At 34.2% G+C, this 41,529-nt stretch carries 34 protein-coding genes and 6 pseudogenes; 4 read left to right on the top strand and 36 right to left on the bottom strand.

Going from position 1 to position 41,529, the window contains the following annotated elements; translation table 11 throughout:
• The 4 genes from HMPREF1252_RS05140 to HMPREF1252_RS05125 form a co-directional block, all read right to left on the bottom strand.
• Nucleotides 1-5,350 (bottom strand): InlB B-repeat-containing protein (locus HMPREF1252_RS05140; protein ID WP_023059641.1); only part of this gene is annotated, 5,350 nt, incomplete at its 3' end.
• A 313-nt stretch (nucleotides 5,351-5,663) separates the two neighbouring features.
• A complete protein-coding gene (locus HMPREF1252_RS05135) occupies nucleotides 5,664-7,739 on the bottom strand; it encodes a heavy metal translocating P-type ATPase (RefSeq protein WP_023059669.1) in 2,076 nt (691 codons plus the stop codon).
• A gap of 15 nt (nucleotides 7,740-7,754) precedes the next feature.
• Entirely contained in the window at nucleotides 7,755-8,030 is a 276-nt protein-coding gene (locus HMPREF1252_RS05130) for a DUF6110 family protein (RefSeq protein WP_023059645.1), read from the bottom strand.
• A 330-nt stretch (nucleotides 8,031-8,360) separates the two neighbouring features.
• The gene (locus HMPREF1252_RS05125) at nucleotides 8,361-9,101 is read right to left on the bottom strand and encodes an alpha/beta fold hydrolase (protein ID WP_023059650.1); all 741 of its coding nucleotides are present in this window, start codon (nucleotides 9,099-9,101) and stop codon (nucleotides 8,361-8,363) included.
• Between the two features lie 224 nt (nucleotides 9,102-9,325).
• Between HMPREF1252_RS05125 and HMPREF1252_RS05120 the strand changes: the two genes are divergently transcribed.
• Nucleotides 9,326-10,246, top strand: coding sequence for a lactate dehydrogenase (locus HMPREF1252_RS05120; RefSeq protein ID WP_023059635.1), 921 nt, complete (start codon nucleotides 9,326-9,328; stop codon nucleotides 10,244-10,246).
• 131 nt (nucleotides 10,247-10,377) lie between these two features.
• Here HMPREF1252_RS05120 and HMPREF1252_RS05115 read toward each other — a convergent pair whose 3' ends face one another.
• Nucleotides 10,378-10,659, bottom strand: coding sequence for a hypothetical protein (locus HMPREF1252_RS05115; protein WP_023059636.1), 282 nt, complete (start codon nucleotides 10,657-10,659; stop codon nucleotides 10,378-10,380).
• A 956-nt stretch (nucleotides 10,660-11,615) separates the two neighbouring features.
• Between HMPREF1252_RS05115 and HMPREF1252_RS05110 the strand changes: the two genes are divergently transcribed.
• The gene (locus HMPREF1252_RS05110; protein WP_023059662.1) at nucleotides 11,616-12,380 is read left to right on the top strand and encodes a triphosphoribosyl-dephospho-CoA synthase; all 765 of its coding nucleotides are present in this window, start codon (nucleotides 11,616-11,618) and stop codon (nucleotides 12,378-12,380) included.
• On the top strand, nucleotides 12,373-13,362 hold the full coding sequence (gene citC, locus HMPREF1252_RS05105; protein ID WP_023059665.1) for a [citrate (pro-3S)-lyase] ligase: 990 nt from the start codon (nucleotides 12,373-12,375) through the stop codon (nucleotides 13,360-13,362). The genes HMPREF1252_RS05110 and citC overlap by 8 nt, the downstream gene beginning before the upstream one ends.
• Nucleotides 13,363-13,419: 57 nt before the next feature.
• On the opposite strand, the gene HMPREF1252_RS05100 is transcribed toward citC, so the two are convergent.
• The 8 genes and pseudogenes from HMPREF1252_RS05100 to HMPREF1252_RS05065 form a co-directional block, all read right to left on the bottom strand.
• Nucleotides 13,420-14,415 (bottom strand): 4-hydroxy-2-oxovalerate aldolase, encoded by a 996-nt coding sequence (locus HMPREF1252_RS05100; protein ID WP_023059640.1) that lies wholly within the window; start codon nucleotides 14,413-14,415, stop codon nucleotides 13,420-13,422.
• The gene (gene citX / locus HMPREF1252_RS05095) at nucleotides 14,405-14,953 is read right to left on the bottom strand and encodes a citrate lyase holo-[acyl-carrier protein] synthase (protein WP_023059649.1); all 549 of its coding nucleotides are present in this window, start codon (nucleotides 14,951-14,953) and stop codon (nucleotides 14,405-14,407) included. The genes HMPREF1252_RS05100 and citX overlap by 11 nt, the downstream gene beginning before the upstream one ends.
• Complete coding sequence (locus HMPREF1252_RS05090; protein ID WP_008902000.1) at nucleotides 14,943-15,650, bottom strand: GntR family transcriptional regulator; 708 nt, start codon at nucleotides 15,648-15,650, stop codon at nucleotides 14,943-14,945. The genes citX and HMPREF1252_RS05090 overlap by 11 nt, the downstream gene beginning before the upstream one ends.
• Nucleotides 15,651-15,750: 100 nt before the next feature.
• Nucleotides 15,751-17,094: a CitMHS family transporter gene (locus HMPREF1252_RS05085; protein ID WP_023059655.1), complete on the bottom strand. Its 1,344-nt coding sequence runs from the start codon at nucleotides 17,092-17,094 to the stop codon at nucleotides 15,751-15,753.
• Nucleotides 17,095-17,114: 20 nt separating this feature from the next.
• Nucleotides 17,115-18,656 carry a citrate lyase subunit alpha gene (citF, locus tag HMPREF1252_RS05080; protein ID WP_023059661.1) on the bottom strand — a complete coding sequence of 514 codons (1,542 nt, stop codon included), beginning with the start codon at nucleotides 18,654-18,656 and terminating at the stop codon, nucleotides 17,115-17,117.
• Complete coding sequence (locus HMPREF1252_RS05075; protein WP_008901995.1) at nucleotides 18,653-19,546, bottom strand: aldolase/citrate lyase family protein; 894 nt, start codon at nucleotides 19,544-19,546, stop codon at nucleotides 18,653-18,655. The genes citF and HMPREF1252_RS05075 overlap by 4 nt, the downstream gene beginning before the upstream one ends.
• A pseudogene (citD, locus tag HMPREF1252_RS05070) lies at nucleotides 19,543-19,812 on the bottom strand (citrate lyase acyl carrier protein); the annotation flags it as partial. The pseudogene citD and the gene HMPREF1252_RS05075, both read right to left, overlap by 4 nt.
• Nucleotides 19,813-20,882: 1,070 nt before the next feature.
• Nucleotides 20,883-21,335 (bottom strand): ASCH domain-containing protein, encoded by a 453-nt coding sequence (locus HMPREF1252_RS05065; RefSeq protein ID WP_023059668.1) that lies wholly within the window; start codon nucleotides 21,333-21,335, stop codon nucleotides 20,883-20,885.
• Between the two features lie 142 nt (nucleotides 21,336-21,477).
• On the opposite strand from HMPREF1252_RS05065, the gene HMPREF1252_RS05060 reads away from it, so the two are divergent.
• Entirely contained in the window at nucleotides 21,478-22,962 is a 1,485-nt protein-coding gene (locus HMPREF1252_RS05060; protein WP_023059639.1) for a helicase HerA-like domain-containing protein, read from the top strand.
• 42 nt (nucleotides 22,963-23,004) lie between these two features.
• Here the strand turns inward: HMPREF1252_RS05060 and HMPREF1252_RS05055 are convergent, their stop codons facing one another.
• From HMPREF1252_RS05055 to HMPREF1252_RS09905, 23 genes and pseudogenes are all read right to left on the bottom strand, one after another.
• Complete coding sequence (locus HMPREF1252_RS05055) at nucleotides 23,005-23,538, bottom strand: GNAT family N-acetyltransferase (protein ID WP_023059670.1); 534 nt, start codon at nucleotides 23,536-23,538, stop codon at nucleotides 23,005-23,007.
• 210 nt (nucleotides 23,539-23,748) lie between these two features.
• Entirely contained in the window at nucleotides 23,749-25,011 is a 1,263-nt protein-coding gene (locus HMPREF1252_RS05050; protein WP_023059644.1) for a membrane protein, read from the bottom strand.
• A 155-nt stretch (nucleotides 25,012-25,166) separates the two neighbouring features.
• The gene (locus HMPREF1252_RS05045; protein ID WP_023059648.1) at nucleotides 25,167-25,730 is read right to left on the bottom strand and encodes a flavin reductase family protein; all 564 of its coding nucleotides are present in this window, start codon (nucleotides 25,728-25,730) and stop codon (nucleotides 25,167-25,169) included.
• A 66-nt stretch (nucleotides 25,731-25,796) separates the two neighbouring features.
• A complete protein-coding gene (locus tag HMPREF1252_RS05040; protein ID WP_023059651.1) occupies nucleotides 25,797-26,180 on the bottom strand; it encodes a hypothetical protein in 384 nt (127 codons plus the stop codon).
• Between the two features lie 138 nt (nucleotides 26,181-26,318).
• Nucleotides 26,319-27,725 carry a dihydropyrimidinase gene (gene hydA, locus HMPREF1252_RS05035; RefSeq protein WP_023059642.1) on the bottom strand — a complete coding sequence of 469 codons (1,407 nt, stop codon included), beginning with the start codon at nucleotides 27,723-27,725 and terminating at the stop codon, nucleotides 26,319-26,321.
• Nucleotides 27,726-27,812: 87 nt separating this feature from the next.
• Nucleotides 27,813-28,556: an isochorismatase family protein gene (locus HMPREF1252_RS05030; protein ID WP_023059637.1), complete on the bottom strand. Its 744-nt coding sequence runs from the start codon at nucleotides 28,554-28,556 to the stop codon at nucleotides 27,813-27,815.
• A 211-nt stretch (nucleotides 28,557-28,767) separates the two neighbouring features.
• A complete protein-coding gene (locus tag HMPREF1252_RS09270; protein WP_023059643.1) occupies nucleotides 28,768-29,433 on the bottom strand; it encodes a Crp/Fnr family transcriptional regulator in 666 nt (221 codons plus the stop codon).
• Between the two features lie 377 nt (nucleotides 29,434-29,810).
• The gene (locus HMPREF1252_RS05020; RefSeq protein ID WP_023059664.1) at nucleotides 29,811-30,854 is read right to left on the bottom strand and encodes a Fic family protein; all 1,044 of its coding nucleotides are present in this window, start codon (nucleotides 30,852-30,854) and stop codon (nucleotides 29,811-29,813) included.
• Nucleotides 30,855-31,007: 153 nt separating this feature from the next.
• The gene (locus HMPREF1252_RS05015; RefSeq protein WP_023059646.1) at nucleotides 31,008-31,493 is read right to left on the bottom strand and encodes a hypothetical protein; all 486 of its coding nucleotides are present in this window, start codon (nucleotides 31,491-31,493) and stop codon (nucleotides 31,008-31,010) included.
• Nucleotides 31,494-31,697: 204 nt separating this feature from the next.
• Nucleotides 31,698-32,135 carry a GNAT family N-acetyltransferase gene (locus HMPREF1252_RS05010; RefSeq protein WP_023059634.1) on the bottom strand — a complete coding sequence of 146 codons (438 nt, stop codon included), beginning with the start codon at nucleotides 32,133-32,135 and terminating at the stop codon, nucleotides 31,698-31,700.
• A gap of 114 nt (nucleotides 32,136-32,249) precedes the next feature.
• Complete coding sequence (locus HMPREF1252_RS05005) at nucleotides 32,250-32,756, bottom strand: hypothetical protein (protein WP_023059671.1); 507 nt, start codon at nucleotides 32,754-32,756, stop codon at nucleotides 32,250-32,252.
• Nucleotides 32,757-32,766: 10 nt separating this feature from the next.
• Entirely contained in the window at nucleotides 32,767-33,513 is a 747-nt protein-coding gene (locus HMPREF1252_RS05000; protein ID WP_023059666.1) for an alpha/beta fold hydrolase, read from the bottom strand.
• A gap of 56 nt (nucleotides 33,514-33,569) precedes the next feature.
• Nucleotides 33,570-34,199: pseudogene (locus HMPREF1252_RS04995) on the bottom strand (L-2-amino-thiazoline-4-carboxylic acid hydrolase).
• A gap of 300 nt (nucleotides 34,200-34,499) precedes the next feature.
• Nucleotides 34,500-35,006, bottom strand: a complete 507-nt coding sequence (locus HMPREF1252_RS04990) for a GNAT family N-acetyltransferase (RefSeq protein ID WP_023059658.1) — start codon at nucleotides 35,004-35,006, stop codon at nucleotides 34,500-34,502.
• A 159-nt stretch (nucleotides 35,007-35,165) separates the two neighbouring features.
• Entirely contained in the window at nucleotides 35,166-35,672 is a 507-nt protein-coding gene (locus HMPREF1252_RS04985; RefSeq protein WP_023059654.1) for a GNAT family N-acetyltransferase, read from the bottom strand.
• 112 nt (nucleotides 35,673-35,784) lie between these two features.
• Entirely contained in the window at nucleotides 35,785-35,943 is a 159-nt protein-coding gene (locus HMPREF1252_RS09730; RefSeq protein WP_023059653.1) for a hypothetical protein, read from the bottom strand.
• Between the two features lie 52 nt (nucleotides 35,944-35,995).
• Nucleotides 35,996-36,798 (bottom strand): annotated as a pseudogene (locus tag HMPREF1252_RS09910) (class I SAM-dependent methyltransferase); the annotation flags it as partial.
• 117 nt (nucleotides 36,799-36,915) lie between these two features.
• Nucleotides 36,916-37,500, bottom strand: a pseudogene (locus HMPREF1252_RS09795) (MBL fold metallo-hydrolase); the annotation flags it as partial.
• Nucleotides 37,501-37,604: 104 nt separating this feature from the next.
• The gene (locus HMPREF1252_RS04970; protein WP_369756283.1) at nucleotides 37,605-38,372 is read right to left on the bottom strand and encodes a DUF6796 family protein; all 768 of its coding nucleotides are present in this window, start codon (nucleotides 38,370-38,372) and stop codon (nucleotides 37,605-37,607) included.
• A 358-nt stretch (nucleotides 38,373-38,730) separates the two neighbouring features.
• Nucleotides 38,731-39,348 carry a DNA alkylation repair protein gene (locus HMPREF1252_RS04965; RefSeq protein WP_023059667.1) on the bottom strand — a complete coding sequence of 206 codons (618 nt, stop codon included), beginning with the start codon at nucleotides 39,346-39,348 and terminating at the stop codon, nucleotides 38,731-38,733.
• 57 nt (nucleotides 39,349-39,405) lie between these two features.
• Nucleotides 39,406-39,612: pseudogene (locus HMPREF1252_RS10090) on the bottom strand (GNAT family N-acetyltransferase); the annotation flags it as partial.
• Between the two features lie 255 nt (nucleotides 39,613-39,867).
• Nucleotides 39,868-40,656: an alpha/beta fold hydrolase gene (locus HMPREF1252_RS04955; protein ID WP_023059657.1), complete on the bottom strand. Its 789-nt coding sequence runs from the start codon at nucleotides 40,654-40,656 to the stop codon at nucleotides 39,868-39,870.
• Between the two features lie 635 nt (nucleotides 40,657-41,291).
• Nucleotides 41,292-41,529 (bottom strand): annotated as a pseudogene (locus HMPREF1252_RS09905) (recombinase family protein); the annotation flags it as partial.

Genomic DNA, 41,529 nt, shown 5'->3' with positions numbered 1-41,529 from the left:
CTGGTGTTGCTTGTCCATCTAATGCAGCTTCAGCTTCTTTTAATTGTTTAAGAGCTTCATCAACATCTTTTTGTTTTGCATTAGGATCATTTAAAACTGTATTAGCTTTATCTAAAGCTGTGTCATATGCATCCTTCTTAGTTTGATCTGCATTCTTGTACTTATCAGAATTTTTTATTGCATCATTTTTATTTTTATCTGCTTCTTCTTGAAGTTCTGTCTTATCGACTTTTTCAACTAAGCTTACAGCTGGTATTGTATCTGTTGATCCGTCAGGATACTTAATAGTAGCTTTACCAGTTTCATCAACTTCAACTGTTGTTCCTTGTGGGAACTTATCTTTGTTTGCATCTTCGATTGCTTTCTTAACTGTATCTTTTTCTTCTTTAGTTAAGTTTGTTGGATCAGCTACTGGTGTTTTTGCTGGCACTACTGGATCTATCTTTTCAGCTTGCGTTTTTGTTATAATTTCTGGTTCTGAAGATTTATTTCCATTAGCATCTTCTGCTTGTGCGCTTACCTTTGTGCCTGGACTTAATTTATCAGCAGGAATTACAATGTTGCCACCTTGGTCTACATTTAATCCACTATCAGCTGGATTAAATGTCCAATTGTTACCATCTTTTGTTGCTATAACTTCTTTGTCTCCATATTTAATAGTAACAGTTGCTGTGTCTGCATCTTTTGGAGGTGTTATAGTTACGCTTCCGTCTTCATTCTCTTTTAATTCAGGACGTGCAGGTGCTTGTTTATCTTCAGATTTTATTGTGTTTTCTTCTGAAGTGTTTGCACCGTCTTTTGCTACAGCTTTTACTTCTGTTCCATTCTTAATCTTGCTAGCTGGTATGCTAATTAAGCCAGAGTCTTTATTTATTTTTACTCCATCAACTTTTGGATCAAGCTTCCATTCGCCTGTTGTTGGATCTTTTTTAGCTGTAACTTTTTGTTCAGCATCGTTAGTGTCTTTATAAGTTACTTCAATTTCTGAAGTTCTCTCATCTTTTGGTCCTACAACTACTTTGCCATCTTCGTCTGAAGCAATTTTTGGCGAATCAAGTTTTTTAACTACTGTATCCGCTTGAGCAAGCATACCTGTCTTATTGCCTTTAGTAACTGTTACTGAACCATCATTGGCTACTGTGATATCATTAAGCGTTAATCCCGAAGTATTATTCGCATCTAAAACAGCTTGTTTAACAGCTGCTTTTTCATCATCTGTCAATGAAGTAGGGTCTCCAACTACTGTAACTTTCGGTGCTTTTAAGCTAATAGTTTTTGTTGTGTCATCTTTCTTTACAGTTTTTTCAGGAGCGATTTCTTTATAGATAGTATTTCCGCTTCCATCTGTTCCCATTGGAACTGTAACTTTACCATTGTCATCAACTTGAATTTCTTCGTCTTTAAAATTCAAGTCTGGGTTGGCTGCTTTAACAGCTTCTCTTACCGCTTCTTTTTCTGCTTTTGTTAAATTGTTTTTGTCAGAAACTTCAACTTTTTCTTTTGGATCATTTAAAGTTTTACCAGTTCTGTCAAATGGTTTAACTGTATCTTTTCCTTCTAATTTGCCAGTCTTGTCGCCGTCTGTAACTGTAACATTACCATTGCCGTCAACGCTTATTTTATCTCTTGATAAACCTGAGTTAGCAGCAACAACCGCATCTTTAACTGCTTCTTTTTCAGCTGGTGTTAGGTTGTTTACATCCTTAACTTCAACAGGCGTAGGCTTATTAAGTTTAATAATCTTGCTTTCTTCAACAACTGTCTTATCAGCAGGAACTGTTCCTGTCTTACCACCTTGATTAATAGTTACCTTACCATTATCATCAACTGTAACTTCTTCAGGTTTTAGATTTAAGTCAGGGTTAGCTTTTATAATCGCATCTTTAACCTTGCCTTTTTCAGTATCATCCAAAGCATCAGGGTTTTTAACCTCAACTGGTGGTGCTGGTGGATTAATATTATTTATTACTTCTTTTTGCTTAACTGTTTGTTCTGGTGTTAATTCTCCAGTCTTACCATCAGTTGTCTTTACAGTAACTTTACCGTCACTGCCAACTGTAATATCGTCTTTTGTTAAGTTAAGTGTTGGGTTGGCATCTATTACAGCTTGCTTAACTGCATCCTTTTCCTTTGCAGTTAGGTCTGTCTTGTCTGATACAGGAACTAATTCTGCCGGTGCGTTTAATTCTAATTTTTTATCAGCTTTTTGTTCCCAAACTGCATATACAGTTTTTGATGCATCTATATTGCTAAAGTCTGTAACATTTGCTTCTGTAGCGTCTTTACTATCTGCCCAGCCTTTGAATGTATATCCGTCTCTCTTTGGATCAGTAGGTTTTGTTACGGTACTACCTTCGGCTTTTACATTTAACTCATCTTTGCCGCCTTCAAATGTTCCTCCGTTGGCATCAAAAGTAACTACTGTATCTTCTGAGTAAATTGCATAAACAACTAAGTGCTTTTCAACAGGTGTTGTGTTTGTAAATACTTGTTCTTTAGGAAGCTTGTTAAAATCTGCAGCTGAAACGATTGTTTTTCCTAAAGTATCTTTACCTTCTTTTGTCACCCAACCTAAGAAGTTCTTGCCTTGAAGTTTAGGTGCATCTGGGAACTTATCTCCAGTATTTGTATCTGCATTTGCTCCTTCAAAGCCATTTGCCGCATATTCTGCTTCGCCGTAGAACTTAGTGTTGTCTGGAACTATCTTAACAACTTTCTTTGTGCCGTCTGCAAATTGACCGTCTGTTGTATCAAACAATACTCTCGCTCTTACTCTCGTTTCGATTAGGTCAGATGGTAGTGATGATCCGTCTGATGCTGTTGAAACAAACTTCATATCCTTTAATAATGTAAGCTTTGTTTCAGTCTTGTCGTCAGAGTGATAAGGAAGCATCTTTGCTAAGTCAACTGTGTATTCATATACCTTGTATGTCTTGTTATCTTCTGCGAATTGTGCGTCAAAGATGTCCTTCTTAGCAAGGGTAATAGGCTTTCTTAAATCTTTTGTCAGATTGCCGTCTTTGTCATATTCGTTGCCGTCTGCTTCAACCTTGCCGAATAGCAGCTTATCGCCTTCGTAAAGTGTTCTTACCTTACCGCTGTCATACTTAGTGTAGCCGACTATCTTTGTTGTTTCTGTGTTAAATTTAGCATTGTCACTAGGTAATACTCTTGGATTCTTGTAGAAGTCGTCTACACCATCTGCATAGTCATTTGTGAATAATACTTGGTATGGTGTGTAAAGGGACTTGTTGATTGATAACACGGATCTCTTGTCAGAGTGGTCAGTCCAAGTCAAAAGCTTAACTGTTTCATCAGATTTGTTTAGCGGAATGTATTTGAACCAGGATGTTTCAGAGTCAATTTTATTATCATCAGCGCCGTAGGAATCGACAATAATGTCTGTACCAGGCATTAACTTTGTCGTATCTATATAGAAGTTACCACCTGATGGTAATGTAGCCTTGTTAGAAGCTCCCGTCATAACTCCATCTTTATCATCATAGCTCCAAGTTATTTTCGGTTCAAACTTTAATGAACCTTGATTTCCATCTGCTTTTGTATACCTTAATACAAAGTAACCCTTCTTGCCTTGCTTATAAAGGTGCATATTGATATTTCTGTCTTTTTGTAGTGTAAGTGTTGCAGCTCCTTCATTTAGCTTAGTTCCATTGTGAATTTGAAGGAAGTTAATTTTATCTGGAGCATCATTTAAAGTAGTGTATGGCATATATACCTTTAAAGGCTTGCCTTTCTTTACAGTTGTACCTTCTCCGATTGTGAATTGGAAAACGCCATCTGCAATTTCTTCAAATGCATCCAAGGCAGCTTTGCCCGAATTGTATCCGTTGTAGTAACCTTGTGGGCGTCTAAGTATTGCTTGCTCGCCGCCGACTTGGATCATAATTTGCTTGCCCTTGGCATCTGCTCCCGCATCTACCATAAAGGAGTCCCCTTCTTGAACTACATAGTCATTAGAAAAGTTTATTGTATATACAGGCCAGCCATTGTCGTTAGGGTTAGTCCAACCTGACATAGTTGAGTAGTCAAGCTTTCTTGTGTACTTGCTGCTGAAAGTATCTTCAAATTTGCTCTTGTCTACTACATAGTCGATAGCTGTAATGTAGAAACCTGAAAGCATTGTGTATTGGTCATGTTGAGGTATGCCTACTACCTTTACATTAGTTTTATTTGTAAAGCCTGCAGGTGCTATAACTATATAAGCTAATTTTTTGCCACCTTCTACGGTTATTTCGTTTATATCTGTGCGTTTAATACCGAATTTTTTAGCATAGGGAGATTCTACTCTACCTACAGTAAGAAGATTTGTATAAGCTACATTGCCGTCATCATCTTCTTTTAAATAATTTAAAAGATTGGCATCAAAGACTTGGGTGAAAGCTATAGGCTGATCTCCAACTGTCGGTGTGGCAGCTGAACCTGCTCTTTGTCCCATGTATTGTGTTCTAATGATACCAAGATTCTTTTCGTCCTTGTATTGTTCTGGATTGGCAATAAATTCAGACATGAAGAACTCTTGGTTTGTCGCATTGTTAGAATCTGCTTGCAAACCGCCCTTGATAAATAAATTGTTTAAATTGTCTTCAAGAGATACTGATGTGGTCTTGGTATAAGTTGAGTAGTCCATAGATGTTTTGCCCGGTGCATAGGAATATACTCTTTGGTAATTTGCATCAGTAAGTCTCATTTGAATGATGTAGTTCTTCTTACCTAGAGTATCAAGTGTAACTCCGTCTTTTAAAACCAAGTTAATAGGCAAGTTCTTTCTGTTGTTGGTTCTGTCGCCGACTGCACTGCGTAAGTCGAAACCTCTGCCTTTTATACCTGTAACAGGGTCAAAGGTGTATTTGGTCTTGCCGTCTCTTCCGAATACATAGGAGTTGCCAAAGTCTATGTACTCATCAAGGTCGCCGAAATTAATTAGGGCTCTATGCCATACTGCAGACACGGCTTGTGTCTTTTCCTTGTAAATTAATCTGATTACATATCTGCCGTTGGCATTGATATACATGCCGTCGTAATCAATGTCGTTCATTTGAACGGGATCTGATGTAGTAACTCTAACTAGCGTTTGAGAGTCCTCCACCTTCCAACGAGAATTATCCCTAATTCTCGCTTCCCAGTTTGGCTTAGTGTAGTATGTTGCACTGGTGGTTGCATCAGGTGCTGGTGAAGCTACTGGCAAACTAGGATTTCCTGCCATAACTTTATTTTCAATGGTTGTTTTAAGTGCTCCGTCTGCCATAGTGTTGTATGGAATTGAACCGAAAGCAAGTGACACTGCCATTGCCATAGCGACTGGTCTAGTCAAGTTCTTCTTTTTTTTCATTCTTTCTCCCCTTTTATAAAATTTTCTAATTTACATTTGATAATCACATAGTAATTAATTTAAGTATTGATATAGCATTTATAAATTTTCCCATCAATGCTATAAAAAATAAATTAGAATTATAATATAAAAAAATATTCTTACTCTTTTAATTATAACCTATTTTAGCCATTTTGAAACATAAAATCACAAATTTATTAGATATTTACTTAATTTATATATTTTTTTATAAAATAAATTCTTTTCCCCGTGTTATTGATAACAGATTTAATTTACATCAAAAAAAGACTCGTCGCCGAGTCTTAATTTTTTCTTAAATTCTATAATCCCTCATATTTCTTCCTGCTATTGCTACTGTAGATGCATTGTGTAGGAATGCTGAGTTAGTGTTGGTCAAATATCCAAGCACTCCTAGGACTATTAGAGCTCCGTTGAAGCTTATGATTTCTCTGTAGTTTCTGTGGACTCTCTTGTCTAGTGCTTTGGCTATCTTTATAACGTCGACTAATTCTTTTAGTGAGTCGGATTTAATTGAGATGTCTGCGATTTCCTTTGCTATATCTGCTCCAGCATGCATAGAGATTCCTACGTCTGCTGAGGATAGAGCGATGGAGTCGTTGATTCCATCTCCGATCATTACCACTGTTCTTCCCATTGCTTTTTCTTTGTCTACATAGTTCTTCTTATCTTCTGGACGAACTTGTGACTCATAATAATCTAGTTCGAGTTTTTCTGCTACTGCTCTTGCGGAGTTCTCTGCATCTCCTGTAAGCATAGCTATTCTCTTAAATCCTAGTGCGCGTAGTGAATCTATTGTGTACTTAGCATCTTCACGGACTGGGTCGTCGATACAGATGACTGCTATTAGTTTTTCATCGTATGCTAGGTATAGAAGTGAATAATCTTCTTTTAGCTCTTCGATTTTCTTCTTTTGTGCTTTGTCTATCTTAATCTTTTCGTCTTCTAATATAAAGTGTGCTGATCCTATTAGTGCTTCTTTGTCTTCTATCTTGGATCTTATTCCGTGGGCAACTATATACTCTGGTTTTGAGTGCATTTCATCATGTTTTAAATTTTTGTCTCTAGCTGCTTTTACTACCGCATTTGCAATAGAGTGTGGGAAATGTTCTTCTAGACACGCTGCTATTCTTAGACATTCGTCTTCGTCGTTATCATAGAATGCGATTACCTTTTGAACTGTTGGTTCAGATTTGGTAAGTGTGCCTGTCTTGTCAAATATTATTGAATCTGCTTGGGCAAGCTTTTCTAAATATCTTCCGCCTTTTACTAAGATTTCTCTTTCTGATGCAGATGATATTGCCTTCATGGTTGCTATTGGTATAGTAAGTTTTAGGGCACATGAAAAGTCTACCATCAAGAATGATTTTGCCTTTATAAAGTCCCTGGTTAGTAGATAGGTCGCTGCAGCTCCTAAGAATGAATACTTAACTATGGAATCTGCTATGGATTCCGCTTTCTTTTCAGCTAATGATTTATTCTTTTCGCTTTCGCCGATGAGTTCAATTATATGGTTGATTCTTGAATCATCGTATTTTTTCTTAGTCTTAACGAGGATTGCTCCTTCTTCTAGTGCAGTCCCAGCGAATACTGTGCTACCTTCGGTCTTCTTAACTGGAAGTGATTCTCCTGTTAAAGAAGCTTCATTTACCATTCCGAATCCTCTTGTGATTTCGCCGTCAACAGGGATGGTGTATCCCATGTTTACTTCTACAAGATCTCCGATTTCTACATCTTCAAGTTTCTTTAGATACTTTTCTTCTCCATCTACTACGAATACTTTATCTACGTTTAGTTTAAGTGATTGAGCTAGGTTTTCTTTTGATTTTTTAAGGGTGTATTCTTCTAGTTCTTCACCAAGTCCAAGTAGGAACATGATGTTGCCTGCGTCTCCAAATTCACCATCTATGATTGAAACTCCGATTGCTGTTGCATCTAGCACGCTTACATTTAGTTTGCCTTCTCTTAGGCTCTTAAGTCCTGCCTTGATGTATGGCATAGATTTTATTACAATTCCGATTGGTCTAAGTGGCATTGGCAAGATATGTGCAAAGAAGATTCTTCTATACATTGCGTCACGCAAAATATGGAAGAGTTCTCTTTCTTCTTGAGGCACGAAGTCCGCATCATCGATTTCAAAATCTGCTAGTTCTTCTAGGTCAAGATCCATTATAAATCTTGCAACCTTAGGTAGATATTCTTCTTCGTAATTTACAATGATTGAATTTGCAAGGGGTGAAACTTTGCAAAATTTAACCCCTTCTAATTGTTCAACCTTGTACTTAATCTTGTTTACATCAGAATCCTTGATGACGCCTTCGTAGTTGAAACGACATCTACCAAGGGTTCTGCTAGCAATACTTGCTATCATATTACTTTAGATAAATTATTTTGCTTCTTCAGCAACTTCTTCGATATCTAAAGCAGCTTTCTTTTCAGCTTCTTTCTTTTCGTCTTCAGCTTTTTTAACTTTAGCTTCAGCGATGATATCTTCAGTAGATACTTTTACATTTTCAACAGTCTTGTCTAAACCTTCTTTTATTTTAAGTCCACCTGCTACTGTGTTTACTGCGATCTTCTTAACTGTTTGTGAAGCTAGAACTTTGCCTCCTAGTGCTCCTACTAAAAGACCTACTCCTAAATTTAATAATTTTTTGTTCATTATAATCTCTCCTTTTATTTTTAAATTTGTACTTGCATATTTTTGACAAGTATATTTTATACTTACATTATACACTGTAATTTGAAAAAAATCACTCCCAAAATACAATTTTATTGATAATAGAATTATCTTTTATTGAAATAATCACATTATTAAAATATTTCCATAAAACAATATTGATAACATTTTAAATTTTTAAAATAAATATTTGTAAAATTTATAAAGAAAATGTAAATAATCTGTGTTTATTTTATAAATCTTATATTTAAACAATTAGGTTAAAAATTTAAAAGCACCTACAATGTAGATGCTTAAAAAACTTTATTTGAGTTATATTTCACTTTCCAAGAATTTGCAGTAAGCTTCGTTATCTTTCGCTATTCTCTCGCAGTGGTTGAATCCTTCCCAGATTTTTAATTTAGATTCACCAAGCTTTCTCGGCATGATTTTCTTGGCATCTTTTAAATTATAATCTTTAGACCCATAACAAAAGATACATTTCTTCTGATCTTCTTTCGATAAGTCCGGTATCTTCACAAAGGCACAGGTGTGAATGATATTTTTGATACTTCCTTTGTCAAGTCCGATAAAAGTATCCGCTATGACCTCCGCCAATTCTTCCCCAGTTTCTTTTGCAACAAATTGAAGAGCGAAGTTTCTGTCCTTCTTAGATTTTTTGTGGTAGCCAAGGACCGTTTTTCTAACGATCATTTCCAAAAATCTCGCCTTCTGTGCAAGGCTACAACCTTCGAAGATACATTTCTTTATATTTAATCTCTTATCATTTAAAAGATATAGAAGTACCGCTCCTCCTAGTGATGGTGCAAATGAAAGATCTATTTCTTCTATATTATTTTGTAGCAAGAGTTCTGCTATTTTTTCTGCTTCGGATTCTGCAGATTCAAATTTTTCAGTGGAGCTTCCGTGACCTGATAGCTCTGGTATGATGTACCTATAATCATTAGATAATTTGTCTGCTACCATCTTCTTCATCTCCTGCGGTGTAAAAGATATGGGATGGATAAGCAGGACTACATTTTTATTTTCATTATTTATATCTAAAAAATTCATTTGAACCTCTCTATGTAATTAATGAATTGTATCCACCAAATTAAATTAAAGTGATAATTTATATCTATTAATTTATTATAATTTAATATTGGCTTGTTTTCAATCATTACATATTTTAGTTTAAAAATTATAAATTTTAAAGGAGAAATATTAATAATTTATTAACAATAAATATTTTAAATAAATTAAATTATTTGTTATAATATTAACCGAGGTGAATAATTATGAAATTAGGTATCATTGGCTCAGGTGCGGTAGGCTTTGCAGTTGGATATACAGCAGCAAGACTTGGAATCGTATCTGATATAAAATACAACGATATAATAGAAGGAAAAGCAAAAGCTCAAGCTATGGACATCGAAGACGCATCCAGCTTCTACCCACACTATGTGAAGATGAGCTGGGGATCTTACGCAGATATGGCAGACAGAGACATCATCGTTACAGCAACAGGCGACCTATCAGGAGTAAGCGACAGACTACAAGAATATGTACAATTTAAAGATGCAACAGAAAACTATGTAAAAGAAATCGTTGCGGCAGGATTCAAAGGAATCTTCATCGTAGTAGGTAACCCTTGCGACCTTATGGCTGATTTAGTATATAGAGCCAGCGGCTTCCCAAAAGAAAGAGTCATCGGATCAGGAACTGCACTAGATACAGTTAGACTAAACACAACTCTTTCTAAAATTTTAAACGTAGATCCATCAGATGTAAGAGGAATCACCATCGGTGAACACGGAGAAAGCCAATTCGTAGCATGGTCAAATGTATTTATTAACAATGTAAAACTAGATGACTATGTAAAGGCAAACAACATTGCCTTCTCAAGAGAAGAAGTAGAAAATCTAGTAAGAGAAAGAGCTTGGAGAGTAATCGACGGCAAAGGTCATACCCAATGCGGAATAGGAAGCACAGTATGCTCAATGATCGATGCAATCGCAAATGATAGAAAGAAGATCATCCTTGTAGCAACACTTCTTGAAGGCATGTATGGACTAAACGACATCTACCTATCTACCCCATGTGTCCTAGGCAAGAATGGAATGGAAAAAGCCATCGAACTTGATCTAAACGAAGAAGAACTAAAGAGACTTAAACATTCAGAAGAAGTTTTAAAGGCAAATAGAGCAAAATATAATTAAAATATAAGAATAAATCATCGGATATGCTCCGGTGATTTTTTTGTATAAATTTTTAAGAAGTTTGAAATGTTCAATAAAAAAGCACCTACACAAGTAGATGCTAATAAATTATTTTAAAAGTAATTGGAAGATCATTTCTTGATATTCATACCTGCAACCATGCCGAGTAGCATGCCGATACCAGTAAATATTGCTATGTTTTCCATGCCAAGTGCTATTCCAATTGCAGTGCCCCAGCCCATACCAATTGCCATACCTTCTGCCATATAATTGTTTTCTTCGTTATCTTCTTTTTCGTTATCTTCTTCGATGTTTTCTTTATCTTGTTTTGCTTTTTTATTCACTGTCTTAATAATATAGACTACAGTTAAAACAAAGATCGCAATTGGCAAGATGATTCTAATCATTTCCATATGTACTCCTTAAATATATTTAATAATAATATTATTATAACAGATGCTATCCGGATAGCATGTAAATTTATCATCAATATTTTGCATCACTAGGATTTATCTATTCGTTCTCCCAACTGCAGTCACCCTGAGCGAACGAAGTGAGTCGAATGGGTATAACATCCGAAGGTCAAGTCTTGGCAAGTGAAATCATCCTTGTATAACCCCACCAGGAGAGAGATCCTTCGACTTCAAAGGCTATCGCCTTTTCCGCTCAGGATGACCAGTTGGGGGATTGCTGCTCGATAGGTGTTCATCATTTATTATATGTAAAGACTTCACGCTTTCGGCTGTGGAAGCAAGATGCTTCCGCTACGGGGATAAATAGAAGTCATGGTTGTCTCACGGCTAACGCCTGAATTGAGAGAATTTAGTGTCAAGGTTGATGGAAGCAGATTGCTTCCGCTATAAAATTAATTACCAACTCTCGGTCTTCCCAACTGCAGTCACCCTGAGCGAGGAAATTTATTTCCGAGTCGAACGGGTATAACATCCGAAGGTCAAGTCTTGGCAAATGAATTCATCCAGACATATGCTCACAAAAGTCTAAACCATTCCTTAATTAATTCCATGCAGAGCCTCTCGGCTGTGGAAGCAAGATGCTTCCGCTACGGGGATAAATACTAGGTATGTTTGTCTCACGCCTTGCGGCTGAGTAAAAATAATTTAGTATCATGTTAAATGGAAGCTGGTAGCTTCCGCTACAGGGATGAATACTAGTCATGTTTGTCTCACGCCTTGCGGCTGAGTAAAAATAATTTAGTATCATGTTAAATGGAAGCTGGTAGCTTCTGCTACAAAAAGTAGTCATCTGTTTTTTACCCCACACACTGTCTTCCTTTAGGTTTTCGCAATATAATTTACACTTATACACCTAAAATGCAAAATATTTCCTTTTTTTGTGCGATAATTTAATTATGAGAGATATTAGAAAATATACTTATTGTTTAGAAAATTCTATAAAAAAAGAGCTACAAAGACCCTACGGTTTTGGCTGTGTCAGTTATTTTACCCAAGGATCTCACGATGATATGGATTATAAGACTTTTGAAGCGTCAGCAAAATCTATTACAACTTCTTTTATAGAGACCAATTGGTCACAGATAAAGGATTTTAGAGATTTAAAAAACAGGGGTATAGTGATTGAAAAAAATATGTTTGGGGCTACAAAAGGCATTAATACCCACAAGGGCTTGATATTTTTGCAATTATTTTTAGCCTATGCCTATGTTTTTGGTGTGAGATGGAGTGATTTAGAAAATTTTATTCGCAAATTTTCTACCGACCTAAGAGATGATTATCAAAAGGAAAATAAGGCTATAATCTGGAAAGAAAATGGGCTTAGGGATATTAGAAATTATCCCCTAACTGGTTTTAAGGAAATAATCGACCTTGTGGATTTACTTTCTATTAATCCTATGAACGATACAAGGCTTACGATTTTTTTGATTGCTAATATAGATGATACTACTACTTTTCATAGGTCTGATCTAGAGACCTTGGTCTACATCCAAGAAAGGGCAAAAGAAATTCTTGAAGTAGAAGATAGAAGAGTTTATGAAAGAGAAGTAAAAAAACTTGATGATTTTTATGTAAATAATAGGATATCATCAGGTGGTGTTGCTGATTTGTTCACGACAATTAGGACCCTGGAATTATTAAGAGAGGACTTTTATGTTTAAAATTTACCCAAAATTTATAAAAAAAGATAAGGAAGACTTGTTAAAGCTACTACATGATCAAAATATAAATTTTGAAGAAAATATCGATACTACTTTTGGACAGTATGAGGGAGATAAACTTGTGGCTAGTGCCTCTATTTATAAGAACATTATAAAATGTGTTGCTATTGATGATTCTTATAAGGGCGGGGCAGTCTTTAATTCTTTGATGACTTGTATTTTAAATGAAATCCACGAAAAAAACTTTGACAAGGCTTTTGTCTATACTAAGCCGGTGTATGAAAATTCATTTTCTTCCATAGGCTTTGAAAAAATTGAAGATGTTGGCACTGACCTTATTTTTATGGAAAGGGCTCGCCATGGTTTTAAAACCTATCTTCAAAATCTAGAAAAAGATAAGGTTCCTGGAGAAAATATAGGTGCTGTTGTCTTAAATGCCAACCCTTTCACCCTAGGCCACAGATACTTAATAGAGTACGGCTTAGCTCACTCAGACCATCTTCATATTTTCGTAGTAAGCGAGGATGAATCGTATTTTAATACTGAGGATAGGTTCAATATGGTCAAGCTAGGCACTAGTGATCTAGCAAATATTAGCCTTCATAGGACTGATAATTACCTAATCTCTTCTGCGACTTTCCCTTCATATTTTATAGACGAAGATAAGTCTGTGACCAAAATCCAGGCAAGTCTTGATGCAAAAATCTTTAAAAACCATATAGCCAAGGTCCTTAATATAAAAAAGAGATTTGTCGGTGAAGAAAAAACTGACCAGACAACAAATATCTACAATCAAACCATGAAAGAAATTTTTGAAAAAGAGCCAAATAGAATAGAACTTATTGAAATCCCAAGGAAAAAAACTTCTGATGAAACTATATCAGCTTCAAAAGTTAGGGCTTTTCTAAGAGATGGAGAGTTAGAAAAAATCAAAGACTTTGTTCCAGAAACAACCTACAATTATATAAAAAATATGTCCTAAATTAAAAGGCTATCGAAAGTAACAAGATTTTCTTATTATTTTCGATAGCCATTTTTATTAGCTTAAAGTTTTTGCTAAATATTCAATTTTTTCTTCATCACCTGGGACAAATCCCTTAGCAGCTATTTCTTCTATTAAGACCTTCTTGCTTACATTGTATTTTTCGCTTAGCTTATTTACTAGTTTTATAAAGGCAGAATAGATTCCATAGTAGCCAATCAGGATTAAATCCCCCATGTCTTTCACATCTACACCGTATTTTTCAATGATTTCTCTAAGGGTTTTTACAGATGAAATTGCTTCAAACATGTCAGCATTTACTTGGTAGCCCTCTTTGTGTAAGACTGCTGCCAGTAATTCTGTCCTAGTATTTCCAGCACCTGCTCCAAGTCCTCCAATTGCGGTATCAATGAAGTCTGCCCCACTATCGACTGCGGCCATAGAGTTACCTACAGCAAGTCCAAGGTTGTCGTGGGTATGAAAGCCTAGGCTAAGATTTGTCTTAGACTTAACTACTTCCATCACTTCTATAACCTTGCTTGGCTCCATAGCCCCTGCAGAATCTGTAATAGTAATATTATCCGCACCATATTCTTTAAGTTTTACTGCTTCTTTTCCAATCTCTTCTGCGCTAAGCCTGCTTGCCATCATCATAAACCCCCCAACCTTTATATTTTTTTCTTTGGCAAGTCTTATGTATTCTTTTGCTGGCTCAACATTAGAAGCTTGGACTGCAAGTCTCACAAGTCCCAATTCTTTTACTAATAATTTTTTATATACTTCTAAATCAACCTTGTCAGGGAAAACTAAAATAGCAATTTTGCTGTTTTTTGATTCTTTTAAAGCAGTTTCTAGTATTTCATGATCTGTAGCATAGCCTTCTTTTTGAAAGTATCCCGAACCAAAACCATAGCCCACCTCAATAAAGTCTGCTCCAAGCTTATCTAGTTTTCCAACTATTGTTTTGATATCATCTAGGTTAAAATTATTGTTTACAGTATGGTTACCATCCCTTAGGGTTGAGTCTATTATTTGTATTTTTCTATCTTTCATTTAATCCTCCAGATTCGTCAATCATTTTTTCTATCCATCTTATCATTTCATCAACACTGTGCTTTCTTGATCTGGCACAAACTTTGGCATCATTGTCGCACAAAAAACACTTCCTAGGTCCCTTACCTAATATCTTTCTATCAATATTTTGACCCTTGTATAGAATATCTATATCGAAAAGTCTGCCAAAATAAGAATTTTCTTCTAAATCGGTCATTTTTCTCTTTAGGAGAAAAGGATCAATGGATATTACTAAGTAAAATTCTGGTCCAGTTACTAAATCTTCTTTTTTCTCAAATAAAATATCATTTGTATCAAGTACTGATTTTATATCTTCTATCCCTATTTCAAAAATCCTAATTACACTTGCATTCGTCTTTTCTTTGCCAGGTATATTTAGTTTAAAACACAAAACTGGATTTTCAGGATACTTTTTTTCTAAAAATCTAATTTTACTTATCCTTTTTTCCCTATTAGCTAGTACCTCTTCAAGGCTTGATCCATTTTCACTTGTAAAGTACTTATAATTATCTGTCATCTGATCTATCTATCCCATCAAATATCTTATCTTTATAAAAATGTGATTGGCTGATTATATAGTTTTTTGAATCCTCAAGGTGCTCTCTTATTGCATTTTCAAGCTCATCAAAACTTTTCTCTTCCATAAGGTCTAGCATTTTGCTATGCTCTTCAACTGATATTTTCCTCCTAGAGTTTTTGCTTTCAGGATTTTTTGCATCATAAGAAAACTTCCGAAGTACCTCTATATAATCATCAAGTCCGCTTATTATCATCTTTAGCCTTGGCATATCTGAAAATTCATATATGGATTCATTAAAGGACTTGGATGCTTCTCTAAGACCATCTATATCATTGTTATTAAAGGCAAGCTCTGCTTCTTTTACAAGGTTTCTTAAATAAGAAAAACTACTTTTGTCCATCTTTAGGCTAGCTTCCTTGAAGGATAGGATATCCAAAGCGGCCCTTATCTTAAATATTTCTTCTATATCTTCTATAGTTATAATTCTTACACTGTAGCCAACATTTCTGTTATAGTTTAAGAGACCTTCTTCATAAAGACTGCTTAAGGCTTTATTTACAGGACTTCTAGATACATAGAGTTCATCTGCTAATGTTTTTGCCTTAAGTCTTTTGCCCATTGGATAAACCCCATTTATAATGTTGTATTTTATTTGACTTCTAACCCCATCATATAATCTATTTGTATCTTCCATAAAACCTCCTTATGTGAGTAAAAAAACCGCCCTAGTAGTATAAAAAATTATTTACTAAGATTATTATACACTAGGACGAATATTTTATTTTATATAAATTTTATATAGTGATTATACCTAGTACAACGGCAACAATCAGCATGAGTATACTTATTGCATAGCACCAACCAAATGTTGCTTTTATATGGTCTCTAATAGATATTTTATCATCAAATAATCCAAGACCTAGCCATGTTGCAGGTACCATTGGTGATAATAATAGTATACTATTTTTACCGATAAGCATAGCTATTGCAGTATTTAGATGTGATATTCCAAAGGCATCTCCTACACTTGCAATTGGTGGAAGGATTCCATAGAAATATGCATCTGTTCCTACTATCATACCTAGTGGTGCACCGAGCACACCGAAGATAATGTGGGTAAACTTACCTAAGGCTTCTGGTATGATACCGATAATTGTTTCAGCCATAGCATCAAGCATGCCTGTACCTTCCATTATACCAACCATTACACCAGCTGCCATAATTGTTGCAACTATTGTAAGTGCACTTGCAGCGTGTTTTTTGATCTGTTCGTTTTGATCTTTTAAGTTAGGGAAGTTTATTACCATGGCAAGAACTGTGCCTAGCATAAATACATAGTAGCTAGGTAGGTCTATTACACTGTTTGCCATTAATAAACCGATTATAGCAATCGTTAGAATTATATTAACTGGTCTAAGTTTCTTAAGTCTTTCATCAAGTCCTTTTTCTTCATAGTGTTTGCTTGGAAGTTCTTCTTTTGCGTTAATGTGAACCTCATCACCTAGTCCAACACTTGCATTTCTAACTGCGTGTCTTTTTTCTCTTAGTCCTAGTATAACTGCAACTGATAGGGCTGAAATTACTCCAACTACTTGTAACGGAATTAAATGTGTCCAAAGCTCAGTTGGATCCATACCTATAACTGTAGCAGCACGAACTGTAGGTCCTCCCCATGGAAGTAGGTTCATTACACCTACTGACACTGCTATGATTGTAAGCAGAGTTTGTGGACGCATACCAAGTTTTTTATAAATCGGTAGCATGGCAGGTACTGTTATTAGAAGAGTTGCTGCTGCAGACCCATCTAGGTGGGCAATTATAGCTATAATTGCTGTAGCAACTGTGATCTTAATTGGGTTATCTGAAGCCCAAGCAGCTAATCTTTCTACAAGAGCATCAAAAACACCAACATCTGACATTATCCCAAAAAATAGGATAGAGAATATAAACATGAAGGCATTGGATTTAATCGAATCCATACCACCGCTTACATATTGTGATAAATCGTCAATACCAGTTCCAACTACAAAAGCTGCTATCGTAGGTACTATGATCATTACTGCAACCGGACTCATTTTTTCTTTTATTAATAATATAATGATTAGGGCGATCATTATAAAGCCTACTGCTGATAACATATTTTCTCCTTATTTAATCTTTATTTTACTTTTCTTACAACATCTATTATAGACCCATCTCTGTATTCTATAATGGCTACTACTTGGTCATCATATTCGATATCATCTGGTGTACCAGTGATTTCTTCACCACGTTTTACTAAATCTTCTATAGAAACTAGTGGTAGGTCTGTATCCTTTAACTGTTCTAGGATATCTTTTCTCTTAGGATTTACGCAAACGCCATAGTCTGTTACTAGTACGTCTACTGTCTCACCAGGAGTTGTAATTGATGTACATTTTTCTCTTACTGTTGCGATTCTTCCCCTTACTAGTGGAGCTACAATTATTGAGCAATTAGCACCTGCTGCTGTATCAGGATGTCCACCTGGAGCTCCTTGGATAGTTCCGTCAGAACCTACTACAACATTTACATTGAAATCTTTGTCGATTTCTAGGGCTCCTAGAACTACATAGTCAAGTTTGTTTACATAGGCACCCTTATTAAGTGGGTTTGCATATTCGCTTGAGTCTATCTCAAAGTGGGCAGGATCTTTGTATACACTTTCTACACTTGCCACGTCAAAGGCTTGGTCATCTGCAAGGTATTTTACATAGCCTTCTCTTAAAAGATTTACTATTGGCTCTGTGATTCCTCCCATAGCCCAGCCCATTTTTATACCAGACTTTTCAAGATATGGTTTTATCTTAACTGCTGCTGCAAGACTTGCTCCACCTGCACCAGTTTGGAAAGAAAATCCATCTTTGAACCACTCTGTATTTGCAATTACCTTTGCACAATATTCAGCCATCTTTAGTTCACGAGGATCTTTTGTCATTCTGATTGCACCTGATGCAATTTTTGCAGGATCACCTATCTTATCAACTTTTACTACATAGTCAACATCTACTGAACTGATTGGGTGTGGGTAATTTGGAAAATCAACTAGGGTATCTGTGATAACTACTACCTTGTCAGCATATTTTGCGTCAACTCCTGCATAAGAAAGTACTCCGCAATTTGCCTTACCATTTATACCGCTGGCATTTCCATATTCGTCTGAAGAGCTTGCTCCAATAAAAGCTACATCTATCTTTACCTTGCCAGATTCTATAGCTCCAACCCTGCCACCGTGACTTCTTATGTAAGCAGGATTTTTAAGTTTGCCTTCTGAAATAGCTTCACCAATTTCATCACGGACACCAGAAGTTGAAACTCCTGTTATTGTGCCATCTTCAATCATTGGCACAAAATTTCTGTGTGCCTTTCCTAAAGAAGATGCACAGATAAATAAGTCCTTGATTCCTAATTCGTGGATTGCATCCATAACCATGGCTGCTACAAAGTCACCGTCCCTAAAGTGGTGGTGGAAGGAAATTGTATCTCCATCCTTAAGACCTGTCTTTTTTATAGCTTCTTTAAGATTTTCTACTAGCTTTGTATCTCTTGGTTTAATATTTGATTTTATAGTTGGGGTATCCCTTACGATTTCTTTGCCATCATTGGCATAGGCACCCTTAAATACTTCATTTCCATCTTTTAATAAATAATCTGGAATTTCTCTATTCACTGAGTTTTTCATACTAATTCTCCCTCATACTTTCCTGCAGCCTTTGCCATTTCAAGTGTCCTGTAAGATCCTTCTACGTGAGCGTTGTCAACCATTTTTCCGTTTACAACCACTACACCAATACCAGCTTCTTTGGCCTCTTGTACAGCAAGGATAACTCTTTGGGCATTTGCAATTTCTTTCTCACTTGGAGTGAAAACATCATGAACAATATCTATTTGCTTTGGTGAAATGATAGATTTTCCATCAAATCCCATGTTTTTGATCATCTCAGTTTCGCGTCTTAAGCTTTCCTCATCATCAAGGTCTGTATAAACTGTATCGAAGCACATAACTCCAGCAGCTCTTGCTGATAGTAGCATTTGAGAACGGGCTAGGAAATATTCTTCACCAGTTTTTGTTGTTGTAGCGTGCATTGTTCTTGCAAAGTCTCCACCTGATAGAGCAACTCCCATAAGCCTATCGCTTGATTTGCAGATTTCATAGCAATTTATAATAGCAAGAGGTGTTTCTAGAGCTGCCATTAACATGGTAGATCCCACTTCCTTGTTAAATTCTTTCTCGCATTCTTCTACAAATTCTTCTACTATTTCAACCTGTTCTTTTGTTTCACACATTGGTATTCTTATACCGTCACAGCCACCTGCAACTGAAGCTCTAACGTCTTCCTTCCAATATGGGCTGTCTGTGGCGTTGATCCTTACCCAAACTTCTGTCTCACCATAGTCAACAGATTTTAGAGTGTTATATAATTGAACTCTTGCAGAATCTTTTTCATTAGGACTAACTGCATCTTCAAGGTCTAAAATTACACAATCTGCTCCATATATGTATGCGTCTTTTACCAAAGATGCCCTTTGAGCATTGAGAAACATCATGGTTCTTCTTATGCTTCTTCTCATATCCTATCCCCCCATGGTAGATTTTCTGTCATGTCATTTGCTCTAAAGATAGCTGTTTCGACTCTTGACTTTATTGTGCAATCAAGAGCACCTCTGTCATCTACCTTTATTTTTCCGCTTTTTACATCGAAATTATCTACTACTTTTTTAATTACATCTTCGATTTGTTTGCCAAATTGAGCATAAACAGTACTTTTTACTTCAATCTCTAATTTTTCACTTGGGAAAACTTCAACTTCAGCATCACTAGATTCCAATGTTCCAGCTTTTGCATTTTTTTATGATATCCATTTCTTTCCTCCTCTTCAGAAAATATTTTCATAGTTTCAAATACCATTTTACAACAAATAAAAAACAATTAAATAGGCTAGTCGTTTAAGTACAATCTAAATGCAATCTCTATTTATCATATATAAAAAAATACTTTGCAGATTAATTTAAACTATGAGTTTAACTAATCCACAAAGTACTTTACGATTTACGATATTAAATATTCATTTTCGATTTTTCCAATATATAGTGGATTCGCTAAACAATCCATCGCTTTCTTTTTCAATAGCTTCGACATGGTCTGTTCCTTGGTGTGAAAAAATTTCCGCTACGAAAATAATTATCAACACTTAACTCCACCAGAGTTTACCTATTCTTTCTCCCAACTACAGTCACCCTGAGCGAACGAAGTGAGTCGAATGGGTAGTTGCTATATTTAACCTAGTCTCTGCAAGTAAAATCATCCAAACTTAACCCCACCATAGTTAGACCCATTCGACTACGGGTTCCGCCTTGCTCCACCCTCCGCTCAGGGTGACTGTCTTCCTTTTGGTTTTCTTTGAAAATCCTCTAATCCCTATCCGAAATCTTTGATTTCGTCGCAGGTCTTATGCAAAGTGTTCCAAAGAAGACCAGCATAGCGAAGTCTGATTTGTTGAACACGACTGCCATACTCCCTCGTAAAAGAAATTTGGAAGGAAAAAGAATATGTTTACGTTATGTATAGGATATTTATTTAAATTTTTTATAATTTTTGTTTTAAACAGGTTAAATATAGGTCAGATCCTTCGACTTCAAAGGCTATCGCCTTTTCCGCTCAGGATGACCAAGTGGGAGGTTTATCGCTCGATAAGATAAAATCATTTGTAAGTTTTGAAGAATTTACGCGTCGAAGCCTAGCCTAAATCTTTGATTTCGTTGCAGGTCTCGTGCATAGTTCCAAAGAAGCCAATCAAAGTGAAGGCTGATTTGCAGAACTCGACTGCCTCTCAGGATGACCAAATGGGGTGATGCTATCCGGATAGCATTTTATTTTAGTTAAATAATTTTATTAAATTATCCACACTTAACCCCACACTTTCTCAAATACCTCGCACACCATAGGTGCATCTTCACAAAAATTTTTTCCCATATTTTTGTATTCTTCTTCAAAAAATTCATCATGGACCTTTCTCCAGTATTCATAAGTCCTGTCCCCTTCACCCTCTCTAAAAGCATGCTCCGGTGTAATCTCATTATAAGGAACTATTTTTACTTCTTTTGTTACGATTATACATACTGGTTCATCGGATCCATTTAAAATAATATTGTATTCTCCTACTTCTGGGATAGGTTCGTCTTCTTCATATAATTCGTAAGCAGATGTGGTAGCTGTCTTGATATTTTTCTTTACTAATTCCGCCAATTCATCAGCCATCTCTCTAGTATTTCCAAAACTCCACGCTTCAAATTTCGTATCTTTTGAAATATTTTTCTCTTCGCAAAATCTTTCCCAATATTCTCTTACTCTGTCGTTCATCGTTTCCTCTTTATTAAAAATATTTATTATAATAATTTCAATATACCAAATGTAAATACATTTTTAAACAGATTTTATGGTTATTTTCTGTGAAGTTGCCTATTATTTGCTATAATTAAGTTAGATATTAAAGGAGGTTCTCATGGATAAAATTTTGATTGGTAAGGGAAAAACGGAAAATTATATTCTTTTAAATAAAATTAATAGACATGGTCTTATCAGTGGTGCCACTGGAACTGGCAAGACTGTCACTCTAAAGGTGCTTACGGAAGGTCTTTCTGACGCTGGGGTTCCGACTATCCTCGCGGATGTAAAGGGCGATCTCGCAAATATTTCTAAGCCTGGAGCGATGAATGACAAACTAAAGTCAAGGCTTGATGAACTTAAAATCCCTGACTTTGAGTTTAAAAATTATCCTGTTAACATGTGGGATATATTCGGCGAAAAAGGAATTCCCCTAAGGGTTACTGTGTCTGAGATGGGTCCTCTTATGCTTGCAAATATTTTGGAACTTAACGATACTCAGACTGGTGTTTTAAATATTATTTTCAAGGTTGCAGATAGCGAAGGTCTACTGCTAATCGACTTAAAAGATCTTAAACAAGTTATAAATTTCGTCGGCGATCACAAGGACGAAATCAGTAAGACCTATGGGAATGTTGCCAGTCAAAGTCTCTCTGCCATTTCTAGGAAGCTTCTCTTCATTGAAGATGCCGGCGGAGATTTATTCTTTGGAGAGCCTGCAATAGACATTGGAGATCTAATTAGAACCGACGCAAGTGGCAAGGGTGTTGTAAATATTTTGAATGCAACTAAACTTATTTCTAATCCACTTCTCTACTCCATGCTTCTACTATACCTGCTTTCAGAAATCTATGAAAACTTCCCAGAAGTTGGAGATTTAGACAGACCTAAGCTTGTGTTCTTCTTTGATGAAGCTCACCTGCTCTTTAACAACACTCCTAAAGTTTTACAGGAGAAGATTATTCAAGTGGTTCGTCTAGTTCGTAGTAAGGGTGTGGGAGTGTTCTTTATAACTCAAAATCCTCTCGATGTGCCAGAATCTATTTCATCACAACTTTCAAACAGAATCGTTCATCAGCTAAGAGCTTATTCTCCTAAGGAACTAAAGGCGATAAACGCTGTTGCAGACACATTTAGACAGGATGAGTCCATGGACATCAAAGAGGAAATAATAAATCTTAGGACAGGTGAAGCATTGGTTTCATTTGCAGATGAAAGTGGTGCGCCAACTGTGGCAGACAAGGCACTTATCCTTCCACCTCATTCATCCTTTGAAACATTAACCGATGAAGAGTATAGATCTTTGGTTAACTCTTCTCCACTTTACACAAAGTACAAGGATGCAATCGACAGAGAGTCAGCCTACGAAGTTTTGTTAGAAAGAATCGAAAAAGAAAAATTGGAAGCTGAGAAAGAAAAATTAGAAGCTCAAAGACAAAAGGAACTGGAAGCTCAAAGAAAAGAATTGGAAAGAGCTAAGAAATCCAGTCGCAGCCAAAAGACTTATATCGATAAAGGCATAGACTCAATGCTTGGCACAATTACGAGAACTATTGGTCGAGAAATCGCAAGAGGTCTCCTCGGTTCAATTAAAAAAAGATGATAACACAAAAAAGACTGGTATTTGTTTTCCAGTCTTTTTCATTTATATATTATTTTTTAAATATTTTTCTATCAATACTAGGTTCACGCCTTCGACTCCATTAAATGTACATGGAATCATTCCAATTTCTTCATATCCGAGAGATTTATAGAGGTTTCTTGCTATTTTATTTTTTTCATTAGTATCAATACGCAGATATTTGCAATTATTTTGCAGCGCATATTCTTCATAAAACTTCATAAAAGCTCTGCCATAGCCTTTTCCCTTTTTATTTGGATCGATTACAAGAGTGTGAAATACCATTACTTCCGATGGATCAGCTTTGTATTTCCAATTGGCATTAGCATAAACATCGACTTGGTTCCGGTTTATTATTCCGCTACCGATAATAAATCCATCATCTTCAAGTACAAAAAGATCTTCTCTTTTAAGAGCGTATTCAGCAGTTTTGCGAACAGGATACACTCCCATTTCCCAACCAACATTTGCTTCACCATTTTTCTCTGCCAGATGAATCTGATAGTATATTCTTTCTATTGCATCTATATCACTTGCACTTGCTTTTCTAAAAATCATATTAACCTCTACTATTTTTTAGTTTTCGTCATTATATATGATTTGGCGAGCAAAAGTCAATGCTCATGAGATTATACTCGCCATTTTTGTAAATTTGGCGTCGATTAATTTCTATTGGCGAGATTATAATCTGAATAAGCAACTTTTTATAAAAATTTATATAATTTTCCAAAGATTTAAGCTAATAAAAAACACCTACAAATGTAGGTGCTAAACTGAGTCTTCGTTTTCTCTATCGCTATTTTCTTCTTGCAGCTTTTCTTCTACTTCCTCTTCTACTGCCTCTTTTATAGTGTCATTGTCAATTATTGATTCTTCTGCTAATCTCTCAAGATTTTCTCTATCTTTTTTATTAAATTCTATATCGTCGTCGAGTTTCTTCCTAGTTAAGAAACTAATCATCTTTCTCTTTTTATGCTCAGACTTTATGGAATCTCTTTCTCTTATCCATGCTACTACAAGTATGATTACTAAAGCAGTTCCGATAAATCCGAGTATTGGATATAGGATCGACATCAGCTTTTTAAATCCAAAAAATGATAGTCCAAATCCTACCGATGTAAATATTATCAAATTCTGTTTTAATTTGCCTTCCGTGTTTGACAGTCTTTTTGCAGCTGAATAGAATAGCGAAATAGCTGTATTAAATATCATTCCAAATATTATTATAGACATTGCAAGTCCTAAGTATGGATGGATATTTTCCAAAATTATCTGCATCGGAATATCTGCATCTAAAAGATTTTCAAGATCTATATAGAGCGTGAATCCTATAAGTCCAGTTAGTATAGCAACGAGTGCTCCTCCTACCATTCCACCTTGTCTTGCTTCTTTTGAATCGGTCTTGCTTCCGCCAAGAACGAATGCCATAGATATGCAAGAAATCATACACATTCCAAAATAATTTATAGTTGAAATAAAAATATTTGGAATTGAAGGTTTAAGTGTCTTACTTAACGTGTCAAGGGCTGCAAAGTCAGGTCTTATCCTGGCGATAGTATATATCCCTCCGATAAGTGTAAACACAAGCACCAATGGTGTAAATGCTCCTATAACTCTTGTCACCTTGTCGAAGTCAAGCATACCTACCACGATAATCATAATGGTACAGATAAGTGATCCAATCCATGGAGCTATTCCAAACTGTTGATTTAAGTTTGAACCTGCTCCTGCTATCATAACAAATCCCATGAGAAAACAGTTGAGTAGTAGTGAAAAGTCCATAAATTTCGTCACATATTTCTCAGACACTTCTTGCAACACATCGATGTGACTATCTGCAAAGAAATGGCTACCCATCTGCAAAATAATTCCACCTACAAATATATGAAGTGCTCCTGCTGCTGCCAAACCATAAAGTCCGGCATTACCAAATGGTATAAAGTATTGCATAAGTTCTTGGCCACTTGCAAGTCCTGCTCCGGTGAGCACACCTACATAGGCAAGAATTATGCTTATTGTTTTTTTATTCATAAATCTCCCTAATTTCTTTTTTTACTATACTTATCGTATCATAAAATTTTAATTTAACAAAATAACCTGATAATATCGGTTTAAAATTACAAAAAAAGACCACGACACTTATAATAAGAATCTTGGTCTTAAAATTTACTTATATTTTTAAAATTTTATTTAAGTTGTAAACCGTCTTTAAAAGCATTACCGACTCTTCCGCCTACTTTGTAATATCCACTGGTAAATGGATCGAAAGCAATAGCTTCTAGTGAGTCCACCTCCACCTTGCCATCTTTTAGATTAGCTTCTTCGACAGAGGTTCTAAGTACTTTTCCGATTACACCTATTCCCTTTTCTCCGCCTTGGTATTCAACGAACTCACATTCAATTGCTATTGGAAATTCATTGATTATAGGAGCATCCACTAGTTTAGATTTTTCAAAAGTCATCTTGGATTTTGCAAACTTTTCTGCATCTTTTCTTCCGCTTACAACGCCGAACCAATCTGCTTCTACCATATGTTTCGCATCTGCTATGTGGACTACAAATCCCTTTCTTGCCTTTATATTTTCAACTGTCTTGTGAGTTTCAGATAGATTTAGTGCAACCATATCCATACTTAACATAGTTCCCCAAGCCGCATTCATCACGTCAACTGTATCATCTTCATTGAAAGTTGAAATCATAAGCACAGGCATTGGAAAAATAGCTGCAGTGGTCTTAATTTCTTTTTTCATAATAATCTCCTTTTGATTTATGAACATTTTTACCTTCGTAATTTTATTATAACCCTCGATTTATTATTAATCAAAAATCAAATATCCAACTAATAAAATAGAAATATATACTAGCCCTATGTTAAATATTTGCATGCCGATTATTACAGGAAGCCATAAAAATACTATCTCAAGCCCTGCTAAGATTAATTTGGTTTTTCTATTTATTTTAATAATATTAAACATTTGTAGTAACTGTAGCAATAGTAGTGTCACGGCTATAATAACCACAAGTATCGGGAAAAATATTCCATATCCTATTGGGATGGTGGAGATGAAATTAAATTTTCTGATGATTATATTGCCTGGCCCATTTGAAAATGGCGTCCATACATAGTTTTTAAATATACATAGTAGTAATGTTAACAAAAGTAGAATAATTACAATAATGGATTTATTTGATTTTTTCATAATAATCTCCTTTTGATTTATGAACATTTTTACATTCGTAATTTTATTATAACGCTGGATTTATTATTAATCAAAACTCGAAAATTTTTGTTGCCTATTAAAAAAGGAGAGTTAAACTCTCCCTCTAAATTTAAATTTTTACTTTTTTCTTGGAACGTATCTGTCGTATGGAAGTGCGTAAGCTTTTTGTTTAATGTATCTTCCTGTTCCCTTTTCGCCTACATATTTTCCATTTTCAGCCATTAACTTTCCTCTTAAGAATACTTTTTCACATATTCCAGATCTTTCGAATCCTTCGTAAGTTTCGTAGTCACTGCCTTCGTAGTTATCTTTGAATGTGATAGTGCCCTTAACTTCTGGGTTGTAGATTACGATGTCTGCATCTGAGCCTGGAAGTATAGCTCCCTTTTGAGGATAGAATCCACATACTTTTGCAGGGTTAGTTGAAGTTAGTTCAACGAATTTTTGTCTTGTAATTTTATTCTTCATAACGCCTTGTGTCCAAATCATGTAAAGTCTGTTTTGCATACCCGGACATCCGTTAGGAATCTTTGTGAAATCATCGATACCTTTTTTCTTAGATTCGAATCCACCCTTAACTGCTGCGTTGTCAGATCCAATTGCTGTTAGGTATCCCTTGTCAACTCCGTCCCATAGTGCTTCTAAGTGATCTTTAGTTCTAAGTGCTGGTGCACATACGTACTTTCCACCTTCGAAATCAGGTTTTAAGAAGTTTGACTCGTCTAGAGTTAGGTAATGTGTACAAGTTTCACCATATACACTATATCCTTCTTCTCTAGCTTCTTTAATAAATCTCATTGCATTTTTAGTTGTGACATGCACTACATATAGAGGACAATCTGCTATTTTTGCCATTTGAATTCCTCTAAATGTTGCTTCGTCTTCAACTATCGGTGGTCTAGATAGAGAGTGTCCTATAGGATCTTTAACTCCTTCAGCCTTGTATTTTTTAGCTAAAGCTTCGATAAAGTCTCCGTTTTCACAGTGAAGCATGGATGTTAAACCATATTTCTTAGCTTCAGCCATCCCTTGTATAATAAGTTCATCATTTGCATAGAAAGGTGTTCCCTTGTATGCCATGAAGAATTTAATATTTGCAACTCCATTTTCAGCAAGTTCAGGAATACTTCTCATAAGTAAATCTGGATCGTTGTCCATTACCATTGAGTGGAATGAATAGTCACAAGATGCCTTGCCTATTGCATTTTCTTTTTCGTGCTCTTGTAAAGATTCAATAAGAGTCTTGCCTTTGAATTGTGGAGCGAAGTCTACGATAGTTGTAGTTCCACCCACTAGTGCTGCGTGAGAAGTCTCGAATGAATAAGAACCAAAAGGTCCCATGTGCACGTGCTCGTCTACTCCACCAGGGAATACATACTTGCCAGTAGCGTCTATAACTTCACAACCATCTTCCGGTAGATCTATACCAATTTCTTTTATTTTTTCGCCTTCAACTAATATGTCAGCCACATATTCAGAAGTAGCAGAAATAATAGTACCATTCTTAATTAATAGTTTTTTCATAGCATCTCCTTATAAAAAAACGCTGGGCATTTATAGCGTAATGCCCTAAATTGCCTCAGCGTATTAGTTTAATTATTAAAATATGTTTTATTTGTCAAGTTTTCTTTCGTGTTTAGTATAAACAGAACTGTCAATGCTTTCTAGGTACTTAACAACTTCATCAACTGGAAGAACGTCAGCAAACTTAGCTTCCATGTCGAACATATTCCATTCAACAACGCCTGGAACTCTGTCTCCAACAGTTCCTTCAGGGATAAGTGTCTTAAATCCGTATCCTGTTGAGTCCATTACAGTGTGTCTAACACATGCACAAGAAGTAGCTCCCATTACTATTACAGTGTCAACTCCTAAGAATGTAAGGATATGAGCTAGGTGAGTACCAAAGAAGTTAGAAGCGTATTTCTTATGGATAACTGGTTCTTCTGGAAGTGGTTTAAGTTTAGGATCTATTTCCATCCACTCACTGTCAATGTCAAGTGCGCTCATAGGTATTTTTTCATCCCATCTTGGAAGGTCCCATTGTTTATCTCCAGTGTATCCTGTAGTAGTATGGAATATAGGAACTCCAGCTTTTCTTCCAGCTTCAAGAACTCTAAGTGCGTTTGCACAAACTTCTTCAGATTTATCACAAGTGAATGGGTGTCCTTCACTCATCCAAGCTTTAGCCATATCAACTGTAGTTATAGCTGGTGCTTTTCCTTGACCCATGTTTCTCATGAATCCTCTTTCTTTATAAATCTTTCTTGCTTCAGCAAATGCTTCCTTAAGTAAGTCTTCGTTAAATCCGTATCCGTCAACAAATTTAAATTCCGGGTTCATTTTTTCTGTCATTTTTAAATCTCCTTTACTATTCAAAGTATCGTTTTCATTAATTCTAACATTATCTTCATTTGAGCTCGGAATGAAGATAAAAGATAAAAGCTTAAAACCCATATGTAGCTATGAAACACTGTTATTTAGTCTTGAGCTTTGCTTTCTGTATACATCTTACCAACTATTTTTCAGTGTAGCAAGTTATCATACGAACATTTGAAAATGTTTTCTAAATATTTTCAATAATTTCTTTTAAATATTCTTCATCTATTACTTCAATGTTATTCGTCTCAATGTTAATGACACCTAAGGACTCAAGTTTCTTTAGTTCTTGATTGAGGCTTGGCCTAGTGACTCTTAAAGTATCGGATAGCATTTTCTGAGTAATAGGTATCTTGTTATAACGGATATATTTTTTCATCGTTAACCAATATGCGATTCTTTCTTGAACCTTTTTATACCTTGTAGCATTTAATATGATCTTTGTATGGCATGTGCAGTTGGCAGTGAAAAGTAAGACATTGTGCAAAAGACTCTTTTCAGAAGCTATTATCTCTTTTAACCCATCCCATGGAATGTAGAAAATCTCACTTTCAAACTCAGCATAAATATCATAAGGCCAAAATCTAATCCCTGCATACAATAGATGTAAAGGATAAACTTCATTCTCATAATAGTATGCGATTGTCTTTTCTGAACCATCTTCTAGGTACTTTGCCTGTTTAAGTAGACCAGATTTAATTACTATAAGACTGTCTACCTCTTCCCCTTCACAAACCACCATATCTCCTGGCATTAAATGAGCCTTGTCTATATCTAATTTACAAATTTTATCTAAAATTTTATCATCTATACCTTCAAAAATATGAATTGATTTTAAATCTGCAATTTTCATTCTGATCTACCTCCTTTACCCTGATTTTATAAGATAAAATTATAAAAAGCAAACGATTTTCTTACTTATAAACATCGTAAATTCTGACTTTTTTAATAATAAATTCTCAAAAGTATTTTAGCTCACAATTCATGTTAGATTAGATTGTTAAAATATAATTTAACCGTTTTATAGAGTAGTTGAAACTATTAATGTTCGAGATATGACAAAATTTATTTTTAATATTAAAATAAAAAATGCTTTTAGAATTTTATATTATTTTCTAAAAGCAATTTTTAAATTATTTTGTATTATTATGTTTTTTTAATCAAAAGTAAGCTAGTTTAATTACTAATGCTTATATAGCTTTATATAGAAGGTAAAATATTATTATAAAATTATTTTTTTATATAGTAAGTCGCCCTACCCTTTCCATGCATTTCAATTACATTTCTCTCTATTAATTCTTTTAGTGAATTTTCTACGGATGATTTACTTATTGATGGGGTAAGTTCCATTATTTCACTCTTGGTAAATTTACCTATCTTCCTAGCTACGGCTTGTTCAACTTGTTCAAAGGCAGAAAGATTAGTATCAAATATATCTACTCTCTCTTCAAAATCTCTATAAGCCGATAAAATAATACCTAAAATATATTTTACAAAAAAGTTTATATCTTCATTATTTTCATGCCAACCATAACCACTTTTTTGAAGAACGTCGTAATAAACATTCTTAGTTTTTTCTATTTTTTCTTCGAGACTTATATATCTTCCCACTACGTAGCCTAGTTTATAGAGAAGCAAGGTGGTTAGAAGTCTCGACATCCTTCCGTTTCCATCATTGAATGGGTGAATGCATAAAAAATCATGGACAAATGTTGGAATTAGTATGAGAGGATTGACCTCTCCCCTATCTATTTCTTCGTTATATGACTTGCAAATCATCCTGACAGCCTGTTCAGTTTCATAAGGTTTAAGTGGGGTAAATCTAACTATCCTTTCTCCATTTGAGAGGGTTTCCGTTATTAGATTCTGTGTATTTTTAAATTTTCCTCCAATAGATTTCTCAGAGTATTTAAATAGATCTCTGTGAAGCTGCAGAATTATCTCTGGTGTAATTGGTATAAATTCGTAAGACTCGTGGATTGTGGATAGAACATCTTGGTAGCCTAATATCTCTTCTTCATCTCTGTTTTTTGGTTTTATTTTTTTTAGAACTAAATCTTTTAACCTTGTATTAGTTGTGCTTATCCCTTCAATTTTATTCGAAGACTCTGTACTTTGGATAATTGCAAGTTCCACTAGAGTGTCTAAAACTTTTGGCTTTTGACTCAGAAAAAGCTCTTGTCTACCCTTGTATTCTCCAATTTTGGAAATATAATTTAAAATTTCTCCATCCCATTTTATACTATTTAATTTAGAATAATCAAAATTTCGCATCACCTAATCCTCCTATTATCTCCTAAATTATATCATTTTTTAGGCGATAAAAAAAGAATTAGGCGATTTTAAAAATTATTTATTTGTATAATTAAAAAAACTCCTAGATTAATCTAGAAGTTTGTTTTTATATTATGGACAAGATATGAAAAATTATTCAGGTGCGTTTAATTTTATATTTTCTTCGAATCCTGATGGATCTCCATTCTTAGCTTGTTCCATGATTTTATCGAAATATTCCCTTGTAGCATCGTCACACTTGTCTTCTGACATGTATGGCATCATTTTTGCGTTTTCTAGTTCTTTTAATGCTTTTTCGGCTCTTGCTGGATCTGTTTTATAAGTGTTTAACCATTCTTTTTCCCAAGCTGCTTCCCAATACATGCTTGCTCTTGTATTTCCAAATCCTTTTTCATAATCTGCGCCGTCTTCTTTTTCATCGATTTCTTTTGGAACTTCGTAACCTTCTGGCCAATTAAGATTCTTACAAGTTTCTACAAATTCACTTTGTATTTCTTCTCTTGTAACCATCCCAGTTGAATAATCAGATGCATTTGATTTTTCGCAGGCAGCTAGACCTAGAGCTAGACATCCTATTAGTATAATTGAACCTATTTTTCTTTTTAAATTTGTTTTCATTTTTTCTCCTTAAGTTTTATTTAGATATCTTTCTTGTATCTATGACCGTATTATAATAAATAATTTTTACAAAACATCTAACTATTTCTTACAAATTACTTAAGGAATTTCTTAAATATCGTAATAATTAAAACTTGCTTTTTTTCTACTAATTTTAAATTTATTCAATAAAAAACACCTACTTTTAATAGGTGAATTAATATTTTAAAATTTGTGGTAGAAACAAGCGGAATCTTCTAAATCCCATGCTCCTTCTTTTATATAAAATTTATATGCTGCGCTATTTCTAATCGTTGTGAAGAAGGCTCCGCTTACTCCCTCCTTCTTCAATTCGCTCATAGTCTTCTCATATAATTTTTTCGAAACTCCCTTTCCTCTATATTTATCTGAAACGAAAAACTCATAGAGATAGTAGGTGGTTTCTGTGGAATACAATCTTTTGTTACCCATTATCGCTCCGATTATGGCAGTACCCTCGACCATGACATTGCCATAGAATCCAGGTGCATCTATTAGTGAAAGCAAGGACTCGGAAGCTGTTTCTTCTGTCCATGTATCATTCCAAGGCGGCATGTTAAATACTTCCACCATTAATCTTGCTAAGTCTTCTAAATCTGATTTTAATATTTTTCTAATTTCCAAATTATTCTCCTCGTGATTTTAGTTAAATTTATTTTTGTTATAAATTATTATCTTATATTATTTGTGTTTTTTAAAGAATATTTCTCGCATTTCTGTGCCCAAATTTAGTAATTTTTATAATCCAACTAGAATAACTAGCCATGCTTGGACTATAGATACGATTGGTATTAGTAAAAATGGCATCAAGATAAAATGTTCCTTAATAGCTAAATGTTTCATCCAATTTCCAAATTCGTAGTCCTCATGTCCTTCTGTGCCTGGTATGACTATCTTATCCTTGTACTTTCCTTGGAACAAAAGTAAATCCAATAGAAAAAAATCTCCCAAGTTTAATATTATCCACTGAATATAGCTCATCCAAAAAAGTTCTCTAAGCCCTTTTATTCCTGTATGTAAAAGAGTGGTAACTCCATATATAAAACAGATTCCTGAAATTATAATCGTAAGTATTAAATTTATTCTTTTCTCTTCTTTTGTCATCTTTTCCGGAGCCGAATTTTGTATTTCTTTTGGATAAGAATCGAAGAAAAATCTCGGGTTAATCAGTACAAAAGCTGCCACTGCACCGTTAAAGATAGCAGCCATTGCGATTCCATCTAATATTGCTCTTGTTATATCCATAATATTCTCCTTATTTATTTTCCAAAAATATTTTTAGTTTCTCCGCATATTCTTTGGGATGCTCGTGGAGAAATTGTCCATGACCCATTCCTTCAAATACTTCTATTTTCATTTGTGGAAGATACTCTCTTAATATCTTTTCACTTTTTGCAGGGATTGGCTCTTCGCTTCCCCTCCAAAACATTACCGGACTTGAAAACTTGGTTAAATTTTCTGGAACTTTGTAATGATAGATAAAGTTACAGGCGTTTTTAATCGTATTTTTTGAAATTTGCGGATACATCATTTCTATTATGCTTAGATTATCCTTGCCCATAATCTTATCTAATAAAAATTTAGGTATTGGCTTTTTATTTTTAATTCTACTTGTCCCTACGATAAAAGCATAGGTAAAGGGCATAGCCATTAAGCCCAATTCAGCAGTAATCGCCGCATCTAAAAGGACTTTTGAAATAGAAATATTTCCTCTTCCAATGAGTTCAACAGCGATGGTCGCTCCCATGGAAAATCCACATAGCCCATAGAGACTCCCGCCCATTTCATTTAATATGTAGTTCTCTATGGAATCTATGGTTTCTTCCATTGAAGTTAAATCTTTTGGTTTACTTCCATAATGTCCGTCCAATTCACAGAAAATTACAAAATAATCTTGCAAATATGGCAAAAGAAGTTTGAAACATAGATCCGCAGTAGAGGCAAGACCATGAATAAAAAATATTGATTTATTATTTTTATTTCCATATGTAATGATTTTCATTTCTTTTCCCTTAATTAAAATTATTTAAATCAAATAGACTACAAATAATAAATTATCTATTGCTCTTTGTCTCCTAGGATGAAGTAATCGCAGTAGTCTCCTCCCTTAGCGATGGTTTCTTTCCTATGTAAAACTCCATGCTGAAGGGTGATCATCACATCATCAAGCTCACAAAAAAGTGGCATCAGTTCAAACACATCTAGCTTCTTTGTATATGTACATATTGGGCAACGAGTTATTCAATAGTAACAAGCATCTTCGTAAGGTTGGCCTTCGAAATCGACCTTAAAAGAAGTCGGATAAAGTTTTTCTTTTTCTGGAGTGTACCATTTATAATACTTCACTATATTCTTTTTATTGCTGGCCTTACCTCTCTTTGTATTTAAGTCTGTCATAGCAAAGAACCACTTAATATAGTAGAGAGATCTGCGCATCATTTCTTGAATGGTTTCTGGCGGAATCTTCTTATCGCTTGCTAAATATGGAGATACAAATACTAGAGCAAACATTTCATTGTAAACCATTGGGTTGTCAGCACCGATGTCATCCATATTCTCAACCAAATCTCTATAGACACCTTTGCTCTTTCTAATAATTTCCGAAGCATATACTTCGCCATACTTTTCTATAAGAACTTTTTTCATCGGTCTTTTAAATAACCAAAAATAAAAACCATTGTATTTCATCCTATGTCCTCCCAATGCAAATCACAAAATAAATTTATATTTCTAACATTTGAAAAAGCTAATCTAGTTAATAAATTTAATTGTGACTAAAAACTCCACACTCCTATAAATTACATGACACTTCTTTAATCTTAATTTAATTATAGCATATTTTTATTAGATTATATCTATACTATAGGAGATTTTGATAAAAATTCTTGTTACATAAAATTAAATTTACAAACAAAATAGCACCTACATTTGTAGATGCTTTATCATTTTGTTATGAAATTTATTTAAGTATTTCGAAGCTACAAATCATTAATTAAAATAATATACGTTTCCTTCCCCACCCAAATCATCAAAATCTTTGTCGTATTTTAAGCCTAATGATTCAGCAACTTTTCTTGAAGGAATATTTTTATCTAAAGTTAGTACAACTACTTTGTATTCATTGTTTAATTCACTGGTTATGATATCAATTATTCTAGTAGCTGCTTCTTTTACAAATCCTTTTCTCATTTTAGAGGGATCTATTCTATAATACAGATTTAAATACTTTTTATCTCTTATTGATGTATATCTTAAACCACACAATCCAAATACTTTTTTGTCAGATTTATCTACTAAAGAATAATATCCAAACCCATACTTATTATGATGGTCGATAATTGTATTTAAAGTATCTAAAAATTCTTCCTTACTTGGCTTTTTCCATCCTGGATTAAAAATATTAGTTTCAGGATTTGCATGAACAGAATATAATTCATCAAAATCATCAAGAGTAGGAACTCTAAGTATTAAACGCTCTGTTTCTACTGTTTTCATATTTAACTCCTTCAAAACTTAATTTCTTGACATGAACACAACAGCTTCTCAGTGGCTTGAGTGGTCAATATGGATAAAATTTGAAATTTTTCAAAAACCTTGTTTGTGGGAATATGTCAATTGGTTTAAATATTGCACAGATTAAATTGATCTTCTTTCCTATATATTAATCCAATATCTTCTTGTTGTAACATTTCCTCTTGGTAATATATTTTTCACTTTGTTTTCCAAAATCCCACCATTATTTTCTATAACTTTTATTGATCCGATATTGTCATCATCACATGTAATCAAAACCTTATTTAGATTCAAAGCCTCTTTACAATATTTAAGTGCCATAGAAAGCATTTTTGTTCCATAGCCCTTCATACATTCAGATTGTCTAACTTCGTACCCTATATGACCACCATAGTTAATTAAAAATGAATTTAATTCATGCCTAATATTAATTTCACCAATAAATTTTTCATTATCTATCAACCAAAATGTAGTAGCTCTAACATAATCTATAGGTAAATTTATACCATGTTCCAAATTATAAGAACTCTCTACAATTGTTTCATAGTTTCTAAAACGCCTTTCTGCATTCGGTCTAAAAATTTCATCTTCTTCATTTGCTTCTATATAGCTTTGGATATATTTCCTATCCGGTCTAATTAATTTCATAAGTTCCTCTATAATTTAAATATCTTTTTCAATGTAATGTACAATACTTATTACTTAAATATGCTGTAACACTTTTTGCCAATTTGTTTTTTAATAAATCTATAAAGAATTATTAGCTCTTGTTATCAAAATTATCCATGTTTTCTACAAGTTCTCGATAAATTTTTTTGCTCTTTTTATAATCTGAAGCATATTCTATTCCATACTTCTCTATAAGAACTTTTTTCATCGGCCTTTTAAATAACCAAAAATAAAAACCATTGTATTTCATATTGCATACCTCATCAATTTTCTAAAATTTTTATACTAATTTATATACAATTTTATTTTCTCCCAATAAGAAGAGCTGAGCCAGAAAGTCCAAGGAATAAAGATTCTTTGTGACTCATAAAAAGACCCTTTGTTGTATCAATTAATTGCACATCTTCGAAGCCATCTTTTTTCAGCTTTTCCATAAATTTATTCATATCTCCATATCTTGACTTACTCATCAAATCATGGATAACAAAAACTCCACCCTTTTTAAGTACACGTAATGTTTCCAGTAAAAGTTTTTGTTTATTTTTCCCCGTTATATTGTGATAAACATAGTTGCTAGTTACTGCATCAAAACTTTCATCTTCAAAAGGAAGATTCACTGCATTACCATTTTCAAATCTAACATTTTCTACTCCCTCTAATTTTGCATTATTTTTACAGAGTTCCTTAGAAAATTCACTTTTGTATGAGCCCCCCAAATATCACAACCCACCATTGTCGCTTTTGGATTTTTCTTTGCACAAGCTATGGTAAGTGCCCCGCTACCACAGCCAACATCCAAGCCTACGCCACCATCTGGGATCTTTACATAGTCAGCAGTCCCATCTATTATGACTTTAGCAAGCTTCCTCTTACCATTGTAATCAAAGGCCCTATACAAGATGATAACCCAGGCAGTAATTAATAGGAGTATAAGGAATCCTATCCCTAGGATAAGTCCCCAGATGATCCTTTGTCTTCCTTGAAGAATGAGGTCACTTGCACCAAATAAGATGAATAAAATAAGACATACTAGACTTTCAATAATCTTAGCCTTCAACATTCTTTTAGGAACCCAGTTTCTATAATCAGGTTCTGTTTTCTTATCAAAAGGATTGTATTCACCATCTTTGTGAAATGGATTTGTCTTACCGAAAGTTGCACTCTTATCAATGTGTTTAAAAATCTTTTCTGAATAAGGATGCATTCCGCTATGTCCTGTACAAACGTATTTTAAATCATAATCTTTTAATCTATCTCTTAGTTTAATTAAAGATTCTTTATTCTTCTTTGGATTTTGAGTGAAAAAATCAAAGAAAGCATAACCACCATTTTCATTAATGACAAGGCAATCTCTGGATATTAAAATCTTGTCATCGACTATGTAAACAGTGTGACCAACAGTATGGCCAGGAACAGGAATAGCTTCCACCTTTATTCCGTCAACCTCAAAGATTGAAATATCTTTGATAGGAGTCCATCCATCAGCGATTTTCACACAGTTATGAAATACTCCCTTTCTTCGAATTTCTCTTGTCATATATTTTTCTTCATCAGCACCCATGTAGACATGAGCCTTTGGAAAAATATTTCTTCCCGTTAAGTCAATTCCGCCAGCATGATCAGTATCTAAGTGTGTTAAAAATAAATGTCCGATCTTATCTGGATTTATATTTATTTTCTTAAAATCGCAATCAATATTATCGTAATTGATGTGCCCGCTATCGAATGCAATAGTTTTACCATTTTTGGTGTAAAACCATAGGTTTACATCATATTCTCTAATGGCACTTATCCCATCTGAGAGCATTCCAGTATCTTCTGGATTACAGTAAAATTTACCGCGCATGGTAATGGGCTTTATTTTATCATCAAAAAAATATAAAAGTTTCATATCTTCTCTCCTAAAAAATTTTAACTAAAGCTAATAATTAAAGATAAGTAGTAAATAAAATATATTAAGTTGAACCAGCCACCACAGATAATCATATGTAAGCGCTTGGGCAATTTACCAAGAAGTGGGGTTAAAATTACAAGAACTAATGGAGTGAATAAGACCTGCCATCTCGGAAAAATCATCATTCCAGATAGCATCATTATAGAAAGTCCTAGATTGCCTAGAGCCATTACACTAAAAACAAACTTGGCTTGAAATTTTAAAAATTTTAAAAACTCATCAAAACTTTCCTTACCTTTGTGCCTTGATAAAAGACCCAGGTAAGCAAACTGAAGATGGTATGCGCCCCCAAGAATTGTGCCAAGATTATTTATTATAAACAAAATCCATCCTAGATTTTCATATTTTCCTTGGCTTGCTAGAACAATGTGGTAAAACCCAAGACTGTATAAAAATGCTCCTATCGGACCTAAAAGACCACCAAGATATAGTCGTTTTACGCTAAGCTTTTTCATTATTGTGATGACACTATTTATCTTGTCCTTGCTATCATAGCCATCTTTATCATAATAAAGAATCATATCTCCCAAAAACATTAAGAATGATCCGAAAAGACCAATTAAAATAGTCTTGTACAATGTCATAAACTCCGCTCCTTTCTTTTTAAAATGATATATTTTTTCATTTTTATTATACACCTTGAAAAATTTAAAATCTATATATTTTGATTGTACTATTCTTGAATTTATGCATAAAAAAACACCTACTTTCGTAGATGCTTTCATATTTTTCTTGTGAAATTTATTTAATTATTTTTAAATTTTAAAATAAGATTTAATACCCTTCAATATAAAATTTCGCTTTATTTTCTTGACACCAATGCTACCGTCTCAACCGTCGAATCTTGCCAATCTAAGCGCCCTAACGGACACTTCTCTTGGAGATTCATGACATGAGACCTACATTTTCTTATGAGATTATTCTTCAAATGGCCTCACAAAAAGTGTTAGGGCTTCAACTTGAAACAAGTGAACACTAAGTATGTCATGAAGTCTTGCCTGTATGTAGGAACATATCCATGAACTTTTTAACGATAGCATAAGGTTATCGTTAAAAGGTATTGCCTCGACAAACTGGGAGTTGTCAGCTTACAAGCTTACTCGCTAATTTGTATACTTGATTTATTTCTTTGCTTTCTAACTTCCAGTTGCAGAGTTCAGCTTTAATTAACTCTGGAAATTTTTTACTAATATCTCTTAAAGCATTCCCTACCGATTTTCTAACATATTCACTCGTATCTTCTTTTAATGGAGCAATTCGTCTGATAGCTTCATTCGGATTATCTTTGAAATATGGTCTACTTGTCCATATTCTAAGTCCCTCTGTAACTGCTCTCCTTGTATTAGGATTATTGTTTTTTAACCATTCATCAATTATTGGAAGTGCTTTTTCATATCCTATTTTCTTGCAAAATTCATCAAAATCCTTCGCCAATACTTCCTGAACTCTCCAATTATCATCTTTGGAAACTTCATCTCTCATAAATGCTAAAATATCATCTTGCTCAGATAAGTATCCAAAAAGAAATACACCATACATTCTAACTTGATAGGTATCAGATTTATATGCTAAAAATGCTAATTTTCTTATATATTCATTATCATTAGATTTGTAATCTGCAAAGGCTCTTTTTTCCTCCTCTTTGAAGCCATTTTCTATCAACGAAAATTCTTTTTCTAAACTCACGATATATTCTTTCATGCAGCTTCATCTCCTCCTAACTTCCAATTTCTCACTTTGCCACCTTTTCAAATCTTATTAATCGGCTTTTCTTTTTAATACACTGCAGCCATCACTTTCTCCAATAAATTCAAAATCATTTTTCATCGCAATTCGTTTGGAATTTTCCTGGTTCGGAGCACACTCAATAATCAAGTTTTTCCCTATCTCTGAACTACGATTTATAAAGGCTTTTGTTAATTCATTGGCATATCCTTTCCCCCAGTATCTCTTATTGAGTATCCAACCAAATTCGAAGGAGGGTCAATCAGTACGACACTATTTAGAAAATTCGCTGTTTTTTCCAATGAAAAAGGCGGTTCTATAAATTCCATGACATCTTCATCTGAAAGTAGATTATAGAGTTCGTTAGATCGTTAACTGTTTTCAAAATAATATTCTATTGTATTATTTAATTTATATTTTCAGTTAGAAAAACTGGGATTTGTTTTCCCACAGCATTCAATTTTTCTCATAAAAAACAATATCCTTTCAGTCTATTTATTCTGCACTTGTCCAAAAATCCTCTACAGTTTCATTAAACTCTTGTGGCACATCCATATTGACACAGTGTCCTGCATTTTCAAAAATGGCTACCCTACAATTTGGCTCACTTATTTTCCATTGTTTTACTGCCTCTAATTCCATTGGAATATCAAAGCTTCCACATCCAATCAACAAAGGGTAATTTCGTTTTCCAGTTTTATACTTATTTATCATACTATTGAGACTTGCCATAAAAATAAATGATTTTTTAGGAAAAAGTATGTTCATGTCAAAAAACTCATCTTGTGCCTGTAAAGTATATGCAGAAATTTTCTTGTTCTCTTTTGCAAACCACTTAATCGAAAAGAGAGCTTTCAATATCATCACCTTCTGTTTCGCACCATTTTGCTTTTGCATTTTAATATCAACATTATTGATATCATATCCTCCAAAGCAAGCCATTGAACTTACTGAGTTTGGATAATGATTCGCAAAATCCTGTGCCAATACTGCTCCTAATGAAACACCGACAATATGTACTTTTTCAATATTTTCCACCTTTAAGATTTCGAATATCCATTCTGACATTTTATCTATGCCATCCCCTTTTTGGGTATCCGTTGACTGCCCATGACCAATAATGTCAACAGCTAAAATATTGTATTTGTTGTGAAAGTATTCAAACTGTGATTTGAACATATTATGATTGACAAAAGCAGCGTGAATAAAAAGTATCCATTCAGAATAATCTCTTCCACTGATAAAATATGTGATTGGTGAATTAACTAACTTTATTGATTTCAAATCTTGCTTCCTTTCATTTCATCAAGAAGTTTTTGCCACCACTCGATATTGAATTTCATAAGATCTTTTCCATATCGAGTTGCAGTGAACTGGTAATGAAGAATATCCTTATTTTCATCAAAACTTTGAATTTTTCTGCTTCCTTACAAAGTGCATTCAACATATCATAGTGTTTTTTAACTTTAAAATATACTCTTGTAATCCTGACTCACGTTTTTCTTTTGTTGAAAAGCCCATAAAGTATAATTTAGCCAATTCAGGATTTTTGCTGTTCTGTATTTCCATTGGAGCAGATACCCACTCAATGAAATTTTGTTTTCCTCTATACGTTATTGAATAATTGTTTTATATCGCCCATTTTCAATAGCTTCTTCATACTTAATATATCCACAATTAAGCAATTTTTTTATAGCAGCTTGTATACTTCCCATACCGCTGCTATACATCAAATTAAATGGAGCTTCATACCAGATATATCCTATAAGGGCTGTATAGTAGAGCTTTTCAGCTTTGCTTATTCCTCGCTTCCTAAATCGTTCTTTGTATCTCCACACACCATATCAATACAAACATAAACATCAATATAATTTTTCAGGACTTTTTTTCGTTCTCCATCGCCATCTCCATTAAAGACATTAATGCTTGTAAAACTGTTTAAAATGCAGGATTTTCACGATTTCACTCTTTGTATCAACGCTATGCACTCCACATGCGTTGTCTTTTGCTTGGGAACATAATTTTTTATCCTCGTCATTCTTGCAGGAGCACAATTTATCAATATCATTGTCTTTGGCATTTTTTCTTTTATCTTTAAAATTATTTGAATCTTGACTATCTTTAACCCCTGTTTTGAAATAGAATGTTAAGTCATAT

Source organism: Peptoniphilus sp. BV3AC2 (assembly GCF_000478945.1).
Lineage (GTDB): Bacteria > Bacillota > Clostridia > Tissierellales > Peptoniphilaceae > Peptoniphilus_B > Peptoniphilus_B duerdenii.
Note: the sequence above shows the minus strand (reverse complement) of the source record. Positions and strands in the feature narration are given on the sequence as shown.

Excerpts from the sequence above, each read along its gene's own strand:
- HMPREF1252_RS05090 (WP_008902000.1), bottom strand. The coding sequence starts at position 15,650 with ATGGAAGATACAAATAGATTATATGATGGGGTTAGAAGTCAAATAAAA.
- HMPREF1252_RS05050 (WP_023059644.1), bottom strand. The coding sequence starts at position 25,011 with ATGAATAAAAAAACAATAAGCATAATTCTTGCCTATGTAGGTGTGCTC.
- HMPREF1252_RS05060 (WP_023059639.1), top strand. The coding sequence starts at position 21,478 with ATGGATAAAATTTTGATTGGTAAGGGAAAAACGGAAAATTATATTCTT.
- HMPREF1252_RS05120 (WP_023059635.1), top strand. The coding sequence starts at position 9,326 with ATGAAATTAGGTATCATTGGCTCAGGTGCGGTAGGCTTTGCAGTTGGA.
- HMPREF1252_RS05045 (WP_023059648.1), bottom strand. The coding sequence starts at position 25,730 with ATGAAAAAAGAAATTAAGACCACTGCAGCTATTTTTCCAATGCCTGTG.
- HMPREF1252_RS05000 (WP_023059666.1), bottom strand. The coding sequence starts at position 33,513 with ATGAAAATCATTACATATGGAAATAAAAATAATAAATCAATATTTTTT.
- citF (WP_023059661.1), bottom strand. The coding sequence starts at position 18,656 with ATGAAAAACTCAGTGAATAGAGAAATTCCAGATTATTTATTAAAAGAT.
- citC (WP_023059665.1), top strand. The coding sequence starts at position 12,373 with ATGTTTAAAATTTACCCAAAATTTATAAAAAAAGATAAGGAAGACTTG.
- HMPREF1252_RS05135 (WP_023059669.1), bottom strand. The coding sequence starts at position 7,739 with ATGATAGCAAGTATTGCTAGCAGAACCCTTGGTAGATGTCGTTTCAAC.
- HMPREF1252_RS04965 (WP_023059667.1), bottom strand. The coding sequence starts at position 39,348 with ATGAAAGAATATATCGTGAGTTTAGAAAAAGAATTTTCGTTGATAGAA.
- HMPREF1252_RS05030 (WP_023059637.1), bottom strand. The coding sequence starts at position 28,556 with ATGACAGAAAAAATGAACCCGGAATTTAAATTTGTTGACGGATACGGA.
- HMPREF1252_RS09270 (WP_023059643.1), bottom strand. The coding sequence starts at position 29,433 with ATGAAAATTGCAGATTTAAAATCAATTCATATTTTTGAAGGTATAGAT.
- HMPREF1252_RS05110 (WP_023059662.1), top strand. The coding sequence starts at position 11,616 with ATGAGAGATATTAGAAAATATACTTATTGTTTAGAAAATTCTATAAAA.
- hydA (WP_023059642.1), bottom strand. The coding sequence starts at position 27,725 with ATGAAAAAACTATTAATTAAGAATGGTACTATTATTTCTGCTACTTCT.
- HMPREF1252_RS05100 (WP_023059640.1), bottom strand. The coding sequence starts at position 14,415 with ATGAAAGATAGAAAAATACAAATAATAGACTCAACCCTAAGGGATGGT.
- HMPREF1252_RS05130 (WP_023059645.1), bottom strand. The coding sequence starts at position 8,030 with ATGAACAAAAAATTATTAAATTTAGGAGTAGGTCTTTTAGTAGGAGCA.
- HMPREF1252_RS05115 (WP_023059636.1), bottom strand. The coding sequence starts at position 10,659 with ATGGAAATGATTAGAATCATCTTGCCAATTGCGATCTTTGTTTTAACT.
- HMPREF1252_RS05005 (WP_023059671.1), bottom strand. The coding sequence starts at position 32,756 with ATGGATATAACAAGAGCAATATTAGATGGAATCGCAATGGCTGCTATC.
- HMPREF1252_RS05125 (WP_023059650.1), bottom strand. The coding sequence starts at position 9,101 with ATGAATTTTTTAGATATAAATAATGAAAATAAAAATGTAGTCCTGCTT.
- HMPREF1252_RS05085 (WP_023059655.1), bottom strand. The coding sequence starts at position 17,094 with ATGTTATCAGCAGTAGGCTTTATAATGATCGCCCTAATCATTATATTA.
- citX (WP_023059649.1), bottom strand. The coding sequence starts at position 14,953 with ATGACAGATAATTATAAGTACTTTACAAGTGAAAATGGATCAAGCCTT.
- HMPREF1252_RS05040 (WP_023059651.1), bottom strand. The coding sequence starts at position 26,180 with ATGAAAAAATCAAATAAATCCATTATTGTAATTATTCTACTTTTGTTA.
- HMPREF1252_RS04985 (WP_023059654.1), bottom strand. The coding sequence starts at position 35,672 with ATGAAATTAATTAGACCGGATAGGAAATATATCCAAAGCTATATAGAA.
- HMPREF1252_RS05065 (WP_023059668.1), bottom strand. The coding sequence starts at position 21,335 with ATGAACGACAGAGTAAGAGAATATTGGGAAAGATTTTGCGAAGAGAAA.
- HMPREF1252_RS04990 (WP_023059658.1), bottom strand. The coding sequence starts at position 35,006 with ATGAAAACAGTAGAAACAGAGCGTTTAATACTTAGAGTTCCTACTCTT.
- HMPREF1252_RS04970 (WP_369756283.1), bottom strand. The coding sequence starts at position 38,372 with ATGAAAGCATCTACGAAAGTAGGTGTTTTTTTATGCATAAATTCAAGA.
- HMPREF1252_RS05015 (WP_023059646.1), bottom strand. The coding sequence starts at position 31,493 with ATGAAAACAAATTTAAAAAGAAAAATAGGTTCAATTATACTAATAGGA.
- HMPREF1252_RS05055 (WP_023059670.1), bottom strand. The coding sequence starts at position 23,538 with ATGATTTTTAGAAAAGCAAGTGCAAGTGATATAGATGCAATAGAAAGA.
- HMPREF1252_RS09730 (WP_023059653.1), bottom strand. The coding sequence starts at position 35,943 with ATGAAATACAATGGTTTTTATTTTTGGTTATTTAAAAGGCCGATGAAA.
- HMPREF1252_RS05075 (WP_008901995.1), bottom strand. The coding sequence starts at position 19,546 with ATGAGAAGAAGCATAAGAAGAACCATGATGTTTCTCAATGCTCAAAGG.
- HMPREF1252_RS05020 (WP_023059664.1), bottom strand. The coding sequence starts at position 30,854 with ATGCGAAATTTTGATTATTCTAAATTAAATAGTATAAAATGGGATGGA.